We start from the raw sequence: 57,671 nt of genomic DNA on the forward strand, positions 1-57,671 counted from the left end.
GGCTGGAGTTGCCCCGCCGGGCGGAAATCCAGCCCCGCCGGCGTTTGAGGCGCGGGGGTCCGGGGGCGGAGCCCCCGGAGGGTCCGGGCGGAGCCCGGCTGGGGGTCCCCCCGGACGGAGTCTGGGGGATGGGGGAAGGGCGGGTGGGGGACAGCCCCGCGCAGCGGCAGCCCAGCCGACGGCCGGGCACCGGCCACGGCACGCGGCCACCGCCCGGCCAGGGCCCGGGTACCCTGGAGTGTCCCCGTCCGTCAAGAACCCTGGAGCTCGGCTGTGCGCATCGATCTGCACACCCACTCCACGGCTTCCGACGGCACCGACACCCCCGCCGAGCTGGTCGCCAACGCCGCCGCGGCCGGGCTGGACGTCGTCGCGCTGACCGACCACGACACCGTCGGGGGATACGCCGAGGCCCTCGCGGCCCTGCCGCCCGGTCTCACCCTGGTGACCGGCGCCGAGTTGTCCTGCCGCCTCGACGGGGTCGGGATGCACATGCTCGCGTACCTCTTCGACCCGCGCGAGCCCGAGCTCTCCCGTGAGCGCGAGCTCGTGCGCGACGACCGCACCCCCCGCGCGCAGGCCATGGTCGGCAAGCTCCGGGCGCTCGGCGTGGACGTCACCTGGGAGCAGGTGGCCCGGATCGCCGGTGCCGGCTCCGTGGGGCGCCCGCACATAGCCACCGCCATGGTGGAGCTCGGCGTGGTGCCCACCGTCTCCGACGCGTTCACCGCGGACTGGCTCGCCGACGGCGGCCGCGCCTACGCCGAGAAGCACGAGCTCGACCCCTTCGACGCCATCCGCCTGGTCAAGGCGGCCGGCGGGGTCACCGTCTTCGCGCACCCCGCCGCCGTCAAGCGCGGCGAGTGCGTCCCGGAGTCGGCGATCGCCGCCCTCGCGGCCGCCGGTCTCGACGGCATCGAGGTGGACCACATGGACCACGACGACGCCACCCGCGACCGGCTGCGCGGCCTCGCGGCCGACCTCGGCCTGCTGACCACCGGGTCCAGCGACTACCACGGCAGCCGCAAGACCTGCCGCCTCGGGGAGTACACGACCGACCCCGAGATCTACGGCGAGATCACGCGCCGCGCCACCGGGGCCTTCCCCGTTCCGGGCGCCGGCGGACCCGCCGCCCGCGCCTGAGCGGCGCGCGGCCCCTCCCCACACCCTCTTTTCGTAACACCCCTCACCTGCAAGGCATCACTGTGTTTGATTTCGCCGTCTTCGGATCCCTTTTTCTCACGCTTTTTGTGATTATGGACCCCCCGGGGATCACGCCGATCTTCCTCGCCCTCACCTCGGGGCGCGCCGCCAAGGTCCAGCGCCGCATGGCCTGGCAGGCCGTCTGCGTGGCCTTCGGAGTCATCGCCGTCTTCGGCATCTGCGGCCAGCAGATCCTGGACTACCTGCACGTCTCCGTCCCGGCGCTGATGATCGCGGGTGGTCTGCTGCTCCTGCTCATCGCGCTCGACCTGCTCACGGGCAAGACCGACGAGCCCAAGCAGACCAAGGACGTCAACGTCGCCCTCGTCCCGCTGGGCATGCCGCTGCTGGCCGGTCCCGGTGCGATCGTGTCCGTGATCCTGGCCGTGCAGAAGGCCGACGGCTTCACCGGCCAGGTCTCCGTGTGGTGCGCGATCATCGCCATGCACGTGGTGCTGTGGCTGACCATGCGCTACTCGCTCGTGATCATCCGGATCATCAAGGACGGCGGCGTCGTCCTGGTCACCCGCCTCGCGGGCATGATGCTGTCGGCCATCGCCGTCCAGCAGATCATCAACGGCGTGCTCCAGGTCGTCCACGGAGCCTGAGACCGCATGCGAACGCCCCCGCACCGAGGACGGTGCGGGGGCGTTGTCGGAAGCATCAGGAGGACGCCGTCTCGGCCGGTCGGATGAGGATGCGCTGGCCCACCGCGGCGGCCTGCTGCACGATCCGGTTGACGGAGGCCGCGTCCACGACGGTGCTGTCCACGGCGGACCCGTCGACGTCGTTCAGGCGCAGAATCTCGAAGCGCATGGCTTCTCCCTTCGTCGGTGTTCTCCTTGCGAAGGGTTCAACGGGCGGCGCACCAGAAACATTCCCTACGCTAAGGAAATTTTTTCCTTAGCTAACTACCGAGCGCTCAAGGATCGCCAAAAGCTCACTAGAGAATCGGCTGTGACCTGCGGGTTCTCGGCGTTCGGCGAGTGTTCGGCGGCTTCCACCAGGACCCGGGAAGCGCCCAGCCGGACGGCCATGTCGTCCATCAGCGGCACCGGCCAGGCGTAGTCGACCGTCCCCGACAGCACCAGCTTCGGCAGCGCCACCTCCGCCAGCTCCGCCACCCGGTCCGGCTCCGAGATCAACACCCGCCCCGTGGCGATCAGCTGCTCCGGTACGGTGCCCAGCCAGCGCTCGCGCAGGAACTCCGCCAGCTCCGGGGCATCGGGGACGGCGTCCTCGGGATCGTGGGCCCGCATCGCCTCCCACACCCCCGGCATGTCCTCCCGCATCGCCTCCAGGGCCGCGACCAGCAGCTTCGTACGCGCCCGCTGCTCCTCGGCGATCGCTCCCGGACCGCTGCTCATCAGCGTGAGGGAGGCGAAGGGGGAGGCGTCGCGCAGCACCGCCGCGCGGGCGACCAGGCCGCCCAGGGAGTGGCCGACCAGGTGCAGCGGCCCCCCGCCGAGCGCCGCGGCCTGCGCCAGGACGTCCCGGCCCAGCTCCTGGAGCCCGTACGCGGACTCCTCGCGCGGCCCCGGGCTCTGGTACTGGCCGCGCCCGTCGACGGCGACGACCCGGTAGCCGGCCGCGGCCAGGGGTTCCAGCAGGGCGATGAAGTCCTCCTTGCTGCCGGTGAACCCGGGGAGCAGGAGGACGGTGCCGCGCAGCGGCTCACCGGCCTCGTGCGCGGCGAACTCGCCGCGGGCGGTCGTCAGACGGTGCGCGCGGGCGGCGGGCGGCAGGGTGAGGCGCGGCGGCTTGCTCATGGCCCCGAGGTTACCGGCCCGTACGTCCGGGTACGAGGACGGCCCCGGCCCCCTGGGAAGGGGACCGGGGCCGTCTGCGGGTGTGAGCCCTACGCCTCCGGAGCGGCCTCGGCGACCTTGCGGGTCCGGGTGCGCTTCGGCTTCGCGGGAGCCTCGGCGGCGGCCTCGGCGACCGGCGCGGCCTCGACGGCCTTGCGGGTCCGGGTGCGCTTCGGCTTCGCGGGGGCCTCCTCGGCCACCGCGGCGGCGGGCGCCTCGACGGCCTTGCGCGGCGCCCGGGTGCGGCGGGCCTTGACGGGCTCCACCGGCGGGGCCATCTGGAAGTCCGGCTCGTCCACGGCGGGAGCGGCGACCTTGCGGGGACGACGCACCTTCACCGGCGCCTCCTCCACCACGAGGGTGGCGGTGGCGAGCGGCGCCACCGGGGTCTGGGTGGGCTTGCGGGTCCGGGTGCGCTTCGGCTTGACCGGCGTCTCCTCGGACACGGCCGGAGCCGGGACCTCGACGACGGCCGGAGCCGCGGGCGCCTCGACCACGGCGGCCGGAGCCGCGGGCGCCTCGACCACGGCGGCCTCGGCCACCACGGCCGGAGCGGCGACCCGGGTGCGGCGGCGGCGCGGGCGGCGCGGCTCGTCGGCGGCGGGCACGGCCGGGGCGGAGGGGGCCTCGGCGGCCGGAGCCACCGCGGGGACGGCCACGGCCGCGTCGTCCAGCTCCGCACCACCACGGGTGCGGCGGCGCTGGCGCGGCGTACGGGTACGCGCGGGACGCTCCTCGGTGACCACCGCGGCAGCGGCGGCGCCGCGGCCGCCACGGCCACCGCGCCCGCCGGTCTCGCCGAGGTCTTCGAGCTGCTCGGCCTTCAGGCCGGCCCGCACGCGCTCGGCGCGAGGCAGGATGCCCTTGGTGCCGGCCGGGATGTTCAGCTGCTCGTACAGGTGCGGGGACGTGGAGTACGTCTCCTCGGGCTCGTGGAAGTCGAGCTCCAGCGCCTTGTTGATCAGCTGCCAGCGCGGGATGTCGTCCCAGTCGACCAGGGTGACGGCGGTGCCCTTGTTGCCCGCGCGGCCGGTGCGGCCCACGCGGTGCAGGAAGGTCTTCTCGTCCTCGGGCGTCTGGTAGTTGATGACGTGGGTCACGCCCTCGACGTCAATGCCGCGCGCGGCGACGTCGGTGCACACCAGCACGTCGACCTTGCCGTTGCGGAACGCGCGCAGGGCCTGCTCGCGCGCGCCCTGGCCCAGGTCGCCGTGGACGGCGCCGGAGGCGAAGCCGCGCTTCTCCAGCTGCTCGGCGATGTCGGCCGCCGTGCGCTTGGTACGGCAGAAGATCATGGCCAGGCCACGGCCCTCGGCCTGCAGGATGCGGGAGACCAGCTCCGGCTTGTCCATGTTGTGCGCACGGAAGACGTGCTGCTTGATGTTGGCGACGGTCGCGCCCTCGCCGTCCTGGGAGACGGCGCGGATGTGCGTCGGCTGGGTCATGTACCGGCGGGCCAGTCCGATGACGGCGCCCGGCATGGTGGCCGAGAACAGCATCGTCTGACGCTTCGCGGGCAGGTAGCCCATGATCTTCTCGACGTCGGGCAGGAAGCCCAGGTCGAGCATCTCGTCGGCCTCGTCCAGGACGAGGGCCTTGACGCGGGAGAGGTCGAGCTTCCGCTGCCCGGCCAGGTCCAGGAGGCGGCCCGGGGTGCCGACGATCACGTCGACGCCCTTCTTGAGCGCCTCGACCTGGGGCTCGTACGCGCGGCCGCCGTATATGGCGAGGACGCGGACGTTGCGGACCTTGCCCGCGGTCAGGAGGTCGTTGGTGACCTGGGTGCACAGCTCGCGGGTGGGAACCACCACGAGGGCCTGCGGGGCGTCGGTCAGCTGCTCGGGCGTCGCCCGGCCGGCCTCGACGTCCGCGGGGACGACGACCCGCTCCAGCAGGGGGAGGCCGAAGCCCAGCGTCTTGCCGGTGCCGGTCTTGGCCTGGCCGATGACGTCCGTGCCGGAGAGGGCGACGGGGAGGGTCATCTCCTGGATCGGGAAGGGGGACACGATGCCGACGGCCTCAAGGGCCTCGGCCGTCTCGGGAAAGATCCCGAGGTCTCGGAACGTAGTCAGGGTGCTGCCTCTTCTGTGAGACGCGGCGCGAGGCGGCGAGGGGGGTCGTACCGTGCCGGGCTTGCAGTACTGCGCCCACCCAGGTTCGGGCGGGTCGTACGAAGCTGCGCGGGACCACTAGCCTTCGCTCAAGCGCTCGTGCCGCTGAGGGGGCCCCTCGTGCGGAGGTGGTACGCATGGACGTACACACCGCACAGAGGGCGGTCGGGTTGGAGCCGATCGGGCCACCGACCGGGCATCCTCATTCGGATGGCCCGCCGAGTATTCCGGCAGGCGCATTACCACTGTACCCCGGAATCGCGCAGGTGTGTCGGGTGAATTCACCGGGTAGGCGCGTTTACGTGGACTGAGCAGGTGGTTCGTGTCGCCTTTCGGCGGGCTATTGTGCGGAGCATGTCGACCGTAGAAAACGCATCTCCCGCCGACGACGGCGCGTCCGACGGCGCGCAGGGCATCGCCGCCCAGGACTGGGCGACCGCCTCGGCCTCGCCCCAGTACCGCGCCGCCGTGGTGGACCTGCTCGGCGCGCTGGCGTACGGGGAACTCGCGGCCTTCGAGCGTCTCGCCGAGGACGCGAAGCTCGCGCCCACCCTGGGCGACAAGGCCGAGCTCGCGAAGATGGCCTCCGCCGAATTCCACCACTTCGAGCGGCTGCGCGACCGGCTCTCGGCGATCGACGTCGAGCCCACCGAGGCGATGGAGCCCTTCGCCAAGGGCGTGGACGACTTCCACCGCCAGACCGCGCCCTCCGACTGGCTGGAGGGTCTGGTCAAGGCCTACGTCGGCGACTCCATCGCCAGCGACTTCTACCGCGAGGTCGCCAGCCACCTCGACACCGACACCCGTGCCCTGGTCGTCGGCGTCCTCGACGACACCGGCCACGGCGGCTTCGCCGTCGAGAAGGTCCGCGCCGCGATCGAGGCCGACCCGCGCTGCGGCGGCCGGCTCGCGCTGTGGGCCCGCCGCCTGATGGGCGAGGCCCTCTCGCAGGCCCAGCGCGTGGTCGCCGAGCGCGACGCGCTCTCCACCATGCTGGTCGGCGGCGTCGACGGGATGGCGGCCGGCTTCGACCTGGCGGCCGTCGGCGAGATGTTCACCCGCATCACCAAGGCCCACACCAAGCGGATGGCGGCCCTCGGCCTCGCGGCCTGATCCCCGCCCCGCCCCTGCGGGCACGAAGCCGGCCCCGGCCGCGGAACCCCCCGCGGCCGGGGCCGGCGCGCGTGCGGGGCCCGGGTCAGGCTCCAGCGCCGCTCAACCGCGCGACGGGAGCGAAAACGGAGGCCTGCGGGACCTTCTGCCGGAACCAGCCGCGGGCCGCAGGAGCAGCGAGAGCACGACGGCCGACACGCCCAGCCCGCCGAGGAAGGTCGCGAGCAGGGTGTTGTGCCACGGACCCAGTGCCGTGTGGGTGAGGTATGCCCCGAACAGGGCCCCCGCCACCCCGCTGACCAGCACCGTTCTGGTGGACGGAAGCCGCTTGGCGAGTACGCGCACAGCGGCGCCCGCCAGGGCGAGGCCCAGCAGGCCGGAGCCGATCGCCTCCATCAGCAGCATCAGGTCACTCCCATACGTCAGGGCAAACCGGGTCACTGCGGTCCTACCCGAAGCGGAAGAAACGGAAACGGCCCGGCGGTGTCAACCGCCGGGCCGTTCCCCTCAGTTCCCGGTGCCTCAGAGAGCTCCGAAACCGACCTTGCGCACGCTCGGCTCGCCCAGGTCGACGTACGACAGGCGGTCGGACGGCACGAGGACCTTGCGGCCCTTGACGTCGGTCAGGCTCAGCAGCGGCGCCGTGCCGGACAGCGCGGCGGCGACGATGCTCTCCAGCTCCTCGGCGCTCAGGTCGCTCTCCAGCACGATCTCCCGGGGTGCGTGCTGCACGCCGATCTTGACCTCCACGGCTATGTCCCTCCGACGGTCCGTTTCGCGCGATCAGCCGCGCCGTACCCGGTCCACATTAGCCCGGTGAGGGGACACGATCGGCTCGCGGCGGACACGCTCGCAGCGAACAGCGGCCGGTCAGGGCCCGGCGCCGGCGCCCCGCCGGACCCGCCCGCTCAGACTTCGGTGCCGTGCAGCGGGAAGCCCGCGATGCCGCGCCAGGCGAGCGAGGTCAGCAGCCCCACCGCCGTGTCACGGGGGACCGGGCTCTCGCTGGACAGCCAGTACCGGGCCACCACCTGGGAAACGCCGCCCAGGCCCACGGCCAGCAGCATCGACTCGTCCTTCGACAGGCCCGTGTCCTCGGCGATGACGTCCGAGATCGCCTCCGCGCACTGGAGCGAGACCCGGTCGACCCGCTCGCGCACCGCGGGCTCGTTCGTCAGGTCGGACTCGAACACCAGCCGGAACGCGCCACCCTCGTCCTCGACGTACGCGAAGTAGGCGTCCATCGTCGCGGCGACGCGCAGCTTGTTGTCACTGGTGGACTCCAGCGCCGTGCGCACCGCCACCAGCAGCGCCTCGCAGTGCTGGTCCAGCAGCGCCAGGTACAGGTCGAGCTTGCCGGGGAAGTGCTGGTACAGCACCGGCTTGCTGACGCCGGCGCGCTCGGCGATGTCGTCCATCGCGGCGGCGTGGTAGCCCTGCGCGACGAACACCTCCTGGGCCGCGCCCAGCAGCTGGTTGCGCCGGGCACGGCGCGGCAGTCGCGTGCCCCGCGGACGCGCTGCCTCGGTCTGCTCGATGGCTGTCACGCCGCCTCCCACTTTCTTCAAGAACACAGTGCGCTCTGCGCCGCGCCGCCATCGTACTTTTCGGTAACCGAATCTGGTGGGTTCAAGCCGAGTTTTCTCGCGGTACGGACCACGCGGACACACCCCTGACACGCTGGTCAGCGCCCGTCAGCGGTAGTCGTCCTCGTCCAGCGGGACCACCCGTGCCTGCTCCGCGGCATCCGCCTCCGGAGCCTCCCAGGGCTCCAGGCCGGTGAGCGAATCGTCCTCCTGCGGCTCGATCTCGATGTACTGCTCCGCGGTGTCCGCCTCCGGAGCCTCGGTGTTGAGTGCCTCCCGGAGTTCCTTGCGGAAGGTCTCCGGTTCCGCGGGATCGACTGTCATCGCGCTCCCCTCGCCTTCCCTTCGTCCTCCTCCCTACGAGCCTAGGAGGATCGACGGTCCGCCGCCAGACGATCCTGTGACCGCCAACACAAGCGAAGACACGGGGGTGAGCGTGATCGTCTCGTAACATTGGCCCATGTCTTCGACCGAGCTGCCGGGTGTGCGGTCCACCGTCGAGCCGACCTCCCAGGTGGGAGCCGCGCGGGTGGCCGAAGGAGAGCAGCTGCGCACCGTCGCGCTGCCGGGCCTGGAGATGAACGTACGTTTCCGGCCACCGGTGCGGGAGGGCTTGCCCCCGGCGCTCTTCGTGCACGGACTCGGCGGTTCCTCGCAGAACTGGTCGGAGCTCATGGAGCGGCTGGCCGACAGCGTCGACGGCGAGGCCGTGGACCTGCCCGGCTTCGGCTGGTCGCCGCCGCCCGCCGACCGGGACTACTCCGTCACCGGGCTCGCCCGCGCGGTCATCCGCCACCTCGACGCCGCCGGGCGCGGACCCGTCCACCTCTTCGGCAACTCCCTCGGCGGCGCCGTCTCCACCCGCGTCGCCGCGGTCCGGCCCGACCTCGTGCGCACCCTGACCCTGGTCTCGCCCGCGCTGCCGGAGCTGCGCGTGCAGTGGTCGGCGGTGCCCACCGCCCTGCTCGCCGTACCGGGCGCGGCCCCCCTCCTCGTCCGGCTCACCCGGGGACTGAGTGCCGAACAGCGCACCCTGGGGGTGACGGGCCTCTGTTACGGAGACCCCTCACGGGTGACAGAGGAAGGCTTCCGGGGCGCCGTCGAGGAGATGCGGCGCCGGATGGAGCTGCCGTACTTCTGGGAGGCGATGACGCGGTCCTCGCGCGGGATCGTCGACGCCTACACCCTCGGTGGCCAGCACGGACTGTGGCGCCAGGCCGGGCGCGTCCTCGCGCCGACGCTGCTGGTCTACGGCGGCCGGGACCAGCTGGTCTCGTACCGGATGGCGCGCAGGGCCGCCGCGGCCTTCCGCGGATCGAGGCTGCTGAGTCTGCCCGAGGCGGGCCACGTGGCGATGATGGAGTACCCCGAGGTGGTGGCCGCCGCCTTCCGGGAGCTGCTGCACGACACCGACCGGAACTCCGAAGACAGCAAGGGCTGAGAACCGTGGGACGACATAGTCGCAAGGACTCCGCCCCCGCCCGGCCGCGGCCGGAGGCCGCGCCGCGCGAGCCGGAGCCGGAGCCCTTCACACCCGGACCGGCGTTCCAGGGCGCGCCGGGAGCGCGCCGGGACGCCGAGGCCACCGTCAGCCACTGGGGCTACGCCCCGGCCAGGCCCACCCCGCCCGGCGCCCGCCCCGGCGGGCATCCCGAGCAGCGCGAGCCCGGCGGGGCCTGGGGAGCGGAGCCCGCCCCCGCGTCCGCCGCCGTCTACGGGGACTGGCGCGGCACCCCCCGGGCGGCCGCGCACACCCCGCCCGCGCACACCCCTCCCGCGCGTGGCGCCGACACGCCCGTGCGCGACGCCGGGGTCCCGGGGCACGTCGCCGGGATGCCCGTGCGTGGCGCCGGGGTCCCGGGGCGCGCCGCCGACACGCCCGTGCGCGAGGCCCGTATCCCCGTGCGCGAGGCCGGTATCCCCGCGCGCGCCGGCGCCGTCCCCGTGCGCGACACCGACACCCCGGCCTTCGGCACCCCCGCCGTCGGCTTCCCCCGGGTCACGGTGGCGCCCGCGCCGCCCGCGCCCGACCCCCTCACCTCCACCGGTTCCCGCCGCCGGGTGCCCGGTCCGCGCCGTCCCGGGGCGCCGGAGGCCCCCGTGGAGTCCGGGGCCGCCGAGCCGTCCGCCCCGGCCCGGGGCGCCCGGATCCGTACGTACACCGGAATGGCCGCGGCGGCCGTCACCACCGTGCTGGCCGTCGTCGTCGCCGGCCAGGTGGTCGCCGACAGCGACTCCGCCCCCGGCAACGCGCACGCCGCCGGGGACGACGCCCCCGAACGCTCCCTGAGCGGCCAGTCCGCCGCCTCCCGCTCCGACGGCCGCGCCACCCCGGCCAACCCGCCCGCCGTCGCCGCGCAGCCGCAGACCTACGAACAGCAGATGGCGCGACAGCTGCCCATCGACGCGAAACTCGCCGGTCCGGGCACCTTCGACACCGTCCCCGGCTTCGCCAAGGCGCCGGGCAAGGGGAAGGTGGTGCGCTACCGCGTCGACGTCGAGCAGGGCCTGGGCCTGGACCCGCAGCTGTTCGCCGAGGCCGTGCAGCGCACCCTCAACGACCCGCGCAGCTGGGGCCACGGCGGCGCGATGACCTTCGAGCGGGTCCCGGCCGGCGAGGCCGACTTCGTGATCACCCTGGCCAGCCCCGGGACCACCGGCACCTGGTGCGCCAAGTCCGGCCTGGACACCACCGTGGACAACGTCTCCTGCGACTCCGCCGCCACCGAACGGGTGATGATCAACGCCTTCCGGTGGGCCCAGGGCTCACCGACCTACGGCCCGGACCAGATGCTCGCGTACCGGCAGATGCTCATCAACCACGAGGTCGGCCACCGGCTCGGCCACGGGCACGTGAGCTGCCAGACCCCGGGCTCGCTCGCCCCGATCATGCAGCAGCAGACCAAGTCCCTCGACATCGACAACATCCACTGCCTGCCCAACCCCTGGGTTTTCCCCGGGAGTTGACCGAAGAGAGCCGCTGGACGACCGGATGGCGCGTTGACAGCGCGTCCGGTGATCGGTAATTGTTCTCCGCATGTCGCACCGCCACACCACCGCCGCGAGCGCCGCCATAGAGCTGGCGCTCCTCGGTGTGGCCGCGCACAGCGTGGCCGACATCTCCTGTCGCTGACGCCTGCCTGAGCGCGCGACCCGTTTCCGAACCGTCTCGCCGCGCCCGGGCCCTCCTGCCCGCGGGCGCGGCGTCCTCCTCTCGGTGCGCATTCCACCGGTGATCCCGAACGCCGCCTCCCGCGCGGCCGCTTCCGCATCCCGTACACGCATCCAGCAGTCGGCAGCCCTCGTGCCGCCGCACGCCGAGAGGTCCCTTTCCCCATGCGCCAGTCCCAGATATCGCGCCGTGTGGCCGCGGTCGCCGTCAGCCTCGTACTGGCCGGAGGCGCCGCCGCCTGCGGGCCCGAGGACGCCGCGGACAAGGCCTCCGCAGGCGGCAAGCCGGGCGCCTCCGGGTCCGCCCCGCAGAAGGGCGGCACCCTGACCGTCCTCAACAACGAGCCGCAGAGCGACTTCGACCCCGCCCGCCTCTACACCTCGGGCGGCGGCAACGTCCCCTCGCTGGTGTTCCGCACGCTCACCACCCGCAACCGGGAGGACGGTCCGGCCGGCGCCAAGGTCGTCCCCGACCTGGCCACCGACCTCGGCAAGCCCAACGCCGACGCCACCGAGTGGACGTACACCCTCAAGGACGGGCTGAAGTACGAGGACGGCAGCCCGATCACCACCGCCGACATCAAGTACGGCATCGAGCGCTCCTTCGCCGCCGAGCTGTCGGGCGGCGCCCCCTACCTGCGGGACTGGCTGGTCGGCGGGGAGACCTACGAGGGCCCGTACAAGGACGGCGGCAAGGGCCTCGACTCCATCGTGGTGCCCGACGCGAAGACCATCGTCTTCAAACTCCGCAAGCCCGAGGGCGAGTTCCCCTTCCTCGCCACCCAGACGCAGTTCGCCCCCGTGCCCAAGGCCAAGGACACCGGCGTCACGTACGAGGAGCACCCGGTCTCCTCCGGCCCGTACAAGGTCGTCAAGAACACCGGCGACGGCGAGACCCTGCTGCTGGAGCGCAACGAGAACTGGGACCCCAAGACCGACGAGGAGCGCAAGGCCTACCCGGACCGGATCGACGTCCGCTCCGGCCTCGACGCGGCCGTCATCAACCAGCGGCTGTCCACCAGCTCCGGCCCCGACTCCGCCGCCGTCACCACCGACACCAACCTGGGCCCCGCCGAACTCGCCCAGATCGGCGACAACAAGGAGCTCGCCTCCCGCGTCGGCACCGGCCACTTCGGCTACGTCAACTACCTGGCCTTCAACCCGAAGGTGGCCCCCTTCGACAACCCGAAGGTCCGCCAGGCCATCGCCTACGCCGTCAACCGCACCAGCGTCGTCAACGCGGCCGGCGGCTCCGCGCTGGCCGAGCCGGCCACCACCTTCCTGCCCGAGCGCGAGGCCTTCGGGTACACCCCCTACGACCCCTTCCCGGCCGGGAAGACGGGCAACCCGGCCAAGGCCAGGGAACTCCTCAAGGAGGCGGGCTTCGCCGACGGCCTCACCATCACCCTCACCCACTCCAACGCCCAGAACCGCCAGACCAGCCCCGAGATCGCCACCGCCGTCCAGCAGGCCCTCGCCGCCGCCGGCATCACCGTCAAGCTCGAAGGCCTGGAGACCAACGCCTTCAACGAGCGGCGCTGGGACGCCAGGAACACCCCCGGCTTCTTCCTCTCCCGCTGGGGCGCCGACTGGCCCTCCGGCGGCCCCTTCCTCGCGCCGATCTTCGACGGCCGGCAGATCGTCACCAACGGCTCCAACTACAACCACGCCCAGCTGAACGACCCCGCCGTGAACACCGAGATCGACGAGATCGCCAAGCTCACCGACCTCGCGGTGGCCGGCAAGCGCTGGGGCGCCCTCGACAAGAAGATCGGCGAGCAGGCCCTGGACGTCCCGCTCTTCCACCCCGTCTACAAGCGGCTCGTCGGCAAGGACGTCAAGAACGTCGTCATCAGCGACTGGACCGGCGTCCTCGACATCTCCCAGGTCGCCGTCAAGTGAGCGTCCTGACCAACGGGCCGGTGCCCGCGGCCGGGGTCACCACCCCGGCCGCGGGCACCGCCCGCCAGGTCCGGCGGAGGCTGCGCGGACGCCCGTCCGCCGTCACCGCCGCCGCGGTCCTGGCCCTCCTCGTCCTCCTCGCCCTCGCCGCCCCGCTGTTCGCCCAGCTCACCGGCCAGGACCCGAACACCTACCACGACGACCTCGTCGACTCCGCCCGGGGCGGCGTACCCCTCGGCTCCTTCGGCGGGATCTCCGCCGACCACTGGCTCGGCGTCGAACCCGGCACCGGCCGCGACCTGTTCACCCGCCTCCTCTACGGCGCCCGGATCTCCCTGCTCGTCGCCGTCGGCGCCACCGCCGTGCAGGTCCTCGTCGGCGTCGCCGCCGGACTCGCCGCCGGACTCGGCCACCGCCTCGCCGCAGCGCTCGTCGCCCGGCTCACCGACGTGATGATCGCCCTGCCCATGCTGGTCCTCGCGATCGCGCTGACCGTCGTGGTCCCGCCCGGATTCCCGCGCCCGCTGCTGCTGATCCTGGTCATCGGACTGCTCGGCTGGGGCACCACCGCCCGCATGGTGCGGGCACAGACCCTCACCCTGCGCGGCCTGGACTTCGTCGAAGCCGCCCGGCTCTCCGGCAACGGCACCCTGCGGATCGCCCGCCGGGAACTGCTGCCCTCACTGGCCGCACCCGTCATCACCTACGCCGCGATCCTCGTCCCGTCCAACATCGTCGCCGAGGCCTCGCTCTCCTTCCTCGGCATCGGCGTGAAGCCCCCCACCCCCTCCTGGGGCCAGATGCTCTCCAGCGCCCAGACCTGGTTCCGCGCCGACCCCGCCTACGTCCTGCTCCCCGCCGGGCTGCTCTTCGCCACCGTGCTGGCCTTCACCGTCCTCGGCGACGCCCTGCGCACGGCCCTCGACCCGCGCGAGGCCTCCCGCCTGCGGGTCGGCACCGGAAAGGAGCGCACGACGTGACCCGCTTCGTGCTCAAACGGCTCGGCGGGGCGGCCCTGGTGCTGCTCGCCCTGTCCGCCGCCGTCTACGCCCTCTTCTACGTCGCCCCCGGCGACCCGGCCCGCCTCGCCTGCGGCGAGCGGTGCAACCCGGCACAGATCGCCCAGGTACGCGCACAGCTCGGACTGAACGACTCCGTCGTCGTCCAGTACCTCCACTTCCTCCAGGGGCTGCTGGCGGGCCGCGACTACTCCGGCGGCGCCGGACTCGTCCTGCACTGCGACGCACCCTGCCTCGGCTTCTCGTACCAGAACGACCGCCAGGTCACCGAACTCCTCCTGGAACGCCTGCCCGCCACCTTCTCGCTGGCGGTGGGCGCCCTCGTGATCTGGCTCGCCCTCGGCGTCGGCACCGGACTGCTGTCCGCACTGCGCCGCGGCGGGTTCACCGAACGGGCGCTGACCGTGCTCACCCTCGCCGCCACCGGCACCCCCGTCTTCATCCTCGGCCTGCTCCTGCTCATGGCCGTCTGCGCCCATCTGCGGTGGCTGCCCTTCCCGACGTACGTGCCCTTCGCCGACGACCCCGAGCAGTGGGCCTGGAACCTGCTGCTGCCCTGGGTGACCCTCGGCTTCTTCGAGAGCGCCAAGTACGCCCGCCTCACCCGTAGTTCCACCCTGGAGACCCTCGCCGAGGACCACATCCGCACCTTCCGCGCCTACGGGGTGGGGGAGCGGGCCCTGGTCACCCGGCACGCGGTGCGCGGCGCCGTCGCGCCCGTGATCGCGCTCAGCGCCGTGGACTTCGGCACGATGATCGGAGGCGCCGTGCTCACCGAATCCCTGTTCGGCATCCCCGGCCTCGGCAAGACCCTCATCGACGGGGTGCGGGTCGTGGACCTGCCGGTGGTCGTCGGCGTCGTCCTCGCCATCGGCACGGCCGTCGTGATCGCCGGCGCCGTCGCCGACCTGCTGTACGCCGTAGCGGACCGAAGGGTGGCCCTGGCATGACCGAACCGCTCGTGGACGTGAGCGACCTGGTGGTGGACTTCCCCGTCGGTGAGCCGGGGGAGTACCTGCGCGCCGTGGACGGACTGTCCTTCGCCCTGGAACCCGGCCGCGCCCTGGCCCTCGTCGGAGAGTCCGGCAGCGGCAAGTCCACCGTGGCCGCCGCCCTGCTCGGACTGCACCGCGGCACCGGCGCCCGCCTCGGCGGCACCGTCCGCGTCGGCGGCACCGACGTGGGCTCCGCCGACCCCGGGGGGCTGCGCCGGCTGCGCGGCGGCGTCGCGGCCATGGTCTTCCAGGACCCGCTCAGCTCCCTCGACCCGTACCACCGCGTCGGCGACCAGATCGCCGAGGTGTACCGGATCCACACCACCGCCTCCCGGCGCGCCGCCCGCGCCCGCGCCGTCGAGGTCCTCGACCGCGTGGGCATCCCCGACGCGGCCCGCCGGGCCCGCTCCCGACCGCACGAGTTCAGCGGCGGCATGCGCCAACGGGTCCTGATCGCCATGGCGTTGGCGTGCGAACCCCGGCTGCTGATCGCCGACGAACCCACCACCGCCCTCGACGTCACCGTCCAGGCCCAGATCCTCGACCTGCTCCACGGCCTGCGCGAGGAGCGGGGCCTGGGGCTGCTGCTGGTCACGCACGACGTGGGCGTGGCGGCCGGGAGCGCCGACGAACTGCTGGTCATGCGCGGCGGCTCCGCCGTGGAGCGGGGTCCCGTGGACCGGGTGCTGTCCGCCCCCGGGGCCCCGTACACCCGCGAGCTGCTGGCGGCCGTCCCGCGGCTCGACGGGCCGCGCCCGCCCAGGTTGCGCCCGGCCCCCGACGCGGACGGGCCCGTCGTCGAAGCCTTCGGCCTGCGCCGGGAGTTCGGCCGCGGGAAGCGGCGCGTCGTCGCCGTCGGCGGACCGGACCCGGCCGACGGGGTCTCGCTCGCGGTGCGCCGCGGGGAGACGCTCGGCATCGTGGGGGAGTCCGGCAGCGGCAAGAGCACCCTCGGGCGGATGCTCGTCGGCCTGCTGGCACCCGGCTCCGGCCGGATCCACCACGGGGGCCGGGAGACGTCCGGCATCGCGCCCGGCGCCCAGATGGTGTTCCAGGACCCGCTGTCCTCCCTCAACCCCCGCCGCTCCGTGGGCGAGTCCATCGCCGACCCGCTGCGCGCGGCCGGCCGGCGCGACGGGGCCGCGATCCGGGCCCGCGTGGAGGAACTCCTGACCCGCGTCGGCCTGGAGGCCGGGCACTACGACCGCTACCCGCACGAGTTCAGCGGCGGCCAGCGCCAGCGCGTCGGCATCGCCCGCGCCCTGGCCCCCGAGCCCACGCTGATCGTCTGCGACGAACCGGTGTCCGCCCTCGACGTCACCACCCAGGCACAGGTCACCGCCCTGCTGGCCGAACTCCAGCGGGAGTCGGGGATCGCCCTCGTCTTCATCGCGCACGACCTCGCGGTGGTCCGGCAGGTCAGCGACCGGGTCGCGGTCATGCGCGGCGGCCTGATCGTCGAGGAGGGCCCGGTCGACGAGGTCTACGACCGCCCCGCCCACCCCTACACCCGGCAGCTGCTGGACGCCGTACCGGCCCTCGACCCGGAGCCGGCGGCACGGCGGCGGTCCGCGCGGCGAGAGGTGCTCGCGTAGGCCCGCACGGGTGCGGGGCCCCCTTTCTAGCGTGCTCGAACGCGAACCGTACGGGAAAGTTACGACTCTTCACCCCTTCCGGTGGCGCGACGGACAACCGTCCGTCGCACCACCGGCACATCCGCTTGAGTTCTTCCGCGGCGGGTCGACGGACCGACGGCGACCGCCTGGAACGGGAGATCGGGGGTGCCACTCGTGCGGATCGGACTGGTCACGGAAGGCGGTTATCCGTATGCGGCGGCAGAGTCCGGGCTCTGGTGCGACCGGCTCGTGCGCGGGCTCCCGCAGCACGAGTTCGAGCTCTACGCGCTGAGCCGCACCGCCGGCCAGGAGGCCCGCGGCCGGGTCCCGCTCCCGGGGCACGTCACCCGCGTGCGGACCGCCCCGCTGTGGGCCCCGGGCGACGACGGGCGCACGTACGCGCGGCGCGAACGGCGGCGCTTCACCGCCGGCTTCGAGCAGCTGGTCCGCGGGATCTGCGCGGACGAGGCCGAGGCCTTCGCCACCGGGCTCTACGAACTGGCCGCACTCGCCCGCGAACAGGGTGGGATGTACGCGGCCCTGCGCTCCGAAACGGCCGTACGGGCCGTGGAGGCCGGCTGCCGCGCCCCGGGCGCGGGCAGCGGCGTGGCGGCGGCCCGGGTACCCGACCTGCTGGAGTTCGTCGACGCGCTGGAACGGATGCTGCGGCCGCTGTCCCTCGACTGGTACGAGGAGCCCGGACTCGGCGCCGTCGACGTCTGCCACGCGGCGGCCGGCGGGGTCGCGGCGCTCCCCGGGCTCCTGGCCAAACGCTTCTTCGGGGTCCCGCTGCTGGTCACCGAGTACGGTGTCCGGCTGCGCACCCACTACCTGGAGCACGGCGAGGACGACCGGCCCGCCCTGCGCGCGCTCCTCGCGGCCTTCCACGTCCGGCTCGCCGGCGAGATCTACGCCGGCGCCGACCTCCTCACCCCCGGCAACGCGCACGCCCGCCGCTGGCAGGAGCGCTGCGGTGCCCCCCGCGAGCGGCTGCGGACCGTGTACCCCGGCATGGAGGCGGACCGATTCGCCGCCGTCGGCGAGGACCCGGACCGCGGCGACCCGGACACCCTGGTGTGGGTCGGGCGCGCCGAGCCCGCCAAGGACCTGATCGGCCTGCTGCACGCCTTCGCCGAGGTCCGCCGGGCCGCACCCGACACCCGGCTGCGGATCTTCTCGACGGCCGCCGTGCCCGGCTACCTGGCCGACTGCCGGTCGCTGGCGGCGCAGCTCTTCCCCGACGAGGCCGCCGACGCGCGGACGGTGGGGGAGAACCCGGTCGCCTTCGAGGAGATCGGCTGCCCCGAGACGCCCTCCCCGGCCGACGCGTACGGGGCCGGCCGGATCGTGCTGCTGTCCTCGGTGATCGAGGGCTTCCCCCTCACCCTCGCCGAGGCCATGTTCTGCGGGCGCGCCACCGTGTCCACGGACGTCGGGGCCGTCCGCGAGGTCATCGGCGGGACCGGACTGGTCGTGCCGCCGCGCAACCCCCGGGCGCTCGCCGACGCCTGCCTCGCCCTGCTGGGGGACCCCGAGCGGGCCCAGCGGCTGGGGGCGGCGGCCCGGGCCAGGGCGCTGGAGCTGTTCACCGTCGAACAGAACGCGGCCGCCTTCCAGGACGGCTACCAGTTGCTGCTGGCCCGCGGTTCCGCGCGGCCCGACGGAGAGGTCCCCTTCGAGCGGCCGGCCGAGGCGCGGGTGCCGGGGCACTGGACCACCCCGACGTGGGCCCCGCCCGTCACCCCCGCACCGGGTCCGGAGGCGGCGGCATGACGACCGTCGACCCGTACCCCGTCGCCGACGGCCACATCGCCGACGGAGCCGGCACGGCCCCGCCGACAACCCCGATCGCGAGCGGCGCCGGAGCGGGGACCGGGCCCGGCGCGGCCGTACCGGCCACACCGCAGACGGCCCGGCGCAGGGGCGGCGGGGATCCCGTCAAGGCCCTGCTGCACCGGCACCGGGAGCTGTGCGAGCGGGCCGTCGACGCGCTGGAGGTCGCCGCCGGACTGGAGGCGCACGGCATCACCGACCGCACCGCCGCCCGGTTCCGGCACCGGGACGTGTTCTCCCTCGCCGAGGAGCTGTACGCCCGCACCCCGCGCGGCGAGGCCCCGGCGCCCGCGCCCGCGCGGACCCCGGCCGGGCCCCGGGCGGTGCGCCGGTTCGGCTACGCCCTGCTCCCCGGTGCCCTCACGTTCGGGGCGGCCGCCACCGGGACGCCGTGGACGGGCCCCCTCGCGGTGCTCCTCACCACCGGCGCACTGGTGTGGCCCGGCCGGTGGCCCCGGGGACGCTTCCCCTACTCCGCCCACCTGCTCGCGGCGGCCGTCGTCGGATGGGCGGTCCACCGGCACGGGCCGGCACTCGGAGCCGCCCTCGCGCTGGCCGTGGCCCCCGGACACCTCGCCGGGGCGTACTACGCCGCCCGGGCGCGCCGCCGGCTCGCCGGGAGCCGGGTCCTGGAGGACTTCGCCGCCGGGTCCCGGCCCCTGCTCGCCGGGGTCCTGCTGCCCTTCGGCGCGGCCGCCGCGGGGGCGGCCGCGCTCGCCGGGGCCGACCCGGCCGCCGCCGTACCGCTCGCGGTGCTGCTGTTCCTGGTCCGGCTGCTGCTCCGGCACGGCGCGCACCGCGCCCCCCTGGCGGCGGCCCTGGCCCTCGCCCTGGTCCCGGCACCGGCGGCGGTGGCCGCCGCGGCCGCGGGACTCCTCGTACACGCCGTGCTCGCGCTGTCCCGCGCCTCGGCCCACGCGCGGCCCTGAGCGCCGTACCCCACCCACCGACCCCCACCCAACCCACCCAAGGAGAAACAGGATGACCGGCCAGCCAACCAACCGAGGGGCCGCGCGATGAGGGTGCTGCTGATCGGAGCCAACGGTTACCTCGGCCGCTACGTCGCGGACCGGCTGCTCGCCGACCCCGCGGTCCAGCTGACCGCGCTCGGCCGCGGCGACGACGCCGACGTCCGCTTCGACCTCGCCACCGGCAGTCCCGGAGCCCTCACCCGGTTCCTTGACGCCGTCCACCCCGGCGTCGTCATCAACTGCGCGGGCGCCACCCGCGGTGGGGCCCGGGAGCTGACCCGGCACAACACCGTCGCCGTCGCCACCATCTGCGAGTCGCTGCGCCGCAGCGGCTGCGGCGCCCGGCTGGTCCAGCTCGGCTGCTCCGCCGAGTACGGGCCCAGCCAGCCCGGCTCGTCCACGGCCGAGGACGCGGTGCCCAGACCCGGCGGACCGTACGGCGTCAGCAAGCTCGCCGCGACCGAGCTGGTGCTCGGGTCCGGGCTGGACGCCGTCGTGCTGCGGGTGTTCTCGCCCGTCGGCCCCGGCACCCCCGCGGGCTCCCCGCTGGGCCGGCTCGCCGAGGCGATGCGGCGCGCCATGCAGTCCGGGGACGGCGAGCTCAAGCTGAGCGGCCTCGGCGTCCAGCGCGACTTCGTCGACGTACGGGACGTCGCGCGGGCCGTGCACGCCGCCTCCCTGTCCGCCGCCCAGGGGGTCGTCAACATCGGCACCGGCCGGGCGGTCCGGCTGCGCGACGCGGCGGCCGTCCTGGCCCGCGTCGCCGGATACGGCGGCGCCCTGCACGAACTGGACGTCCCGCACGGCGGCGACCGGCACGGCGGCCCCGCGCACGGGCACCCCGGCCGCCCGCAGGGCCTGTCCGCCATCGGTTCGCCGCGCTCCGAGGCCACCGCCGAGCAGATCGCCTCCGCGGCCCCCCAGCCGTACCCCTACCCCGACGGCTGCGGCGCCTGGCAGCAGGCCGACGTGCGCACCGCCCGGGACCGGCTCGGCTGGCGGCCCCGGATCAACCTGGAGGAGTCCCTCGCGGACATCTGGATGGAGGCGGCGTGCCGTATCTGACCACTCCGCCCGGGGCCACGGCGGAGGCCGCGACCGGGGCCGGCCGGCTGGGCCTGGGCATCCCCGGTTACGCGCACCCGCTGCTCGCCCCGGTGGAGTGGGCCGAGCTGACCCGCCCGGGGACCCCGCTGCACTGGGCGGTGCTCAACGTCTCCGACGGCCCCGGCGGACGCCCCGACCCGCACTGCTCCGAGGTCGCCGCGAAACTCGGCCGGGCGGACGGCACGGTCCTCGGGCACCTCGCCCTGCGGGACGGGACCCGGTCCTTCGGGGAGCTCGTCTCCGACGCCCACCGCTTCCGCGACTGGTACGGCGTCGGCGGCTTCTACCTCGCCGGAGCCCCCTCCGACCGGGAGGGTCTCGCCGGGGTCCGCCGGATCACCGACACCCTGCGCGGGCTCGGCGAGGGGCTGCGGATCGTCCTCGGACACGGCACGCACCCGTGCGAGGGCTACACGGAGGCCGCCGACCAGCTGGTCACCTTCTCCGGGGCCTGGGCCGACTACCGCTGGTCGCAGGTGGCCGAGTGGACGGCCGACCATCCGCCCGAGACGTTCTGCCACCTCGTCCACGGCGTGCCGCGCACCCACCTGGAGGAGGCGCTGCGGATCGCCCGCTGGCAGGGCGCCGGCACGATCTGGTTCACGGACCGGCGCGCGGCGGGCGACCGGGACCCCTGGGCCTCGATGCCCGGGTACTGGGACGAAATCGTCTCGCGGATCGGACCGGGTGTCTCGGAATGAAGAAGGGCGTGGCAGTGTTACGGGACAGAACAACCTTTAAATGCTCCCCGCGGACGCGGGGATGACCCTGGAGTGCCCGTGTCGCTGCCACCCTTGGTTGAGCCAGCCGCTGAGCTCACCGTTGACGAGGTCCGCCGGTACTCCCGGCACCTGATCATCCCGGATGTCGGGATGGACGGCCAGAAGCGCCTGAAGAACGCCAAGGTGCTGGCCGTGGGCGCCGGCGGCCTCGGTTCCCCCGCCCTCATGTACCTGGCCGCGGCCGGCGTGGGCACGCTGGGCATCGTGGAGTTCGACGAGGTCGACGAGTCGAACCTGCAGCGCCAGATCATCCACAGCCAGGCGGACATCGGCCGCTCCAAGGCCGAGTCGGCCCGTGACAGCGTGCTGGGCATCAACCCGTACGTCAACGTGGTCCTTCACGAAGAGCGGCTCGAAGCCGAGAACGTGATGGAGATCTTCAGCCAGTACGACCTCATCGTCGACGGCACGGACAACTTCGCCACGCGCTACCTGGTCAACGACGCCTGCGTACTGCTGAACAAGCCGTACGTGTGGGGTTCGATCTACCGCTTCGACGGCCAGGCCTCGGTCTTCTGGTCCGAGCACGGCCCGTGCTACCGCTGCCTCTACCCGGAGCCCCCGCCGCCGGGCATGGTCCCGAGCTGCGCCGAGGGCGGCGTGCTGGGCGTGCTCTGCGCGTCCATCGGGTCCATCCAGGTCACCGAGGCCATCAAGGTCCTCACGGGCGTCGGCGAGCCGCTCGTCGGCCGTCTGATGATCTACGACGCCCTGGAGATGCAGTACCGCCAGGTCAAGGTCCGCAAGGACCCGGACTGCGCGGTCTGCGGTCCGAACGCGACCGTCACCGAGCTCATCGACTACGAGGCCTTCTGCGGCGTCGTGTCGGAGGAGGCCCAGGAGGCCGCCCTCGGTTCGACGATCACTCCCAAGCAGCTCAAGGAGTGGATCGACGCCGACGAGCCCATCGAGATCATCGACGTCCGTGAGAAGAACGAGTACGAGATCGTCTCGATCCCCGGCGCGAAGCTGATCCCCAAGGGCGAGTTCCTGATGGGCACCGCCCTCCAGGACCTGCCGCAGGACAAGCGGATCGTCTTGCACTGCAAGACGGGTGTCCGCAGTGCGGAAGTCCTGGCTGTCCTGAAGTCCGCGGGCTTCGCGGACGCGGTGCACGTCGGCGGCGGCGTCATCGGCTGGGTCCACCAGATCGAGCCCGAGAAGCCGGTCTACTAGCGAAGCCGGTCCACCGGCAGCACCGTCCGAAGGGGCCGTACCCGCACCGGGTACGGCCCCTTCGGCGCGTTCTAGGCGGGAGTGGGGCTGGCGGCCGGGGTGGGGCTGGCGGCGGGGGTGCAGACGGTGCCCGACGTCGGCGCCTTCCCGTCCAGGAGGTAGGTGTTCACGGCCTGCTGCACGCACGCGTCGCCGCTGTTGTACGCGCCGTGGCCCTCGCCCTTGTACGTGAGCTCCACGCCCACGCCCTTGCCGAGCCGCTCGGCCATCTTCCGGGCGCCCTCGTACGGGGTCGCCGGGTCGCCGGTGTTGCCGATCACCAGGATGGGGGCGGAGCCGGGGGCCGAGACGTCCGGGGTGTTCCAGGAGCCCGGGACCGGCCAGCCCGTGCAGGTCAGCATGGCCCAGCCGAGGAAGTCGCCGAAGACGGGCGAGGCCTTGCGGAACTCGGCGAGCTTGGCCTTGGTCTGCGCGAGGCTGTACCGGTCCTTGGAGTCGGCGCAGTTGATGGCGGCGTTGGCCGCGCCGAGGTTGCTGTACCGGCCCTGCTGGTCCCGGCCGTTGAGGGCGTCCGACAGGGCCATCAGCAGCTGGCCCTGGCCGCCCTCGGCCTCGTCCAGGCCCTGCTCCAGCAGCGGCCACAGCTCCTTGGAGTACAGGGCCTGTGCGATGCCGTTGGTCGCGGCGGACTCGCCGAGCATGCGGTCGCCGATGCCGGGGATGGGCTTGGCCGCGAGCGCCTTCTGGAGCTTGATGATGTTCGCCTCGATCTCCTTGGCGGTGCTGCCCTGGAGCCGGCAGGCGTCGCCGCGGTCCACGCAGTCCTGGGCGAAGTTGCCGAGGGCGAGCTGGAAGCCCTTCGCCTGGCCGAGTGCGCCCTGTTCGGCGTTCTGGGTCGGATCGACGACGGCGTCGAACACCGCCCGGCCGACGTTCTTCGGGAAGAGGTGGGCGTAGACCCCGCCGAGCTCCGTGCCGTAGGAGATCCCGAAGTAGTTCAGCTTCTCGTCGCCCAGGGCCTGGCGGATGCGGTCCAGGTCGCGGGCGGCGTTCTCGGTGCCCACGTGGGGCAGGACGGTGCCGGAGTTCTTCTCGCACGCCTCCTGGTACTTCTTGATGCCGTCGAGGAAGGCCTTCTCCTGCTCCGGGGTGGCGGGGGAGGAGTCCTGCGCGTAGTACGCGTCCAGCTGCTTGTCGTCCTCGCAGCGCACGGGCGCGCTGCGGCCGACCCCGCGCGGGTCGAAGCTCACCAGGTCGTAGCGGTCACGCAGGGCCGCGTACTCCTGGGCGGCGCCGGGGAGGGTGCTGATGCCGGAGCCGCCGGGGCCGCCGAAGTTGAAGACGAGGGAGCCGAGGCGGTGCTTCTGGTCCCGGGCCTTGGCGCGGACCAGGGCGATCGGGATGGTCTTGCCCTCGGGGTTCGCGTAGTCGAGCGGTACGTCGAGGGTGGCGCACTGCCAGTCCTTGCCGGGCGTCTGCCCACCGCCTTCGGCGGCGGTGGGAGCGGAGCACTCGCCCCACTTGAGGGGCTTGGGCTCCTGGGTGCTGCCGCCCCGGGGTCTTCCCGCCGTACCGGAGCCGCCGCCGGAGCAGGCACCGGTGGTGAGCAGCGCGGCGGTGAGGGTGGCGGCAGCGGCTGTCCGAACGACGTTTCTGGGCATGTCTCCATCCTCTGCCTCCACCCCGCACCCCGCCCCCGCGCTGACCCGTCCGGGGGATCCCGCCGGGCGCCGGGGCGGGAGGCTGTCAGGCCGCGGCCGGGCCGGGGACCGGGGCCGGGGCCGGGGCCGGGCCGGGTACCGGGGGCGCGGCCGGGGCCAGTACCCGGCGGGCCGCGGCCCGGGCCGTGGCCACGCAGGCGGCCACGCCCACGCCCTCGTACGCCGCTCCGCACAGCGCCAGCGACGGCAGCTCCGCGGTCGCCTCGCGGATGCGGGCCACGCGTGCGCGGTGCCCGACGCCGTACTGCGGCAGGGCCCGGTCCCAGCGGGTCACGCGGGCGGCGAGGGGCTCGCCCATCGGGCCCACCGCCCGGTGGAGTTCGGTGACGGCGGCCCGGATCAGGTGCCGGTCGGGGCGGCCCAGCAGCTCCTCCTCCCCGATCCGCCCGATCGACGCGCGCAGCACGAACGTGTCGGGCGCCGCCTCGTCCATCCAGGACCACTTGTTGGAGAGGAAGGACGCCGCCTTGAGGACGTGCCCGTCCACCGCCGGGACCAGGAAGCCGTTGCCCTCCGGGAGGCGGTGGGCCCGGCCGCGCGAGAAGGCCATGGTGACGACCGCGGTGGAGGCGTGCGGGATCGCCGACAGCTCGGCCTCCGCCCGGGGGGAGTGCGGTCCCAGCAGCTCCGCCGTCGCGAAGGCCGGCAGGGCCAGGACCACCGCGTCCGCGTCCATGGTCAGCGGGCCGTCGGCCGTCATGGCCCGCACCCGCCACCGGTCGCCGGGAAGCCGCCCCAGGGAGCGGGCCGTGGTCCCGGTGAGGATCCGTGCCCCGCCGGCGCGGGCGACCGCCTGCGGGAGGCGGCCGGTGCCGCCGGCCAGGCCCCGGACGGCGCCCGCGGCCGGGCGCGTCCCGCCCGCCGCCCTCATCCGGCGCAGCGCGGGCAGCAGCGGGCCGCCCTGTTCGGCCAGGGTGGCGATCCGGGGCAGGACCGCGTGCAGCGAGAGCCGGTCGGCGCGGCCCGCGTGGACCCCGGCCAGTACCGGTTCGACCAGCCGGTCCACGGCCTCCCGGCCGAGGCGGGCGCCGAGGTACTCGCTCACCGAGCAGTCCTCGGTGAGGGGTGTGGCGGGCAGGCTCTCCTCGGCCGCGACCCGGGCGACGCCCTCCGCCGAGAGCAGGCCGGTGCCGGCCAGCGCGGCCGGGTCGGCCGGGATGCCCATGACGTGTCCGGGCGGGAGCGCGCGCAGCCCGTCGTGGGTCCAGACGGCGGTGGCGGACGGGGCCGGGTCGCGCAGGGCGCCGCCGAGTCCGACGGCGGCCGCCAGCTCCAGGGCCTCCGGGCGCAGCGCTGTCAGCGACTGCGCACCCTCGTCGACGGCCGTACCGGCGATGGTGCCGGTGCGCAGCGCGCCGCCGACCTTGGCCCGGCTCTCCAGCACGGTGACGTCCGCCCGGCCGCGCAGCTGCCAGGCGGCCGAGAGGCCGCTGATACCGCCGCCCACGACGATCACTGAACGCATGGTCATCTCCCGTAGAGGTATGTCCCCTTTACGAACGTAGGGGAGGGCCCCGGGCCGGCACATCGTGCTTTCGGCCAGAGCCCGGGGCTCCGCCCGGCGGACGGGAAGGCCCCGCCGGGACACCGGGGGCGTCCTGGCGGGGCCTTCGTCGGCCGGGTCCCCGAGGGGCCGGCGGAGCTAGATCGATTCCTTGCGGGTCAGGAAGTTGAACGAGATCCAGCCCGGGAGGACCGGCAGCCAGAAGGTCATCAGGCGGAAGAGCAGGACCGCCGAGATGGCGACCTCCTTCTCCAGGCCCGCCGCGATCAGACCCAGCGTCAGGGTCGTCTCCACCGCTCCGATGCCGCCCGGGGTCGGGGCCGCCGAGCCCAGGGCGTTGCCCGCGAGGAAGACCACCGCGATGCTCGCGTAGCTGATGGCCTCCCCGCCGCCGAAGGCGCGGATCGAGGCGTCCAGGCACATCACGAAGCAGCCGGTCAGCAGCAGCATGCCGCCGATGCCGGTCATCAGCTTCTGCGGGCGCTGGAGCACGTCCAGCATGCGCGGGACGACACCCGCGAACAGGGCCCGTACCCGGGTGACGACGAACTTCCGCAGGAAGGGGACCGCCGTGACGACGAGGACCAGCACGGCGACCGTGAGCAGGCCCGCGATGACCGTCCGGGAGGGGGTCATCTCGGGAGTCTTCTCGGTGCCGGTCAGATAGCCGAAGGACAGCAGCAGGAGGATGTGGCTGGCCAGGCCGAAGAGCTGGGAGGCGCCGACGCTGGCCACGGCCAGGCCGGGGCGGATGCCGGCCCGCTGCAGGAAGCGGGTGTTCAGCGCGACACCGCCGACCGCCGCCGGGGCGACCAGCTTCACGAAGGACCCCGCCACCTGCGCGAGCACCGTCCGCAGGAAGGGCACCCGTTCCGGTACGAAGCCCAGCAGGCTCATCGCCGCCGCGAAGTAGCTGAGCGCCGAGAAGGCGAGCGCCGCCCCGACCCAGCTCCACTGCGCCTGCTCGACGATGGTCGCGAAGTCCACGTGGGCCAGCTGAGTGAGCAGGAAGTACGCACCGAACGCGCCGGCGATGAAGGACACCAGGGTGCGCGGACGGATCCGTTCCAGCCGGGCCGGCTCTACCGGGGCCTGCGGGCGGATCAGCAGGACCTGCCGGCGGATCTGGCTGAGCAGGTCCTCCTCGCGCGCCCCTTCGAGGGCGTCGTCCAGGGCCCGCTTCTCCGCCTTGCGGTCGGCGGCCGCGCTGGCGGCGGCATCCCCCGCGCCCGCCGCGGCCTGTGCCTCGCGGGCCGCCTTCGCCACCCGCGAGGACTCCAGTACGGCCTCGCGCTGCCGGTCGGCCCGCTCGCGGGCCAGCCGGCGCAGGGTGGCCCGGGTGGAGCGGCTCAGGGCGATCGGCTGGAGCAGCGGCAGACAGTCCGCCACCGCGTCCGGGCCCAGCACCGACACCGCCGAGGCCACCGAGCGCTCGGCGCCGACCCGCAGGCCGAGGGTGGTGAGCAGCTGGGCGATGTCCATGCGGAGCACCACGTCGCCGGCCGCGATCTCGCCGCCCCGCAGGTCGGTGAGGATGACGTTGCCGGAACGATCCACCACCAGCGCGTCCCCGGTGAGCCGGCGGTGCGCGATCCGGCGCGACTGGAGCGCCCGCACCTGCTCCCACGCGTTGCGGCTCAGGTCGTCGGTGATCTCCTCGTCCGGCAGCGCGTCGAGGGTCCGGCCGCCCAGGTGCTCGTAGACCAGCATCACGGCGTCGGGGCCGAGCTCGGAGGTGGCGATCAGACGGGGGGCGTTGGCCCCGGCCGCGATGGCCGCGTAGGCGAGCAGTGCCTCCTGCTCCAGGGCCTGGCGCAGGGACTGCAGGCTGCGCCGGGTGGTGATCCCGCGCAGGGTCATCCGGCGCCACACCCGGTAGAAGAAGCCGTGCGCCTGCTGCTCGCGGTCCACGACGGTGACGTCCAGCGGCGGCCCGTCCTCCAGCGTGACGTGGTAGCGGCGGCCCCGGTCGTTGGCCTCCGCGCCCTCCCCCTCGGGAGCCTCGGCGCGCATCGCGCTGACCGGCTGGAAGCCGACGCGGCGCAGGCCCGCGAGGAGGTTCTGCCCGGTCGGGCGGACGTTCGGGGAGCCGACCGCGTACAGGGTGCCGTACGCGACGCTCCAGCCGATCAGTACCGTCAGGATGATCGAGAACGGTGTCGTGTACCCGCCGACCAGCATGGCGAAGGCGTCCAGGAGCAGGACCACCCACAGCGCCACCCGCCAGCGGGGCCGGCGCGTCATCCCGACGGCGGTCATGTACGCGATCACGGGCGCGAGGTAGCCGTGCACCGGGTCGGTGAGGGTGCCGGTGGTGCCGGTGGTGCGGGTCAGCGCCTCCTGGATGGTCCCGGGGGCGGCCTGGGACACCCACAGGTCGGTGGCGAGGGTGACGCCGTGCGCGAGGACCGCGGCGAGCACGCCGTCCGCGATGCGCAGCCCGTCGCGTTTGATCAGCCGCTCGATGGCGAAGGCGACGGGCACCAGGAGGACGGCGATGGAGGACACCAGCCCGGCGACCTTGATCAGCAGATCGGGTGCCTGGCCCGTGCCGGCGCTGATGTCCTGCTCCAGGCCCGCCGTGGTGCCGTGGGCGAAGGCGGCGATGCACAGGACGACGGCGATGCCGAGGACGCCGACGAGGAGCCGTACGAGGTCGGAGGGCCGGTGCACGCGCGCGGCGAGCAGCGGCTCGTCGACCTCGACCCGGTCGGCCGCCGTCGGGGTGTGACCGGGCGGGTCGTCGGGGTGCGGATCGCAGACGGGCACCTCGGGTGCCTGGGGCGCCTGGGGCGCCTTGGAAACCTCGGGTGCCTCGGGTGCCTCGGGGGCCTGGGGCGCCTTGGGTGCCTCCTGCACGGGGCCGGAGCGCGGCTGCCCGGGGCGCACGGGTTCCGGGCGCGTGGGCTCCGGGAGCGCCGCGTCGGGGAAGGGCACGTCGGGGGGCACGTCGGGGAGGGGCGCGTCAGGGCGCGCGTCGCCTTCCGCGGGCGCGCCGGAGTCCGCGGGCGCGCCGTTTTCCGGCCGCGCGCCCTCGTCTCTCGTCGCACCGTCCGGAGGGCTCACACCCTGCTCCTTAGCCGTCACATCCGTCTCTTCTTGATCACGTATCACCAGTCACCGCCCGGAAGATGGTGGCACGGACCGGCGGTCGAAGGGGGCACCAGGGTGCGCGCCGGTTCGGAAGGAGACCTTCCGCCGAGGTGTCCGTGCCGTCCGGCACCATGTCCCGAATGAGCGAAGAGCTTCCCGCGTACGCGGAGCGGGTGCTGGAGGTGGCCGAGCGGATTCCGCCCGGCCGGGTGATGACCTACGGGGACGTCGCGGAGTGGCTCGGCGAGGGCGGACCCCGCCAAGTCGGCCGCGTCATGGCCCTGTACGGAGGAGCCGTGCCCTGGTGGCGCGTGGTGCGGGCGGACGGCGTACCCCTGCCCGGCAGCGAGCGGCGGGCCCTGGAGCACTACCGGACCGAGGGTACTCCGCTGCGCGAGACCCCCTCCGGCGAGCCGCGGCTCGCGATGCGGCGGGCCCGCTGGGACGGGCGCGACGAGACGGACGGAGGCGACGAGGCTCACACCTGACAGCTTCGGCCATGCCGCGCACCGGCACAGGCTCGAAGGCGCGTACGGGGGACGACCCGGAAGGCCTCCGGGGCGACGTTCCGCCCCGCCGGGACGGACTGCGGCGGCCCGCGCGGTTGGCGTAGCGTTGCCTCTTCGGCGCGCGCGACGGCCACCACGGCCGCCGCCCGCACCGACCCCGACACCGCCAGCGCGGCAACCGCGGCGACCGCAGACCCACCAGGACCGGCACCCCACGTGATCACCTCTCCTTCCGACCGCTCAGAGCGGCGTACGCGGACCCCTGACGCGTACCGGCTGGTGCGCACCGGGCCGGAACAGGTGGCTCCTCCTGTCCTGGACGCAGCGCAGCGCGCGGTGGTTGATCACACCCGCGGCCCCCTGCTGGTCCTCGCCGGACCGGGCACCGGCAAGACCACCACCCTGATCGAGGCGGCCGCCGCCCGGGTCGAGGCGGGGGTCGACCCCGCCCGCATCCTCATCCTCACCTTCAGCCGCAAGGCCGCAGTGGAACTGCGCGACCGCGCGGCCCTGCGGCTCGGCGGCGCCCGCGCCCCGCAGGCCACCACCTTCCACTCCTTCTGCTACGGACTGGTCCGCGCCCACCAGGACCACGAACTGTTCGCGGACCCGCTGCGGCTGCTCTCCGGTCCGGAGCAGGACGTGATGGTCCGCACCCTGCTGGAGGGCCAGCGCCGGCTCCGCTCCATCCGCTGGCCGGACGACCTGCGGGCCGCGCTGACCACCCGCGGGTTCGCCGACGAGGTGCGCGCCGTCCTGGCCCGCGCCCGCGAGCTGGGCCTCGGCCCCCGCGCCCTGGCCGCCTTCGCCGAGCGGATCGGCCGCCCCGACTGGAAGGCGGCCGCGGCCTTCCTCTCCGAGTACCTCGACGTGCTCGACCTCCAGGGGGCGCTGGACTACGCGGAGCTCCTCCACCGGGCCGTCCTGCTGGCCGAGACCACCCCGGCGCTGTCCGGCGCCTACGACGTGATCCTCGTGGACGAGTACCAGGACACGGACGCCTCCCAGCTGCGGCTGCTGCGCGCCCTGAACGGTCCGGGCGGGACCCTGGTCGCCTTCGGCGACCCCGACCAGTCGATCTACGCCTTCCGGGGCGCCGACCTCAACAACATCCTCGGCTTCGAGACCTCCTTCCCGGGCGCGGCCGTGCGCGCGCTGACCGTCGGCCGCCGCTCCGGCTCCGCCCTGCTGGCCGCCACCCGGCTGCTCACCACCCGCATGGCCGTCCCGCGCCTGCCCGCCGCCGCCGTACGGGCCCACCGGGCGCTGGAGCCGGTACGGGAGGGCGGCCGGGTGGAGGTGTACACGTACCCGACGGCCGGCTCCGAGCTCGACAACATCGCCGACATCCTGCGCCGGGCCCACCTGGAGGACGGCGTGCCCTGGCGGGACATGGCCGTCCTGGTCCGCTCCGGAGGCCGCACGCTCCCGGCGATGCGCCGTGCCCTGATCGCGGCGGGCGTCCCCGCGGAGACGGACGCCTCGGCGACCCCCCTCCGCCACGAACCGGCCGTCGCCCCGCTCCTGACGGCCCTCCGCATCACGGCAACGGCCTCCCAGACCCCACCCCCGCCCGCGCCCGCCCTGCCGGGCCCGGCCGGGGCGTCGGATCCCGCCGTGGCGTCCGATCCCGCCGTGACGGCGGATTCCGCCGGGCCGACAGGTCCCGCCGATCCGGCCGGGCCGGCCAACCTTGCCGAGGTGGCCGATCCCGCCGTGCTGTCGGGTACCGCCGTGTCGTCCGGCTCTGCCGTGTCGGCGGACCTCGCCGTGCCGGCCGGACCTGCCGTGTCGGCGGATTCCGCCGGGCCGACAGGTCCCGCCGATCCGGCCGAGCCGGGCAACCCCGCCGAGCCGTCCGATCCCGGCGCCCTGGCGGGCCCCGCCGAGGCGGACGCGACCGCGGCGGTGCGGCCGGGTTCCGGCACGGACGGTGTGGTTTCGACCGAGGGGGCTCCAGGGGCGGACGCCGCCCCCGCCGGGGCCACGGTTCCCCACGCCCGGGCCGGCGCCCGCACGGGCGCGGCGCCGCTCCCGGCAGCACCCGTGCCCGGAACGGACGCCCCCGACGTCATGCCGGCCGGAGCCACCGAAGACCCGCGGTCGGCGCCCGGCTCCCTGGCGGAGCCGGCCGACACCCCCGACGCGGAGTCGGCGCCCGGCGCCGGCGCCGGCCCCGACGCCGCCGGAACCGCCGGAGGCGACGGATGGGTCGGGGTCGAGGCCGCCATCGAGCTGCTCTCCTCCCCGCTCGGCGGGATGGACGCCGCCGACCTGCGCCGCCTCGGCCGGGCCCTGCGCGACGAGGAGCGGGCCGCCGGGGTCACCGTCCCCGCACCCTCCGACGTACTCCTCGCCCGCGCCCTCGCCGAGCCCGAACGGCTCACCGCGCACGACCCCGCGTACGCCCGCGGAGCGCAGCGCCTTGGCCTGCTCCTGCGCAAGGCCCGCGAGCTCCTCCAGGGCGGCGGCACCGCCGAAGAGGCTCTGTGGACCCTGTGGGACGGCACCCCCTGGCCGCAGCGCCTGGAACGCCGCGCCCGCCGCGGCGGCGCCTCCGGCCGCAACGCCGACCGCGACCTCGACGCCGTCTGCGCCCTCTTCGACAACGCCGCCCGCGCCGAGGAACGCACCGGCGGCCGCGGCGCCCTCAACTTCCTCGAACAGCTCGAAGCCGAGGACATCGCCGCCGACACCCTCACCACCCGCGCCGTCCGCACCGACGCCGTACGCCTGATGACCGCACACCGCTCCAAGGGCCTGGAGTGGGGCCTCGTCGTGGTCGCCGGCGTCCAGGAGGGCCTCTGGCCCGACCTGCGCCGCCGCGGCTCCCTCCTCGAAGCCGACCGCATCGGAGCCGACGGCCTCGCCGAACCCCTCACCCCCGGCGCCCTCCTCGCCGAGGAACGCCGGCTGTTCTACGTCGCCGCCACCCGCGCCCGCCACCGCCTCGTCGTCACCGCCGTCAAGGCCCCGGCCGAGGACGGCGACCAGCCCTCCCGCTTCCTCACCGAACTCGGCGTCACCCCCAAGGACGTCACCGGCCGCCCCCGCCGCCCCCTCGCCGTCCCGGCCCTCGTCGCGGAACTGCGCGCCACCACCGTCGACCCCGACGCCTCGCCCGCCCTGCGCGACGCCGCCGCCCGCCGCCTCGCCCGCCTCGCCGCGCTCACCGACGACGAGGACCGCCCCCTGGTGCCCGCCGCGCACCCCCAGCGCTGGTGGGGCCTGTACGAACCCACCGCCTCCGCCGTGCCCCTGCGCGACCGCGACCGTCCCGTGGCCCTGTCCGGCAGCGCCCTGGACCAGCTCGCCAACACCTGCTCCCTCCAGTGGTTCCTGGGCCGCGAGGTCAAGGCCGACGCCCCCTCCACCGCCGCCCAGGGCTTCGGCAACGTCGTCCACGTCCTCGCCGACGAGGTCGCCTCCGGCCGCACCCCCGCCGACCTCGCCGTCCTGATGGAACGCCTCGACTCCGTCTGGGACGCCCTCGCCTTCGACGCCCCCTGGAAGTCCCGCCAGGAGAAGGACAACGCCCGCGCCGCCCTCGAACGCTTCCTGCGCTGGCACACCACCGACCGCGCCGGCCGCGCCCCCGTGGCCACCGAGCACGACTTCGACGTCACCCTCGACGCCGGCGAGTACGCCGTCCGCATCCGCGGCTCCATGGACCGCGTCGAGGCCGACCCGCAGGGCCGCGCCTACGTCGTCGACTTCAAGACCGGCAAGGGCGCGCCCACCAGGGACGAGGTCGCCCGCCACCCCCAGCTCGCCGTCTACCAGCTCGCCGTCCGCGAGGGCGCCGTCGACGAGGTCTTCGACGGCCTGCGCCCCGGGACCGGCGGCGCCGAACTCGTCCAGCTGCGCCAGGGCGCCGCGAAGAAGGAGGGCGGCGACGAGGTCCCGAAGATCCAGGCACAGCAGCCCCTCGACGACGGCCCGTCCGGCGCCTGGGTCGGCGACCTGCTCGCCACCGCCGCCGGCCGGGTCCTGGACGAACGCTTCGCCCCGGCCACCGGCGAACACTGCACGCGCTGCTCCTTCCGCAGCGCGTGCAGTGCCCGTCCCGAGGGCCGGCAGACCGTCGAATGAGACGCCGGACCGCGATGTCGGTGGCGGCGGCTAGCCTTTCGAGGTGACCGCCGTGACCGCGTACGGGTCCGGGCGCGCGCCCGCACTCACCGATCCCGAGCAGCTCAAGGAGCTCCTCGGGATCCCCTTCACGCCCGAACAGCTGGCCTGCGTCACCGCCCCGCCCGCCCCCCAGGTGATCGTCGCCGGAGCCGGCTCCGGCAAGACCACCGTCATGGCGGCCCGCGTGGTCTGGCTCGTCGGCACCGGAGCGGTCGCCCCCGAGCAGGTCCTCGGCCTCACCTTCACCAACAAGGCCGCCGGCGAGCTCGCCGAACGCGTCCGCAAGGCCCTCGCCCGGGCCGGCGTCACCGACCCGGACCCCTCCCCGGCCGAGGCCGAATCGGCCGGCGGCGAGCCGCGGATCTCCACCTACCACGCGTTCGCCGGCCAGCTCCTGAAGGACCACGGCCTGCGCATCGGACTGGAGCCCAGCGCCCGCCTCCTCGCCGACGCCACCCGCTTCCAGCTCGCCGCGAAGGTGATCCGCGAGGCCCCCGGCCCCTACCCCTCCCTCACCAAATCCGTCCCCGACCTGGTCAGCGACCTCCTCGCGCTCGACGGGGAACTCTCCGAGCACCTCGTCGAGCCGGACGGGCTGCGCGCGTACGACACGGAACTGCTCGACTCCCTCGTCGGCGTCCGACTGACCAACGAGGACCTGCGCAAGGTCCCCGAGGCCGTCCGCGGCCGCCTGGAGCTGCTCGAACTGGTCGCCCGCTACCGCGCGGCCAAACGCTCCCGCGACCTCTTCGACTTCGGCGACCAGATAGCCCTCTCCGCCCGGCTCGCCACCACCCGCCCCGAGGTCGGCGCCCTGCTGCGCGAGGAGTTCCGCGTGGTCCTCCTCGACGAGTACCAGGACACCTCCGTCGCCCAGCGCCTGCTGCTCTCCGGGCTCTTCGGCGGGGGCACCGGGCACGCGGTGACCGCCGTGGGCGACCCCTGCCAGGCCATCTACGGCTGGCGCGGCGCCTCCGTCGCCAACCTCGACGACTTCCCCGCCCACTTCCCGCACGCCGACGGCACCCCCGCCACCCGGCTCTCCCTCAGCGAGAACCGGCGCAGCGGAGGCCGCCTCCTCGACCTGGCCAACGGCCTCGCCGCCCCGCTGCGCGCGATGCACGAGGGCGTCGAGGCGCTGCGCCCCGCCCCCGGCGCCGAACGCGACGGCGTGGTGCGTTGCGCCCTGCTGGAGACGCACGCCGAGGAGCTGGAGTGGCTCGCGGACTCCGTCGCCCACCTGGTGCGGACGGGGACCGAACCGGGCGAGATCGCGGTGCTGTGCCGTTCCGCCGCCGACTTCGCGCGGATCCAGGTCGTGCTGGTGGCCCGTGACGTGCCGGTGGAGGTCGTGGGCCTGTCCGGGCTCCTCCACCTCCCCGAGGTCGCCGACCTGGTCTCGGTGTGCGAGGTGCTCCAGGACCCGGGGGCCAACGCCGCCCTCGTCCGGCTCCTCATCGGCCCGCGCTGGCGCATCGGCGCCCGCGACCTCGCCCTGCTCGGCCGCCGGGCCCGGCAGCTGGTGGCCCGCGCCACCGCCGCCGACGGCCCCGACGGGCGGCTCGCGGCGGCGGTCGAGGGCGTGGACCCGGCGGAGATCGTCTCCCTGGCCGACGCGCTGGAGACCTTCCTCGACGGCGCCGGCCAGTCCGCCCCCGACGACCTGCCCTTCTCCGCCGCCGCCCGGGTGCGCTTCGCGCACCTCGCCCAGGAGCTGCGCGACCTGCGGCGTTCGCTCGCGGACCCGCTGATGGACGTACTGCACCGGGTGCTGGCCACCACCGGCCTGGAGGTCGAGCTCTCCGCGTCCCCGCACGCGCTCGCCGCCCGCCGCCGCGAGACCCTGTCGAACTTCATGGACGTCGCCGCCGGCTTCGCCGCGCTCGACGGGGAGGCGACCCTCCTGGCCTTCCTGGGCTTCCTGCGCACGGCCGCCCAGTACGAGAAGGGCCTGGACCACGCCCTGCCGGGCGGGGAGAACACCGTCAAGGTGCTGACCGCCCACAAGTCCAAGGGGCTGGAGTGGGACGTGGTCGTCGTCCCCGACCTGTGCGCCGGCTCCTTCCCGAAGGAGAAGCCGCCGGAGGCCTGGACCTCGTACGCGAAGGTCCTCCCGTACGGGCTGCGCGGCGACGCCCCCACCCTTCCCGCCGACCCGGAGTGGACCTCGGCAGGCCTGAAGTCCTTCAAGGCCGCCCTCAAGACCCACAAGCAGACCGAGGAGCTCCGCCTCGGGTACGTCACCTTCACCCGGCCGCGCTCCCTGCTGCTGGCCTCCGGCCACTGGTGGGGCCCGACGCAGAAGCGCCGCCGCGGCCCCTCGGCGTTCCTGGACGCCCTGCGCGCGCACTGCGAGGCCGGGTTCGGGGAGATCGAGACCTGGGCGGACGAGCCCGCCGAGGACGCGGAGAACCCGGCCCTGGCCACCGCCTCCGCCCCCGACCACTCCTGGCCCCTGCCCCTGGACCCCGCCTCCCTGACCCTGCGCCGCGAGGCGGCGGCCCTGGTCGAGTCCCACCTCACCCGGGCCACCGGCCCCGGCCCCGAGCCCGAGCCGGAGGCCTACGTGTGGCCCCCGCACTGCGAGGAACCGTCCTACGACGCCGAGCCCTGGGCCGCCCCGCCGGAGGGCTCCGAGCCCTGGGAGGGCCCGCCGGACGACGCCGATCCGTGGGCGGGTCCGTCCGACGGGGCTCCCCGGCCGGGGACCCCGGCCGGTGCCCCCGGCCGAGGGCGCCCCGAGGCCCCGCGGGGCGCCGCCGCCGACGCCTGGTACGACGCCCCCTGGCCCGGCGACGCCACGCGGTCCGCGCCCGAGGGGGTCCGGGCCGGCGGTGCCGTCGTCCCGGCCGGCTCCGTGGACGCGGAGGATCCTTGGGCTGCGGAGCCCTGGGCCGGCGGCGCCACGCCGTCCCCGTCGGACGGGCTCCGGGCCGACGGTGCCGTCGCCCCGGCCGGTCCCGCCGACGCGGAGGACCCCTGGGCCGCCGAGCCCTGGGCCGGTGTGCCCGGCTCCGCCGTGCCCGGGGCCCGCGCGGGCTCGGGTGCAGCCCCGGACGCGGGGGAGTACCGGCAGGCCGCCCACCCCGACGCCGAGGACCCCTGGGCCGGCGTGCCCGGGGCCCGTGTGCGCCCGGCGGCGGAGCTTCCCCCACCGGCCGGCCCCGCCGACGGCGACGAGCCCCGGCCGGCGCCGACCGACGGGCCCGACGGCCTCTGGGCCGGGGAGGACGCGCGGCCCGCCGGGGCACCCGCACGCCTGCCCGCGCCCCGCCGCGGGCCCGCCGCCCCGCACCACCCGGAGGGAACCCGGCCCCCGACCCCCGAAGAGGCCCGCGCCATCGCCTCCTGGGACCGCGATCTCGACGCCCTCGAAGGCGAGCTCCGCCGCGCACGGGCGGCCGTCCGCGACGTCGAGTTGCCCTCCGCCCTGTCCGCGAGCCAGCTCATGCGCCTGGCCGCCGACGAGCAGGGCTTCGTACGCGATCTCGCACGCCCCATGCCCAGGCCTCCGCAGCCGGCCGCCCGCCAGGGCACCCGCTTCCACGCCTGGGTGGAGTCCCGCTTCGAGGAGCTGCCCCTGCCGCTCCTCGACCTCCTCGACCCCGCCACCGAGCTGCCCGGCTCCGACCAGGACGTCGCCGACGAGGCCGACCTCGACGCCCTCAAGGCCGCCTTCGAGCGCAGCGAGTACGCCGAGCGGACGCCGTACCGGATGGAGGCCCCGGTGCAGCTCACGCTCGCCGGCCGGGTGATCCGCGGCCGGATCGACGCCGTGTACAAGAACCCCGACGGCTCGTACGAGGTCGTCGACTGGAAGACCGGCCGCACCACCCAGGCCGACCCCCTCCAGCTCGCCGTGTACCGCCTCGCCTGGGCGGAAGCCACCGGCACTCCCCTCGACCGGGTCGCCGCCGCCTTCCTCCACGTCCGCAGCGGCCGCGTCATCCGCCCCCGTGACCTGCCCGGACGGGCCCGCCTTGAGCGGATCCTCCAAGGCGAAACGGGCACGGACGGTGACGCTCAGGCGGACGGATAGGCTCGGGGCCATGAGCGAAACCCAGCCGGACAGCGTCGTCCGCACGTACATCGACACCCACCGCACGGCCTTCCTCGACGACCTCGCCGAGTGGCTGCGCATCCCGTCCGTCTCGGCCCAGCCCGAGCACGCGGGCGACGTGCGCCGCAGCGCGGAATGGCTCGCGGCGAAGCTCAAGGAGACCGGCTTCCCGGTCACCGAGATCTGGCCTACCCCCGGCGCGCCCGCGGTCTTCGCGGAGTGGCCCAGCGAGGACCCGTCGGCCCCGACCGTCCTCGTCTACGGCCACCACGACGTCCAGCCCGCCGCCCTCGCGGACGGCTGGCACACCGAGCCCTTCGAGCCGGTGGTCCGCGACGGCCGCATGTACGGCCGCGGCGCGGCCGACGACAAGGGCCAGGTCTTCTTCCACACCCTCGGCGTGCGCGCCCACCTCGCCGCCACCGGCGCCGCGGCCCCCGCGGTCCACCTCAAGCTGCTGATCGAGGGCGAGGAGGAGTCCGGCTCCCCGAACTTCCGCGCCCTCGTCGAGGAGCGCGCCGAGCGCCTCGCCGCGGACGTCGTGATCGTCTCCGACACCGGCATGTGGTCCGAGACCACCCCCACCGTCTGCACCGGCATGCGCGGCGTCGCCGACTGCGAGATCGACTTCCACGGCCCCGACCAGGACATCCACTCGGGCGCCTTCGGCGGTGCCGTGCCCAACCCGGCCACCGCCGCCGCCCGCCTGGTCGCGGCCCTGCACGACGAGGACGACCGGGTCACGATCCCGGGCTTCTACGACGGCATCGCCGAGCTCACCGACACCGAGCGCGCGCTGATCGCCGAGCTGCCCTTCGACGAGGCCGAGTGGCTCCGTACGGCCAAGTCCCACGCGGCCGCCGGCGAGGCCGGGTACTCCACCCTGGAGCGCGTCTGGGCCCGCCCGACCGCCGAGGTCAACGGCATCGGCGGCGGCTACCAGGGCCCCGGCGGCAAGACCATCGTGCCCGCCTCGGCGCACCTGAAGCTGTCGTTCCGCCTGGTCTCGGGGCAGGACCCGTACGAGGTCGAGGCGGCCGTCCGGGAGTGGGTCGCGGCCCGCGTCCCCGCCGGCATCCGGCACTCGATCACCTTCGGCGCGCCCACCCGCCCCTGCCTGACCCCGCTGGACCACCCGGCGCTCCAGTCCGTCGTCCGCGCCATGGGCCGGGCCTTCGGGCAGCGGGTCCGCTTCACCCGCGAGGGCGGTTCGGGCCCGGCGGCCGACCTCCAGGACGTGCTGGACGCCCCCGTCCTCTTCCTCGGGATCTCCGTGCCGTCCGACGGCTGGCACTCCCCGAACGAGAAGGTCGAGCTCGACCTCCTCCTCAAGGGAGTGGAGACCACCGCCTACCTGTGGGGCGACCTCGCCGAGCACTGGAAGCCCGCAACCACCTGACACACCCGCCACACCCGCCGCACGCACCGCACGCGCGGCACCGCCACCCGAGCAGCCTGCCTTGTCCCACACACCGGGGGAGTTGGAAGTACCTGTGAGCACCCATACCGAGCCCGAGCGCCCGATCTCGCTCGCCGCGCCCAGCGGAATCGACCGCGCCGCGCACCACCGCCTCGACGAGGCGTGGCTCGCCGCCGCCTGGAGCCACCCGACGACCCGCGTCTTCGTCGTCTCCGGCGGCCAGGTCCTGATCGACGACACCCCCGACGGCGGCACCGCCATCGTGATGACCCCGGCCTTCGAGGCCCCGGTCACCGAGACCCACCGGTACTTCCTGGGGACGGACGAGGACGGCGTACGGTACTTCGCGCTCCAGAAGGACTCCCTGCCGGGCCGCATGGACCAGTCCGCCCGCCCGGCCGGACTGCGCGAGGCCGGGCTGCTGCTGTGCCCGCGCGACGCCGGGCTGATGGTCCACGCGGTGGCGCTGGAGAACTGGCAGCGCATGCACCGTTTCTGCTCCCGCTGCGGCGAGCGCACGGTGGTCGCGGCCGCCGGGCACATCCGCCGTTGCCCGGGCTGCGGCGCCGAGCACTACCCGCGCACCGACCCGGCCGTGATCATGCTGGTCACGGACGAGCAGGACCGCGCCCTCCTCGGCCGCCAGGTCCACTGGCCCGAGGGCCGCTTCTCGACGCTGGCGGGCTTCGTCGAGCCCGGGGAGTCCATCGAGCAGTCGGTGATCCGCGAGGTGTGGGAGGAGGCGGGCGTCAAGGTCGGCACGGTCGAGTACGTCGCCAGCCAGCCCTGGCCGTTCCCGTACAGCCTGATGCTGGGCTTCACCGCCCGGGCCGTCAGCTCCGAGATCACGGTCGACGGCGAGGAGATCCAGGAGGCCCGCTGGTTCTCCCGGGACGACCTGCGCGCCGCGATCGAGACCGGCGAGGTCCTGCCGCCGTCGGGCATCTCCATCGCGGCCCGCCTGGTCGAACTCTGGTACGGCCAACCCCTCCCGAAGCCGGCCACGACCCTCTGACGGCCCGGGCCCGCTTCCCCCGGGGAAGCGGGCCCGGCCTCGCCCCTCATAGAGCTCGGACGGGGTTGTCGGGCCGGTCCAGCCAGGCAGTCTGGGCGTCAGGCCCGACGGTGAGTCCGAATCGCCGGAAGTCCGGCCGGTCCTGCTCCTCCCACCACCGGTAGGCGGCTTCCGTCTCGTCCCACAGCCGGCGCGGCCCCGACTGGACCACGAGGTATTCGCTCACGCCGGGCTCGTAGTCGACGGACGCCCACGACCGCGTGTCGTCGCTGTAGAACCACACGACGTGGGATCCGTCGTCGTCCGGCTCCACGGACCAGAAGGTGCCCGGTACCCGCAGGCTGATCGCGAACTGTTCGATCCACCCGTCGATGTCCGCCGGGGAAAGCGTCGTGGTGCTCTTGGTGCCGTCCGCGGGCCACTCCCGACCCTTGAGGTAGGCGTCGTGCGGCGGCCGGTCGGCGCGCTGCTGCCGTAGGCGCATGAAGGCGGACGAGCGGGTGAAGTGCCCGCCGGCCGTACCGTCCTCCCCGACGACGAGCCGAGCGATCGCCTCCCCGCCGTACCCGGTTCCCCACGGGGCGACGATGATCCCGCCGGGCACGGTCTGCTCCACCCAGGCGTAGGGGATCCGGCCGACCGAGCAGGTGGCGACGACCCTGTCGTACGGGGCTCCTTCCGGGTGGCCGAGCCTGCCGTCTCCCACGATCACCGTAGGGGACAGGCCGGCCTCCCGCAGGCTTCTGACCGCGCCCTCGGCCACCTCGGGGTCGTACTCGATCGAGACGACGTTCTCGGAGCCGAGGCGGTGGGACAGGAGACCCGCGTTCCAACCCGTTCCGGCGCCGATCTCCATCGCCCTGCAGGCGCTCCCCGTGGCCCTCGCGTCCTCGACGCCGAGATCACCCAGCATCGAGAAGACCATGTGCGGCTGGGAGCTGGAACTGGTGGGGGTGGTCCCCACCTCGTCTCCGGTGTGCTTGCCGTCATCCCACTGAGTCGTAAGAGGGACGTCGGAGTAGACAGCGGTGAACCACGCGTCCGGGTCCCTATCGAGGTCCACCACAGCGTTCTGCCGGGTGCCTGCGGCGATGCCCGGCCAGATCCGTGCCGGTACGAACATGTCCCGAGGAACTGCGTGGAACGCAGGCAGCCAGTCCGACCGCAAGGCGCCCGATGCGACGAGCGCGGAGGCGAGCCCCTGAGGGCCCACCTCCTCTTTGCGCGCGGTCATGTACCCCTACTTCTTCGCGGGGCCGGAGCCGTCGGAGGAGTTGCCTCCACTGCCGGTGTCCGTGCCGCCGCCTCCGTGTCCGCGTCCACTGCTCCCGTCGTCCTGCTGACTGCCACCCTGGCCGCTTCCGGTACCGCCACCGTGCTTGGGCACGTGATGCTCCTCAGCTGTGAAATGGATGGTCTGCGCTGCCGCCCTGACCAGGGGCCGCTTGTGCCGTTGTCCGGTCCGGGGGAATTCTTCGTAGACGGTGAAGGTGTTCAGCGGGGCGGGGCCGGTCGGCACCGTCATGGGGATCACTCCGAGCCGTACGTTCGGCAGGTGGGTCAGCGAGGCCAGGTGGTCGATCTGCACCGCGAGCGCATCCGGGCCCACGAGGGGCCAGCGGACGGCCTGCTCGGTGAGGATGAACGTGAACCGCTTGGAACGGTCGTACAGGACCTGCTGCCGTTGCAGCTTCCCGGCGATCGTCTTGGAGTGATCGCCAGGGATGTGGGCGAGGCTCGCCCGGATGTACTCCGGAGTCGAGAGCAGGCCCGTGACCATCGACAGCAGGAAGAACCGGAACTCCGACGACGACGCCTCCAGGCCGGCCAGCTCAAGCTGCTTCTTGTCCAGGCCCTTGCGCCGCATGCCCCGGGCGCCCTGCCACTCGGTATTGGCGAGACGAGCCAGGGACATCACCTGAGAGACCAGGGCCGGGGCCGCGTCGAAGGCCCTCAGGAGTTGCTCCACGTCCACGAGGGACGGTCGGACCTTGCCGTTCTCGATCCGGCTGACCTTCGACTGGGACATGTTGCAGCGGGCGGCGGCCCGTGCCCCCGAGAGCCCGGACCGCTTGCGTACCGCTTTCAGCAGGGCCGCCAGCTCCTCGCCGGACCGGCCGAGCTCCTCAGGTTCCACACTCACCCGGTGATGTACTCCAGGAACGGCACGGACGCGGCCACAGCGATGCGCCGGTACTCGACGAACGGGGCGGGGTCGCCCTCGTGGAGTTCGCGGCTGATCTGCCTGCCGTCCGCTCCGTAGTGCATGAGGACGACCGTGGAGCGGTCGAACATCCAGAAATCCTGAACGTCCGGCAGCGGGTTCGGCCGGTCGGTCACGTCGAGGATGCGGATGTCTTCCCCCGCCGGAGCCTGATGCCGGTAGTACCGCTCGAACTCGAACCGCAGGTAGTCGCTCAGCGGCTGCGTGAGGACGTGCACGCGCCCGACGTTGCGGGTCCGCACCATCTCCATCCACGAGTCCTCATACGGGCCGGGGAACCGGGCCCCTGCCCTGAAGGCCGCGAACTCGTCCGCTTCCTGCGGTACGAGGTACTGGGGCAGGGTCTCAAGCCGCCAGGCCTCCGTCTGGAACGTCTTGAACCTCGATGCCCAGTCTTCACCATCCAAGAGCACGGAACGCCTCCCTGAGCACTGCTTCGGGGATCTCGACGAGTCCCTCGCCGGTGGGCGGGGTGAAGGCCGCGGATACGTCGCCCTGGACGATGAACGAGCCGGACGTGGTCCGGTAGACGTTCGGGCAGTCCCCCTGCCCGCACTCGCCGTTTCCGTTGCCTGTGAGCCGGGTCAGTTCCTCACGTGCCATGTGAAGCCCCCTCGGTGCCAGGCCCCGGACGGGCCTGATGAGCACGACCGTACGGACGGACGGGTGGGGCCGTCCATGCGCGGACGCGACTATGCGCGTCTTCGCATAAACGCGTCTCCCCGGTGACGGGAGAGGGCAGCAGAAGGCCCCCGCCGGAGCGGGGGCCACTCTGTATGTACGGAGGGGGGTCAGGCGGCGAGGGCCTGCTTGACCTGGGCCAGGCTCGGGTTCGTCATGACGGACTCGTTGCCGGCGGAGGACTTCACGAGCACGGTGGGGACGGTCTGGTTGCCGCCGTTCGCCTGCTCCACGAACTTCGCGGACTCCGGGTCGAGCTCGATGTTGATCTCGTTGTACGCGATGCCCTCGCGGTCCAGCTGCTTCTTCAGCCGGTTGCAGTAGCCGCACCAGGTGGTGCTGTACATCGTGACGGTGCCCGTGTCCTGCATGCTCGCTCCTCTGGGAGGTCTCGGTGGACCGGGTCTCGGTGATCGGTCCGAGTACTCGAACGTCCCCCGCCGCCGCGCCATTCCCGGAACGGGGGCGGGGACGGCTGGTGTGACGGATCCGACTGCCGCGCACGCTCCGGCTGGTGGGGCCGGTGCGACGGTATGAAGGACGCCCCTCGCCTGTGGACGGTTTTCCCGCCCGCCCCTCGGGACCTGGCAGCATGGCGGGGTGACAGCAGCAACGCACTCCTCAGTCTCCCCGGCCGACGCAGACGCCGCGGACGCCGTGCTCCTGGGCCTGGACCCGGAGCAGCGCGAGGTCGCCACGACCCTGCGCGGCCCGGTGTGCGTGCTGGCCGGAGCCGGTACCGGCAAGACCCGCGCGATCACCCACCGGATCGCGTACGGGGTCCGCTCGGGGCGGCTGATGCCGGCCAGCGTGCTCGCCGTCACCTTCACCAACCGTGCCGCCGGGGAGATGCGCGGCCGCCTGCGCACCCTCGGCGCGGGCGGGGTCCAGGCCCGCACGTTCCACTCCGCGGCGCTGCGCCAGCTCCAGTACTTCTGGCCCCGCGCCATCGGGGGCGAGCTGCCCCGGCTCCTGGAGCGCAAGATCCAGTTCGTGGCCGAGGCCGGCGCCCGCTGCCGCATCCGCCTCGACCGCAACGAGCTGCGCGACGTCACGGGCGAGATCGAATGGGCCAAGGTCACCCAGACCGTCCCCGCCGATTACCCGGCCGCCGCCCTCAAGGCCGGCCGCGAGGCCCCCCGGGACCTGGCCGAGATCGCCCAGATCTACGGCACGTACGAGCAACTCAAGCGCGACCGAGGCATGATCGACTTCGAGGACGTGCTGCTCCTCACCGTCGGCGTGCTCCAGGACCGCCACGACATCGCCGAGCAGATCCGCGCCCAGTACCAGCACTTCGTGGTGGACGAGTACCAGGACGTCAGCCCGCTCCAGCAGCGCCTGCTCGAGCTGTGGCTCGGCGACCGCGACAGCCTCTGCGTCGTCGGCGACGCCAGCCAGACCATCTACTCCTTCACCGGGGCCACCCCCGACCACCTGCTCGACTTCCGCACCCGCTACCCGCAGGCCACCGTGGTCAAGCTGGTCCGCGACTACCGTTCCACCCCCCAGGTGGTCCACCTGGCCAACGGCCTGCTGGGCCAGGCCAGGGGGCGGGCCGCCGAGCACCGCCTGGAGCTGGTCTCCCAGCGCGAGCCCGGCCCCGACCCGGCCTACGCCGAGTACCCCGACGAGCCCACCGAGGCCGAGGGCGTGGCCGGCCGGGTCCGGGACCTGATCGCGGCCGGCGTCCCGGCCGGCGAGATCGCCGTCCTCTACCGGATCAACGCCCAGTCCGAGGTGTACGAGCAGGCCCTGGCCGATGCCGGGGTCCCCTACCAGCTGCGCGGGGCCGAGCGGTTCTTCGAACGGGCCGAGGTCCAGAAGGCCGTCCTCGCCCTGCGCGGTGCCGCGCGCTCCGGCGGCAGCGACGACCCGCTCCTGCGGGACGTGGTGGAACTGGGCTCCCAGGTCAGGGCCGTGCTCAGCTCCACCGGCTGGACCACCGAGCCGCCCGCCGGCTCCGGAGCCGTGCGCGACCAGTGGGAGTCCCTGGCCGCGCTGGTCCGCCTCGCCGAGGACTTCGCCCGCAGCCGGCCGGGCGTGACCCTGGCCGACCTCGCCGTCGAACTCGACGAGCGCAAGGCCGCCCAGCACGCGCCGACCGTCCAGGGCGTCACCCTCGCCTCGCTGCACGCCGCGAAGGGCCTGGAGTGGGACGCCGTGTTCCTGGTCGGCCTCACCGACGGCATGATGCCGATCACCTACGCCAAGACCGACGAGCAGATCGAGGAGGAGCGCCGGCTCCTGTACGTCGGGGTCACCCGCGCGCGGCACCACCTGACGTTCTCCTGGGCGCTCTCCCGGGCTCCGGGGGGCCGGGCCTCCCGTCGCCCCAGCCGCTTCCTGAACGGCCTGCGGCCGGGCTCCGCGGTCCCCGGCAGCCGGCCGGGCGGGCCCGAGGCGGGAGCGGCCCGCAAGCGCGGCCGCCGCGGACCGGCGCTGTGCCGGGTCTGCGGCAGGACCCTCACCGAGGCCGGCGACATCAAGCTGATGCGCTGCGCGGACTGCCCGTCGGACATGGACGAGGGCCTCTACGAACGGCTGCGCGACTGGCGCGCCGGCCAGTCGAAGCTCCAGGGGATGCCCGCGTACTGCGTGTTCACGGACAAGACCCTGATGGCCATCGCGGAGACCGCGCCCGCCGAGCCGGGGGAGCTCTCGATGATCTCCGGCGTGGGTGGCCGCAAGCTTGAGCGGTACGGAGCCGATGTCCTGGCCATCTGCGCAGGCCAGGAGCCTGCGGGCGCGGATCCTGACGACGCGTAGAAACTCGTCGGAAAAATAGTTTGCACATGCCCGGCGGATCCCCATAGGTTCTTAGCAACGGAAACGGTGGCTTCTCCGAAGCCCCGGATCCGTGCTGTACTTATCCGAATACGCATGGGACAGGCCTTCGGGCCGAGTCCCCGAGACGCCGAGAGGAGGCGAGACCAGTGACCAGCTTCATGACCTTCACCAAAATGACCGATCGCTCGGTCGATGCTTCCTGCCTGCTCGGTTCCGTCTCCCTCCTGGGTACCGGTCTGTCCGCGATTTCCGCTGACCGGCCCGCCCTGCTGGCGACCCTTGCGGTCAGCGAGCGCAATGAGCGACCGACCCAGGCACCGGTGGCAGTACTGGAAGCCCAGGCGCATGGCGCCTATGGCTTCGCGGCCGCAGCCGGTGCCGGATCCCAGACGCAGACGAAGAAGCAGCAGCACCACCTGATGTGGGCCTTCCGCGGGCTCGAACCCTGGAGTGATCCAGCCTGATCGCATGATCAGGCCGGCGCCTTCAGGGCCGCGGAACCCCACCCGGGATCCGCGGCCCTTCTGTTTGTCCCCGAACGGGGACGACGGAGCGAAGGGGCCTCGGGACTGGCAAGACCAGGTACCAAGCCGCGACCGGCCAACCGGCCGGAACGACTAGTCGAACAAGACGAGGAAGAAAACACCGTGCAACTCGAAGCGCACGCCCCGTCCGTACCGCAGAACCGAACGATCTCCCCGCCCGCAGTCCCGGAGGACTCCACCTTGACCCCCCTCACCGCGCTCACCGCGCTCGACGACGCCATCGAGAACCTCGGCGTCCCCGTTCCCTGCCGCACCTTCGACCCCGAGGTCTTCTTCGCCGAGTCCCCGGCCGACGTCGAGTACGCCAAGTCCCTCTGCGGCACCTGCCCGCTGGTCGAGGCCTGCCTCGCCGGCGCCCAGGAGCGCCGCGAGCCCTGGGGCGTCTGGGGCGGAGAGCTCTTCGTCCAGGGCGTCGTGGTGGCGCGCAAGCGTCCCCGTGGCCGTCCGCGCAAGAACCCGGTTGCAGCGGCATGACCGCCATCGGAACCATCGACCGCCCCCTGACGCGCGACCCCCTGAAGCAGGCCCCCATGTCCCCCTACGCCACCACGAGCGAGCAGCCGCACGGCGCCGCCACCGCAGACTTCATCACCGCCGGCGCGATCACCTCGCGTCAGAACAGGACCCGCGAAATGCAACTCATCCCAGAAGCCCTGGCCCGTGCCCATATGGACGACCGCATGCGTGAGGCGGACGCCGAGCGTCACGCCCTGCGCCTGGTCGCCGCGCGGCGCATGCAGCGCAGGGCCGAGCGCGTCTCCATGCGCGCCCGGCGCGCGCTCGCCATGGCCGTCATGCACTGAGGCTCACCGAGCCACCGGGTCACCGAGCGGGTGACCCGGCCCCCGGGGGGACCGGTCCGAACGGACCGGTCCCCCCGGTGCGTTGCGGCGCTCGGACGCCCTCCGCGGGGATATCGTCTGGAGGTGGACCAGCAGACTCCCCACCCCGACCCTCCGGGATCAGGGGCCCAGTCCGTCGTCTGCGCGCGCTGCGGCGCCCGCTCCCCGGACGGAGCCCCGCCCACCTGGACCTGCTCGGTGGAGAACGGCACCAGACAGTACTTCTGCGTCGACTGCGCGCGGGCCAACCTCCGGGCCATCGAGGGCCGCCTCGACTCCTCCTGGTGGTGAGCCGGGCCGGACCCCGGGCCGCCCCGGGGCCGGACCCCGGGACTCAGTCCTCGGGCAGGAACCCCGGCAGCCAGGACTCCAGTTCGTCGCGCAGCCGCACCGTCGAACCCAGCTGACACAGCACCCCGATGGTGCTCAGCGTCACCCGGTGGATCAGCAGGTACGAGGGCGGCAGGTTGATCTGCCGCCCCAACTGGTGCGCGGGGGAGCGGGGATCGGCGATCCGCGCCGCCTGACCGCGCAGCCACGGCCGGGTGAAGGTGAACTCGTCCGCCTCGGCGGGCTCGATGATCGGCTTGAGGTAGTCGAGCACCGCGTCCGGGTCGAGTTCGATGGACTCCTTCACGAACCCCTCGGCGCACAGGTGGCCGTAGACGCCTTCGGCGTCCCCGTCCAGGGTCAACCGCAGGGACCGGCCTATGGGTTTGGGCCAGCCGCCCGGCAGCCGGTCGACCGTGCCGAAGTCGAGCACGCCCAGCCGCATCCGGCCGTCCGCCCCCTCGATCAGCCGGAAGTTGCCCGGATGCGGATCGGCGTGCAGCAGCCCCGTGCGCGCGGGCCCCGAGAAGAGGAACCGGGCCAGCAGTTGTCCGGCCCGGTCGCGCTCCTCCCGCGTGCCGTCGGCGATCACCTCCGACAGCGGGGTGCCCTCCATCCACTCCGTCACCAGCACCTGGTCGCCCTGGTGCACCACGTCCGGGACCACCACGTCCGGGTCGGCGTCGAAGGCGTCCGCGTGCGCGCGCTGCGCCTCGGCCTCCAGCTCGTAGTCCAGCTCCTCCGCGACCCGGTCGCGCAACTCGGTGATCAGGGGCTTCACGTCCATGCCCGGGATCAGCGGCCCGAGCAGTCCGGCGAAGCGGCTCAGCTGCTTGAGGTCCGACAGCAGCGCCTCTCCGGCCCCCGGGTACTGGACCTTGACCGCCACCTGCCGGCCGTCGTGCCACACCGCCCGGTGCACCTGGCCGATGGAGGCGGCAGCGGCCGGCTTGTCCTCGAACTCCTCGAACAGCTCCCGCCAGTCCTCGCCGAGCCGCTCGGCCAGCACCTGGTGCACCCGCGCCGCCGGCAGCGGCGGGGCCGCCTCCTGAAGCTTGGTCAGCGCCGCCCGGTACGGGCCCGCGACCTCCTCGGGAAGCGCCGACTCGAACACCGACAGGGCCTGCCCGAACTTCATGGCACCGCCCTTCAACTCGCCGAGCGTGCGGAACAACTGCTCGGCGGTGCGCTGCTGGAGCTCCCGGGCGACGATCTCGGCCGACTTCCCGCCGATCCGCTTGCCCAGCCCCCAGGTCGCCCGGCCGGCGATGCCGAGCGGCAGAGCGGCCAGCTTGACGGTACGGGTGACCGCCTTCCGGGGAAGATCAGACATACGCCCCTCCTGTTCCCAGACGGCTGCGCCGCGAGCGGCGGATCCGGGACGGCCCCTCGGCCCCCGACGCATCCTGTCACGAGCCCCCTCGCCCGCGGACCCGGGCACCCGCCCCCGGTCCGCCGCGGCTCCGGCCGTTCACGACCGCACCGCCGGGGCGGCCACGGCCGGCGCCGCCGCGCAGGGACAGTCCGGATGGGGATGCAGCGGCGACCGCTCCCAGTGCGCCCCCGGGAGCGCGGCCTCCCAGCGGGCGGCGGTCGAGGCGGGCAGCTCTCCGTCGAGGAAGGCCAGGGCGTGTGCCGCGGCCAGCCCCGCCACCGCCGTGGACAGCCCCACGTCGCAGGCCCCCGAATCCCGGCGGCGGTGCGCCGACCGCCACTGCACCAGCATCCTCGGCCAGGCCGGATCCCGGTCGACGCGGTCGCGCTCCATGCATCCGGCGCAGGCCGTGGCGCCCGGCAGCACCAGCGGGCCGACCAGCCCCGTCCCCTCCAGCACCCCCGCGTACAGGTGCGGGGTGCCCGCGGCGACCCAGTCGGCCGCGGCGGCCGGATCGGGGGCCCACGCCTGCAGCCCGTCCCGGGGCGCGACCACCACCAGCGCCGGGCCGGGCTCCGGCCCTTCGGGATCCCCGGTGCGCGCGGGCCTCCCCGGCGCGGCCCCCCGTACCAGGGCTCTCGCGGCCTCGGCCCGCAGCCGGCCCACATCGGCCGGACCGAGCCCGCCCGGCGCCACGTCCGCCACGGTCACCCGGCCCCCGTCGAGCACGTCGACCGCACCGACCCCGGCCGACGCCAGGACGGCCGCGACCACCGCCCCCACCCGGCCGCTCCCGCGCACCTGGACCCGTATCGCCCGGCGTGCCGCGAGGCCCCGTAAGTCACCGCCCGGTTCGCGGTGCACCAGCGAGAGCGAGCCCAGATCGGGCCCGAGCCGCTCCAGGGCCTCGGGGCGCCGCCGCACCGCCTGGGCCCGCGGCCCTCCCGCGGTGACGTCGTCGAGCAGCCCGGCGCGCGCGAGCCGCCGCACCAGCTCGTCCACCTGCCCCTCCGGGAGCCCCATCCCCCGGGCCTCGGTCCGCAGCAGGTCCATGCCCCGCGTGCCGTCGATCCGGTCGATCAGGGAGCCCGTGGCCGTGTCGACCGGCCCGAGGACCACCGCGTGCGCGGGCGTCACACCGAACTGGACCGTCTGCAGATCCCTCCAGGCCCGTGCCAGGGCCGGCTTCACCTTCGGATACACGGCTTCCCCCTCGTGGTGGTGCGTCCCGACGTGCGGCCGGGGACCCCGGTCCCTCCGCCGCGCCTCTCTTCTCCCGTCACCATGCCCGTCTTCCTCCGGGCGTGCGTAAGTTTGTCCACAGGCGAGGGGTATTAGGCATATGAGATGGAGAAAGAGGCGCCCCCGGGACCCCGTTCGGGATCCCCTTCCGGCGCCGCCCGCGCCCCGCTCGTGTTCGAACGGCGGACGCGCGGGACTTCCGCCACGACGACCGGGTACCTTCGAGGCGTGTCCGCCGACCCACCCCAGCGCGCCGTGGAAGTCCGCCGGAGCGCGCGCCGCCGCAGGACCGTGTCCGCCTACCGCGAGGGTGACCGGACGGTCGTGCTGATCCCTGCCCGGATGTCCGAGGCGGAGGAGCGGCGCTGGGTGGGCGTCATGCTGGACAAGCTCGCCGCCCAGGAGAGCAAGCGCACCCTGGGCGACACGGAACTCACCGAACGCGCCGGGCACCTGTCGGAGCAGTACTTCGCCGGCCGCGCTCGCCCCCGCTCGGTCCGCTGGGTCACCAACCAGAACACCCGCTGGGGCTCCTGCACCCCGGCCGAGGGCAGCATCCGCCTCTCGCACCGCCTGCAGGGCATGCCGGAGTACGTCGTCGACTACGTGCTGCTCCACGAGCTGGCGCACCTCCTGGTGCCCGGCCACGGCCCCCGCTTCTGGGAGCTGCTGGACTCCTACCCGAAGACGGAGCGGGCCCGAGGATTCCTCGAAGGCGTGGTCGCCGCGGAACGCCTCCCCCGGATTCCGGGCGCCCGCGAGGAATGACCTTCTGTCACGGAACGCGATTGTGTACCGGGTCGGTACCGGCTTGGCCGGATGTCCGCAGGAGCCGTTAGCCTGAGCGGCACGCATTCAGCGGTACGCATTCACAGTCGGGATGGGGGACGGTCGGACGTATGGCCAGGGAATTCCAACGCGGCCACAAGGCCAAGATCAGTGATCTGACGGCGGGCACCGATCTGTACGTGGGCGTCCAGATCGCCGGGCCCGGGCTCACCTTCGACATCAGCTGCTTCGGCCTCGACGCCAACGAGCAGCTCTCGGACGACCGTTACTTCGTCTTCTACAACCAGCCGAAGTCGCCCGAGGAGTCCATCCAGCAGCTCGGTCCGCAGGCCGGTGACACGGAATCCTTCCGGGTGACCCTCGACCGCGTGCCGACGGCCGTCCGCAAGCTGTCCTTCAGCGCCACCCTCGACGGCGCCGGCCAGATGTCGCAGATCGGCCCCGGCTACATCCGGATCGTGGCCGGCGGCGAGGAGGTCGTCCGGTACTCCTTCACCGGCTCCGAGTTCAGCACCGAACGCGCGCTGATGATCGGCGACCTCTACTTCAAGGACGCGTGGCGCTTCGCCGCCGTCGGCCAGGGCTTCGACGGCGGACTCGCCGCGCTGCTGAAGAACTTCGGCGGCGAGGTCGCCGAGGAGGACGAGCAGCCGGCGCAGCAGCAGGTGCCGGCCCAGGCCCCGCCGCAGCCCGCAGCCCCCGGCTTCGCCCCGCCCCCGCAGGCGGCCGCCCCGGCCCCGGCCTTCGCCGCCCCCGCCCAGCCCCAGCCGCCGCAGCAGCCCCAGCCGCCGCAGCCCGCGCCCTACGCGGCGCCGCAGCAGCAGCCCCCGGCCCCCGCGCCGGTGCACTCGCAGCCGACCATGATCGCCCCGCTGGTCCCGCCCGCGCCCGCGGCCCCGTACGGCCAGCCGCCCCACCCGCCGCAGCAGCCCGGCCCGCCCTCGTACGGCGGCCAGCAGCAGCCGCACTCCTCGTACGGCGCCCAGGTCCCCCCGCCCGCCCCGGCCCCCGCGCCCTACGGCCAGCAGCCGCAGGCCCCGTACGGCCAGGTCCCGGGCCAGCAGTACGGCCAGCAGCCCGGCTACGGCCAGCAGCAGCCGCCCTACGGCCAGCAGCCCCCGGCGCCCTACGGCCAGGCCCCGCAGGCCGCCGGCCACGGCCTCGCCGCCGCCCTCCAGCCGTACAAGGAAGCCCCCACGGGCGCCCGCTGGACCCCGCAGAACCAGCAGCTCATGCGCGTCGACCTGTCGATGGGCGGCCAGCCCGTCCTCGCCCGCCAGGGCAGCATGGTCCTCTACCAGGGCAAGGTCGACTTCAGCTACAAGGGCGCGGGCTTCGCCGGCCGTATCGTCGGCAACGCCACCGGCCAGGAGATGCAGCTGATGCGCTGCTCGGGCCGCGGCCAGGTCTTCCTCGCCGAGAACGGCGCGCACCTGCACGCCATCGAGCTCCAGGGCGACGGCATCTGCGTCTCCGCCGAGTCCGTCCTCGCCTTCGACGAGTCCCTCCAGCACGAGGTCCGCCGGATCGAGGGCCACGGCATCCCCGGCGGCGCCCTGTTCACCATGCTCTTCCAGGGCTCCGGCACGGTGATCGTCAAGACGCACGGCGCCCCCGTCGTCCTCCCCGTCACCCCGACCACCTTCGCGGACAGCAACGCCATCGTCGCGTGGTCGGCCGCCTCCCAGGTGATCATTTCCAGCCAGGTGCGCCTGCGGCGCAACGCCTACCCCGGCCACAGCGGGGAGACCGTGAACCTCCAGTTCCGCGGCGCTCCCGGCAACTTCATCGTCGTCCAGCCGTACGAGGTCTGAGGGAGCCCCACATGAACGCCATGAACGCAATGAACCAGCAGCTCGCGGGCTACGCCCCCACCCCCGTCACGGCCCGCATGGAGAACCACGGCCGCGCCATGCTCAAGGTCGCCATGCAGAGCGGCCAGGACCTCTTCGCCCGCACCGGCTCGATGGTCGCCTACGAGGGCTTCGTCCAGTACGAGCCCAACCCCCCGGCCGTGCGCCAGATGGCCTCGCAGTGGCTGACCGGCGAGGGCGCCCCGCTGATGAAGTGCACCGGCGACGGCCTGCTCTACCTCGCCGACTACGGCGCCGACGTCGTCTGCGTCAACCTCAACAACGACGCCCTCTCCGTCAACGGCACCAACCTCCTCGCCTTCGACGCCCACCTCCAGTGGGGCGTCGAGCGGGTCAAGGGCATGGCGAAGTTCGCGGGCCAGGGCCTGTTCAACGTCCAGGTGTCCGGAACCGGATGGGTCGCCATCACCTCCCGCGGCACCCCGATCGTCGTCGACTGCGGCCGCGGCGAGGACGAGACCTACGTGGACCCGGACGCGCTCGTCGCCTGGTCCCCGAACCTCAAGGTCAAGGGGAAGCGCAGCTTCAAGGCCTCGTCGATGATCGGCCGGGGCAGCGGGGAGGCCTACCAGATGGCCTTCTCCGGCCAGGGCATCGTCGTCGTACAGCCCAGCGAGGACAGCACCGACCGGCTCCGGACCCGGGGCTGAGGGGGAGCGGACACATCATGCAGAGCTCACTTTTCGGCTACGCGGAAGCGCAGTCCCAGGACCGGTACACCGTCCAGAACCCGCAGCTCCTGCGGGTCTCGCTGACCGGCTCCGACGACGTCCTCGCCCGCAAGGGCGCGATGGTCGCCTACCAGGGCATCGTCGACTTCGACGGCGAGTACCAGAGCACCACCCAGCGCACCGCCCGCGCCCGCACCGGCGAGGGCCTGGACCTGATGCGCTGCTCCGGGCAGGGCACCGTCTACCTGGCCAACCTCGCCCAGCACGTCCACGTCGTCGACGTCGACCAGGACGGCCTCACCGTCGACAGCAGCTACGTGCTCGCCCTGGACTCCACCCTGCACACCGAGGCCATCGCCGTCGACAGCCAGTACGGCATCTCCGGCTCCGGCAAGTACCAGCTCAACATCAGCGGCCGCGGCAAGGTCGCGCTCATGACCTCCGGTCAGCCGCTGATGATGCAGGTCACCCCCGACAAGTACGTCAACGCCGACGCCGACGCCATCGTCGCCTGGTCCACCTCCCTGCGCGTGCAGATGCAGGCCCAGACGCACTCCACCGGCGTGTGGCGGCGCCGCGGCAACACCGGAGAGGGCTGGGAGCTCAGCTTCCTCGGCACCGGCTTCGCCCTGGTCCAGCCCAGCGAGCTGCTCCCGCCGCAGAACGCCCAGCTCGGACAGGGCATGGCCGCCCAGTACGGAATGGGCCAGCACGGTGCCCACGCCCAGAACCAGAACAACGCCTGGAACTGAGCCACCGCACCCCGCGCGACGGCGGAGGGGGCCGGTCCGCCCGGACCGGCCCCCCTCCGCCGTACCGGCGGCCCTACGCGCCCAGGCGCGCCAGGGTCGCCTCCAGCAGCAGCACCACCGAGGTGTCGGCCACCGCCGCCACCTCCTCGTACGGGAACCAGCGCAGGTCCAGCGACTCCTCGCTGATCTCCGCCACGGCACCGGCCGGAGCCAGCGCCGCGTACTGCACGTCCAGGTGCCAGTTGCAGGGCGCCGGGATCGGATGCCGGTCCAGGCGCACCGGCCCGCCCGGCACCAGCGTCAGCCCGGAGGCGATCCCCGACTCCTCGACGGCCTCGCGCAGCGCCACCCCGGCGAGCGTGGTGTCGTCCGCCTCGCAGTGCCCGCCCATCTGGAGCCACAGGCCGAGCTTCTTGTGCAGGGTCAGCAGGACCCGCCCGCGCTGCGGGTCGACGACCAGCGCGCTGCCGGTGACGTGACCGGCCGCGCAGGGCTTGTAGACCCCGTCCGGGTGGGCGGCCAGGTGCTCCAGGTACAGGTCGCGGAGCTCGGGCTGGTCCTCGTACCGCTTCAGGACGAGGACCGCGTCTTCGTGCAGGCTCACTTCTTCTCGTCGCCGTCCTGGTCGCCGCCGCGGCCGTCCTCGTCGTGCTTGCGGGCCGCCTCGCCGAGCATCTTGTCGATCTCGGAGAAGTCCAGCTGCTCGCGGTGCACGAAACCGTCCGGGTCGTCCAGGTCGGAGGCGGTCGGCAGCATGTCGGGGTGCTCCCACAGCCCGTCGCGGCCGTCCACACCGCGCGCGTCGGTGAGCGAGGCCCACAGCCGCGAGGCGTCGCGCAGCCGCCGCGGACGCAGCTCCAGCCCGATCAGCGTCGCGAAGGTCTGCTCCGCCGGGCCGCCCGAGGCGCGGCGCCGGCGCATGGTCTCGCGCATCGCGTCGGCCGAGGTCAGACGGGGCTTGGCCGCCTCGTGCACGACCGCGTCCACCCAGCCCTCGACCAGCGCGAGCGCCGTCTCCAGGCGGGCCAGCGCGGCCTTCTGCTCCGGGGTGTCCTGCGGCTGGAACATGCCGCCCTGGAGCGCCTCCTGCAGCTGCTCCGGGTTCGACGGGTCGAGCTGGCCGACCACGTCCTCCAGCTTCGAGGTGTCCACCTTGATGCCGCGCGCGTAGCCCTCGACCGCGCCGAACAGGTGCGAACGCAGCCACGGCACGTGCGCGAACAGACGGGCGTGTGCCGCCTCGCGCAGGGCCAGGTACAGCCGCACCTCGTCCGAGGGGACGCCGAGGTCCTTGCCGAAGCCCTCGATGTTCAGCGGCAGCAGCGCCGCCCGTCCGGCCGGACCGAGCGGCAGCCCGATGTCGGTGGATCCGACGACCTCGCCGGCGAGCGTGCCCACGGCCTGGCCGATCTGCTGGCCGAACATGGCCCCGCCCATGGAGCGCATCATCCCGAGCAGCGGGCCCGCCATGGCCTGCATCTCCTCGGGCAGCACGCTGCCCATGGCCGCGCCGACGCGCTCGGCGACCGGGTCGACGAGCTCCTTCCACACCGGCAGGGTCGCCTCGACCCACTCGGCGCGGCTCCAGGCCACGGCCGCGTTGGCGCCGGAGGGGAGGGAGGTCACCCCGTCCAGCCACAGGTCGGCGAGGCGCACGGCCTCCTCGACGGCCGACTTCTCGGCGGCGCCGACGCTCACGTCCTTCACGCCGTCCGCGGTGCCCTGGGCGACGGTCTGGCGGGCGATGTCCTTGGCCATGTCCCAGTTGACCGGACCGCCCTCGTAGCTCAGCATCTGGCCGAGCTGCTGGAAGGCGGCGCCGAGGTCGTTCGGGTTCATCGAGCCGAACATCGCGGCGAAGGGATTGTCCGCACCGCCGGGGAGGCCGCCAGGGCCGAACCCGAACGGATTCGCGGGGCCGCCCTGCCCGCCCTTCTTGCCCTCGTCGCCGTTCTCCGGCTCCTCCGGCGGAAGGCCGAATCCGAATGGGGTGTCGCTCACGGGTTTCCTCGGCTCGTAGGGCCGTCGGCGGGAGCCGACGGGCAATGGTCCGACAACACACCCAGCGTAGACACCACTCCCGCTTCCGGGCTCGGTGCTCCGCCGACTCCTGGGCTGCGGCAGGATGGACATCACCTGGTGGGTACGCGTCACGACGCGTCCCTACTGAAGACAACCGCTGGAGACGCCCGGTGAGTTCCCCAGATCCGCAGGCTCGCGCGCCGCACGACGCCGAAATCCGCCCCGAGCACGGCGACAGCGCCCCCGGCGTTCGCCAGTCGCGAAACCAGGCCGAACCGCGACGGCGCAGCCCCGTGATCGCGGTGACCGGCGCCGCGTCCGGGGTCGGCGCGGCGCTGGTCGCCCGGCTCGCCGTGTCCGACGAGGTCAAGCAGGTCGTCGCCATCGACGAGCGGCGCGGGGACTGTGCGTCCGCGCAGTGGCACGTCCTCGACGTACGGGACCCCGCGATCGCGGAGAAGCTGCGCGGCGCGGACGTCGTGGTCCACCTCGCGCTGGACCTCGACCTGGAGACCGACCCCGCGGCCCGTACCGCGTACAACGTACGCGGAACCCAGACCGTCCTGACCGCCGCCGCGGCGGCCGGCGTGCACCGGGTCGTGCTGTGCACCTCCGCGATGGTCTACGGGGCCCTTCCGGACAACGACATCCCGCTCTCGGAGGACTCCGAGCTGCGCGCCACCGCCGAGGCGACCGGTGTCGGCGACCTGCTGGAGATCGAGCGCCTGGGCCGCCGGGCCCCGCGGGCGCACCCCGGGCTGAACGTGACGGTGGTCCGCCCGGCGGTCCTGGTCGGCGGCACCGACACCGCCCTGACCCGGTACTTCGAGTCCCCGCGCCTGCTCGTCGTCGCCGGATCCCGGCCCACCTGGCAGTTCTGCCACGTGGAGGACCTGGTCAGCGCCCTGGAGTACGCGGCGCTGGAGAAGGCCGAGGGCGAGCTGGCCGTCGGCTGCGAGGGCTGGCTGGAGCAGGAGGAGGTCGAGGAGCTGAGCGGCATCCGCCGCATGGAACTTCCCTCGGCGGTCGCCCTGGGCGCGGCCGCCCGGCTGCACCGGATCGGCCTGACCCCGTCCCCGGCCGGGGACCTCGCGTACACGATGCACCCGTGGGTGGTCAGCGTCAGCGGGCTGCACGCGGCGGGCTGGCGGCCCCGCTGGACCAACGAGGAGGTCCTCGCCGAGCTGCTCCAGGAGGTGGCGGGCCGGCACACCGTCGCGGGCCGCAGGCTGGGGCGCAAGGACGCCGCCACCGCCGCCGGCGCCGCCGGTGCGACGGTGGCCCTCCTGGGCGCCGCCGCCGCGGTCCGCCGGGCCCGCCGGCGCCGGGGCATCTGAACCGGCATCCGAACCGGACCGACGCCCCGCCCGGCCCGGCGGGGCTCCTGTAGGAGGCTCCCAACCGGGCGGGCCGGGCCCGGGCGAATCGGGTATTCCACCGCCACGGCCGCTAGGGCACGATGGAAGACATGGCACCGCACTTCGACCACCCCGGCGAGCAGGCCGCTCCGGACCCGATCCGGCTGCTCGAGATCCGTGACGCCCCGCTCTCCATCGACGAGGTCTTCCGGGCCGTCGGCGACGACGCGACCGGCGGTACGACCCTCTTCGTCGGCACGGTGCGCAACCACGACGCCGGCGCCGACGTGGACTCGCTCGGCTACTCCTCCCATCCCACGGCCGAGG

Annotated in this window: 50 protein-coding genes (1 of these 50 running past the window's edge); 31 read left to right on the forward strand and 19 right to left on the reverse strand. The window is 73.9% G+C overall.

Features of this window, described 5'->3' with window-relative positions; all coding sequences use genetic code 11:
- Positions 1 to 273 precede the first annotated feature (273 nt).
- Entirely contained in the window at positions 274 to 1,143 is an 870-nt protein-coding gene (locus ABZW32_RS05015; RefSeq protein ID WP_356211278.1) for a PHP domain-containing protein, read from the forward strand.
- A 62-nt stretch (positions 1,144 to 1,205) separates the two neighbouring features.
- On the forward strand, positions 1,206 to 1,811 hold the full coding sequence (locus ABZW32_RS05020; RefSeq protein WP_266842099.1) for a MarC family protein: 606 nt from the start codon (positions 1,206 to 1,208) through the stop codon (positions 1,809 to 1,811).
- A gap of 55 nt (positions 1,812 to 1,866) precedes the next feature.
- Here ABZW32_RS05020 and ABZW32_RS05025 read toward each other — a convergent pair whose 3' ends face one another.
- The 3 genes from ABZW32_RS05025 to ABZW32_RS05035 all read right to left on the reverse strand — a co-directional run bounded on the left by ABZW32_RS05025 (position 1,867) and on the right by ABZW32_RS05035 (position 5,017).
- Positions 1,867 to 2,019: a hypothetical protein gene (locus ABZW32_RS05025; protein WP_167456791.1), complete on the reverse strand. Its 153-nt coding sequence runs from the start codon at positions 2,017 to 2,019 to the stop codon at positions 1,867 to 1,869.
- Positions 2,020 to 2,114: 95 nt separating this feature from the next.
- Positions 2,115 to 2,972, reverse strand: coding sequence for an alpha/beta hydrolase (locus ABZW32_RS05030; RefSeq protein WP_356211282.1), 858 nt, complete (start codon positions 2,970 to 2,972; stop codon positions 2,115 to 2,117).
- An 89-nt stretch (positions 2,973 to 3,061) separates the two neighbouring features.
- Positions 3,062 to 5,017: a DEAD/DEAH box helicase gene (locus ABZW32_RS05035; protein ID WP_356211284.1), complete on the reverse strand. Its 1,956-nt coding sequence runs from the start codon at positions 5,015 to 5,017 to the stop codon at positions 3,062 to 3,064.
- A 459-nt stretch (positions 5,018 to 5,476) separates the two neighbouring features.
- Here ABZW32_RS05035 and ABZW32_RS05040 point away from each other — a divergent pair, with 459 nt between their 5' ends.
- Entirely contained in the window at positions 5,477 to 6,235 is a 759-nt protein-coding gene (locus ABZW32_RS05040) for a ferritin-like fold-containing protein (protein WP_356211286.1), read from the forward strand.
- Between the two features lie 102 nt (positions 6,236 to 6,337).
- On the opposite strand, the gene ABZW32_RS05045 is transcribed toward ABZW32_RS05040, so the two are convergent.
- The 4 genes from ABZW32_RS05045 to ABZW32_RS05060 form a co-directional block, all read right to left on the reverse strand.
- A complete protein-coding gene (locus ABZW32_RS05045) occupies positions 6,338 to 6,640 on the reverse strand; it encodes a hypothetical protein (protein WP_356211288.1) in 303 nt (100 codons plus the stop codon).
- A 117-nt stretch (positions 6,641 to 6,757) separates the two neighbouring features.
- Positions 6,758 to 6,985: a DUF3107 domain-containing protein gene (locus ABZW32_RS05050; RefSeq protein ID WP_280916425.1), complete on the reverse strand. Its 228-nt coding sequence runs from the start codon at positions 6,983 to 6,985 to the stop codon at positions 6,758 to 6,760.
- A gap of 158 nt (positions 6,986 to 7,143) precedes the next feature.
- Positions 7,144 to 7,782: a TetR/AcrR family transcriptional regulator gene (locus ABZW32_RS05055; protein WP_356211291.1), complete on the reverse strand. Its 639-nt coding sequence runs from the start codon at positions 7,780 to 7,782 to the stop codon at positions 7,144 to 7,146.
- A 147-nt stretch (positions 7,783 to 7,929) separates the two neighbouring features.
- Positions 7,930 to 8,145 carry a hypothetical protein gene (locus ABZW32_RS05060; protein WP_356211294.1) on the reverse strand — a complete coding sequence of 72 codons (216 nt, stop codon included), beginning with the start codon at positions 8,143 to 8,145 and terminating at the stop codon, positions 7,930 to 7,932.
- Positions 8,146 to 8,281: 136 nt separating this feature from the next.
- Between ABZW32_RS05060 and ABZW32_RS05065 the strand changes: the two genes are divergently transcribed.
- The 12 genes from ABZW32_RS05065 (at position 8,282) to moeZ (ending at position 22,393) form a co-directional block, all read left to right on the forward strand.
- Entirely contained in the window at positions 8,282 to 9,262 is a 981-nt protein-coding gene (locus ABZW32_RS05065; RefSeq protein WP_356211296.1) for an alpha/beta hydrolase, read from the forward strand.
- A 5-nt stretch (positions 9,263 to 9,267) separates the two neighbouring features.
- On the forward strand, positions 9,268 to 10,788 hold the full coding sequence (locus ABZW32_RS05070) for a DUF3152 domain-containing protein (protein ID WP_356211299.1): 1,521 nt from the start codon (positions 9,268 to 9,270) through the stop codon (positions 10,786 to 10,788).
- Between the two features lie 70 nt (positions 10,789 to 10,858).
- Positions 10,859 to 10,954 (forward strand): Ms4533A family Cys-rich leader peptide, encoded by a 96-nt coding sequence (locus ABZW32_RS05075; RefSeq protein ID WP_356211301.1) that lies wholly within the window; start codon positions 10,859 to 10,861, stop codon positions 10,952 to 10,954.
- A 203-nt stretch (positions 10,955 to 11,157) separates the two neighbouring features.
- Positions 11,158 to 12,894, forward strand: coding sequence for an ABC transporter substrate-binding protein (locus tag ABZW32_RS05080; RefSeq protein ID WP_356211304.1), 1,737 nt, complete (start codon positions 11,158 to 11,160; stop codon positions 12,892 to 12,894).
- A gap of 5 nt (positions 12,895 to 12,899) precedes the next feature.
- Complete coding sequence (locus ABZW32_RS05085; protein ID WP_356211607.1) at positions 12,900 to 13,874, forward strand: ABC transporter permease; 975 nt, start codon at positions 12,900 to 12,902, stop codon at positions 13,872 to 13,874.
- On the forward strand, positions 13,871 to 14,863 hold the full coding sequence (locus ABZW32_RS05090) for an ABC transporter permease (protein WP_356211306.1): 993 nt from the start codon (positions 13,871 to 13,873) through the stop codon (positions 14,861 to 14,863). The genes ABZW32_RS05085 and ABZW32_RS05090 overlap by 4 nt, the downstream gene beginning before the upstream one ends.
- Complete coding sequence (locus ABZW32_RS05095; protein ID WP_356211308.1) at positions 14,860 to 16,503, forward strand: ABC transporter ATP-binding protein; 1,644 nt, start codon at positions 14,860 to 14,862, stop codon at positions 16,501 to 16,503. The genes ABZW32_RS05090 and ABZW32_RS05095 overlap by 4 nt, the downstream gene beginning before the upstream one ends.
- 195 nt (positions 16,504 to 16,698) lie before the next feature.
- The gene (locus ABZW32_RS05100) at positions 16,699 to 18,297 is read left to right on the forward strand and encodes a DUF3492 domain-containing protein (protein ID WP_356211311.1); all 1,599 of its coding nucleotides are present in this window, start codon (positions 16,699 to 16,701) and stop codon (positions 18,295 to 18,297) included.
- Entirely contained in the window at positions 18,294 to 19,286 is a 993-nt protein-coding gene (locus tag ABZW32_RS05105) for a hypothetical protein (protein WP_356211313.1), read from the forward strand. Before ABZW32_RS05100 ends, ABZW32_RS05105 begins: the two co-directional genes overlap by 4 nt.
- An 87-nt stretch (positions 19,287 to 19,373) precedes the next feature.
- Entirely contained in the window at positions 19,374 to 20,393 is a 1,020-nt protein-coding gene (locus ABZW32_RS05110) for an NAD-dependent epimerase/dehydratase (RefSeq protein WP_356211316.1), read from the forward strand.
- Positions 20,381 to 21,136 (forward strand): spherulation-specific family 4 protein, encoded by a 756-nt coding sequence (locus tag ABZW32_RS05115; protein WP_356211318.1) that lies wholly within the window; start codon positions 20,381 to 20,383, stop codon positions 21,134 to 21,136. The genes ABZW32_RS05110 and ABZW32_RS05115 overlap by 13 nt, the downstream gene beginning before the upstream one ends.
- Positions 21,137 to 21,214: 78 nt before the next feature.
- Positions 21,215 to 22,393 (forward strand): adenylyltransferase/sulfurtransferase MoeZ, encoded by a 1,179-nt coding sequence (gene moeZ / locus ABZW32_RS05120; RefSeq protein ID WP_280916413.1) that lies wholly within the window; start codon positions 21,215 to 21,217, stop codon positions 22,391 to 22,393.
- Positions 22,394 to 22,464: 71 nt separating this feature from the next.
- Here moeZ and ABZW32_RS05125 read toward each other — a convergent pair whose 3' ends face one another.
- From ABZW32_RS05125 to ABZW32_RS05135, 3 genes are all read right to left on the reverse strand, one after another.
- Positions 22,465 to 24,054: an alpha/beta hydrolase gene (locus ABZW32_RS05125; RefSeq protein WP_356211320.1), complete on the reverse strand. Its 1,590-nt coding sequence runs from the start codon at positions 24,052 to 24,054 to the stop codon at positions 22,465 to 22,467.
- A gap of 85 nt (positions 24,055 to 24,139) precedes the next feature.
- Positions 24,140 to 25,579, reverse strand: a complete 1,440-nt coding sequence (gene hemG, locus ABZW32_RS05130) for a protoporphyrinogen oxidase (protein ID WP_356211322.1) — start codon at positions 25,577 to 25,579, stop codon at positions 24,140 to 24,142.
- 177 nt (positions 25,580 to 25,756) lie between these two features.
- Complete coding sequence (locus tag ABZW32_RS05135; protein ID WP_356211610.1) at positions 25,757 to 28,477, reverse strand: lysylphosphatidylglycerol synthase transmembrane domain-containing protein; 2,721 nt, start codon at positions 28,475 to 28,477, stop codon at positions 25,757 to 25,759.
- 365 nt (positions 28,478 to 28,842) lie between these two features.
- Between ABZW32_RS05135 and ABZW32_RS05140 the strand changes: the two genes are divergently transcribed.
- The 5 genes from ABZW32_RS05140 (at position 28,843) to nudC (ending at position 39,849) form a co-directional block, all read left to right on the forward strand.
- Positions 28,843 to 29,199 carry an MGMT family protein gene (locus tag ABZW32_RS05140; RefSeq protein ID WP_356211324.1) on the forward strand — a complete coding sequence of 119 codons (357 nt, stop codon included), beginning with the start codon at positions 28,843 to 28,845 and terminating at the stop codon, positions 29,197 to 29,199.
- Between the two features lie 237 nt (positions 29,200 to 29,436).
- Positions 29,437 to 33,312: a UvrD-helicase domain-containing protein gene (locus ABZW32_RS05145; protein WP_356211326.1), complete on the forward strand. Its 3,876-nt coding sequence runs from the start codon at positions 29,437 to 29,439 to the stop codon at positions 33,310 to 33,312.
- Between the two features lie 52 nt (positions 33,313 to 33,364).
- Entirely contained in the window at positions 33,365 to 37,393 is a 4,029-nt protein-coding gene (locus ABZW32_RS05150; protein WP_356211612.1) for a UvrD-helicase domain-containing protein, read from the forward strand.
- A gap of 10 nt (positions 37,394 to 37,403) precedes the next feature.
- Positions 37,404 to 38,813, forward strand: a complete 1,410-nt coding sequence (locus ABZW32_RS05155) for a dipeptidase (RefSeq protein ID WP_356211328.1) — start codon at positions 37,404 to 37,406, stop codon at positions 38,811 to 38,813.
- A gap of 94 nt (positions 38,814 to 38,907) precedes the next feature.
- Positions 38,908 to 39,849: an NAD(+) diphosphatase gene (nudC, locus tag ABZW32_RS05160; RefSeq protein WP_356211330.1), complete on the forward strand. Its 942-nt coding sequence runs from the start codon at positions 38,908 to 38,910 to the stop codon at positions 39,847 to 39,849.
- A 46-nt stretch (positions 39,850 to 39,895) separates the two neighbouring features.
- On the opposite strand, the gene ABZW32_RS05165 is transcribed toward nudC, so the two are convergent.
- The 5 genes from ABZW32_RS05165 to ABZW32_RS05185 form a co-directional block, all read right to left on the reverse strand.
- Complete coding sequence (locus tag ABZW32_RS05165) at positions 39,896 to 41,083, reverse strand: protein-L-isoaspartate(D-aspartate) O-methyltransferase (RefSeq protein ID WP_356211333.1); 1,188 nt, start codon at positions 41,081 to 41,083, stop codon at positions 39,896 to 39,898.
- A gap of 6 nt (positions 41,084 to 41,089) precedes the next feature.
- Positions 41,090 to 41,992 (reverse strand): Scr1 family TA system antitoxin-like transcriptional regulator, encoded by a 903-nt coding sequence (locus tag ABZW32_RS05170; protein ID WP_356211336.1) that lies wholly within the window; start codon positions 41,990 to 41,992, stop codon positions 41,090 to 41,092.
- Positions 41,989 to 42,486, reverse strand: a complete 498-nt coding sequence (locus ABZW32_RS05175; protein ID WP_356211339.1) for a DUF6879 family protein — start codon at positions 42,484 to 42,486, stop codon at positions 41,989 to 41,991. Before ABZW32_RS05175 ends, ABZW32_RS05170 begins: the two co-directional genes overlap by 4 nt.
- Complete coding sequence (locus ABZW32_RS05180) at positions 42,470 to 42,676, reverse strand: hypothetical protein (RefSeq protein WP_356211342.1); 207 nt, start codon at positions 42,674 to 42,676, stop codon at positions 42,470 to 42,472. The genes ABZW32_RS05175 and ABZW32_RS05180 overlap by 17 nt, the downstream gene beginning before the upstream one ends.
- A 188-nt stretch (positions 42,677 to 42,864) precedes the next feature.
- Entirely contained in the window at positions 42,865 to 43,125 is a 261-nt protein-coding gene (locus ABZW32_RS05185) for a mycoredoxin (protein WP_356211345.1), read from the reverse strand.
- A 229-nt stretch (positions 43,126 to 43,354) separates the two neighbouring features.
- Here ABZW32_RS05185 and ABZW32_RS05190 point away from each other — a divergent pair, with 229 nt between their 5' ends.
- The 5 genes from ABZW32_RS05190 (at position 43,355) to ABZW32_RS05210 (ending at position 47,222) form a co-directional block, all read left to right on the forward strand.
- Complete coding sequence (locus ABZW32_RS05190; protein ID WP_356211348.1) at positions 43,355 to 45,523, forward strand: ATP-dependent DNA helicase UvrD2; 2,169 nt, start codon at positions 43,355 to 43,357, stop codon at positions 45,521 to 45,523.
- Between the two features lie 179 nt (positions 45,524 to 45,702).
- Positions 45,703 to 46,008 (forward strand): hypothetical protein, encoded by a 306-nt coding sequence (locus ABZW32_RS05195; RefSeq protein ID WP_030225919.1) that lies wholly within the window; start codon positions 45,703 to 45,705, stop codon positions 46,006 to 46,008.
- A 183-nt stretch (positions 46,009 to 46,191) separates the two neighbouring features.
- Positions 46,192 to 46,563, forward strand: a complete 372-nt coding sequence (locus ABZW32_RS05200; RefSeq protein ID WP_030225917.1) for a WhiB family transcriptional regulator — start codon at positions 46,192 to 46,194, stop codon at positions 46,561 to 46,563.
- Positions 46,560 to 46,892 carry a hypothetical protein gene (locus ABZW32_RS05205; protein ID WP_285535687.1) on the forward strand — a complete coding sequence of 111 codons (333 nt, stop codon included), beginning with the start codon at positions 46,560 to 46,562 and terminating at the stop codon, positions 46,890 to 46,892. Before ABZW32_RS05200 ends, ABZW32_RS05205 begins: the two co-directional genes overlap by 4 nt.
- A gap of 123 nt (positions 46,893 to 47,015) precedes the next feature.
- On the forward strand, positions 47,016 to 47,222 hold the full coding sequence (locus ABZW32_RS05210; RefSeq protein ID WP_356211352.1) for a hypothetical protein: 207 nt from the start codon (positions 47,016 to 47,018) through the stop codon (positions 47,220 to 47,222).
- A 43-nt stretch (positions 47,223 to 47,265) separates the two neighbouring features.
- Here the strand turns inward: ABZW32_RS05210 and ABZW32_RS05215 are convergent, their stop codons facing one another.
- Positions 47,266 to 48,594 (reverse strand): AarF/ABC1/UbiB kinase family protein, encoded by a 1,329-nt coding sequence (locus tag ABZW32_RS05215; protein WP_356211355.1) that lies wholly within the window; start codon positions 48,592 to 48,594, stop codon positions 47,266 to 47,268.
- A 138-nt stretch (positions 48,595 to 48,732) separates the two neighbouring features.
- The gene (locus ABZW32_RS05220) at positions 48,733 to 49,839 is read right to left on the reverse strand and encodes a ThiF family adenylyltransferase (RefSeq protein WP_356211358.1); all 1,107 of its coding nucleotides are present in this window, start codon (positions 49,837 to 49,839) and stop codon (positions 48,733 to 48,735) included.
- Between the two features lie 267 nt (positions 49,840 to 50,106).
- Between ABZW32_RS05220 and ABZW32_RS05225 the strand changes: the two genes are divergently transcribed.
- The 4 genes from ABZW32_RS05225 (at position 50,107) to ABZW32_RS05240 (ending at position 53,964) form a co-directional block, all read left to right on the forward strand.
- Positions 50,107 to 50,646 (forward strand): M48 family metallopeptidase, encoded by a 540-nt coding sequence (locus ABZW32_RS05225; protein WP_356211361.1) that lies wholly within the window; start codon positions 50,107 to 50,109, stop codon positions 50,644 to 50,646.
- A 131-nt stretch (positions 50,647 to 50,777) separates the two neighbouring features.
- A complete protein-coding gene (locus tag ABZW32_RS05230) occupies positions 50,778 to 52,481 on the forward strand; it encodes a TerD family protein (protein ID WP_356211364.1) in 1,704 nt (567 codons plus the stop codon).
- 29 nt (positions 52,482 to 52,510) lie between these two features.
- Positions 52,511 to 53,191, forward strand: a complete 681-nt coding sequence (locus ABZW32_RS05235; RefSeq protein WP_030225900.1) for an AIM24 family protein — start codon at positions 52,511 to 52,513, stop codon at positions 53,189 to 53,191.
- 17 nt (positions 53,192 to 53,208) lie between these two features.
- Positions 53,209 to 53,964: an AIM24 family protein gene (locus ABZW32_RS05240; protein WP_266842151.1), complete on the forward strand. Its 756-nt coding sequence runs from the start codon at positions 53,209 to 53,211 to the stop codon at positions 53,962 to 53,964.
- A gap of 73 nt (positions 53,965 to 54,037) precedes the next feature.
- Here ABZW32_RS05240 and ABZW32_RS05245 read toward each other — a convergent pair whose 3' ends face one another.
- Together ABZW32_RS05245 and ABZW32_RS05250 are read right to left on the reverse strand one after the other, a co-directional pair.
- Entirely contained in the window at positions 54,038 to 54,568 is a 531-nt protein-coding gene (locus ABZW32_RS05245; protein ID WP_356211367.1) for an NUDIX hydrolase, read from the reverse strand.
- Positions 54,565 to 55,965, reverse strand: a complete 1,401-nt coding sequence (locus tag ABZW32_RS05250) for a zinc-dependent metalloprotease (RefSeq protein WP_356211370.1) — start codon at positions 55,963 to 55,965, stop codon at positions 54,565 to 54,567. Before ABZW32_RS05250 ends, ABZW32_RS05245 begins: the two co-directional genes overlap by 4 nt.
- 191 nt (positions 55,966 to 56,156) lie before the next feature.
- Between ABZW32_RS05250 and ABZW32_RS05255 the strand changes: the two genes are divergently transcribed.
- Both ABZW32_RS05255 and ABZW32_RS05260 read left to right on the forward strand, forming a co-directional pair.
- Complete coding sequence (locus tag ABZW32_RS05255; RefSeq protein ID WP_356211373.1) at positions 56,157 to 57,323, forward strand: SDR family oxidoreductase; 1,167 nt, start codon at positions 56,157 to 56,159, stop codon at positions 57,321 to 57,323.
- A 131-nt stretch (positions 57,324 to 57,454) separates the two neighbouring features.
- A protein-coding gene (locus ABZW32_RS05260) for a molybdenum cofactor biosynthesis protein MoaE (RefSeq protein ID WP_356211376.1) crosses the window boundary here: on the forward strand, positions 57,455 to 57,671 show its start. The gene runs 245 nt beyond the window's last position; 217 of the gene's 462 nt are visible here — the first part of the coding sequence; it begins with the start codon at positions 57,455 to 57,457; its stop codon lies beyond the right edge, outside the window.

Origin of the sequence: Streptomyces sp. NPDC004667 (genome assembly GCF_040609475.1) — a bacterium.
Taxonomy (GTDB): Bacteria; Actinomycetota; Actinomycetes; order Streptomycetales; family Streptomycetaceae; genus Streptomyces.

Excerpts from the sequence above, each read along its gene's own strand:
- ABZW32_RS05230 (WP_356211364.1), top strand. The coding sequence starts at position 50,778 with ATGGCCAGGGAATTCCAACGCGGCCACAAGGCCAAGATCAGTGATCTG.
- ABZW32_RS05040 (WP_356211286.1), top strand. The coding sequence starts at position 5,477 with ATGTCGACCGTAGAAAACGCATCTCCCGCCGACGACGGCGCGTCCGAC.
- ABZW32_RS05105 (WP_356211313.1), top strand. The coding sequence starts at position 18,294 with ATGACGACCGTCGACCCGTACCCCGTCGCCGACGGCCACATCGCCGAC.
- ABZW32_RS05215 (WP_356211355.1), bottom strand. The coding sequence starts at position 48,594 with ATGTCTGATCTTCCCCGGAAGGCGGTCACCCGTACCGTCAAGCTGGCC.
- ABZW32_RS05205 (WP_285535687.1), top strand. The coding sequence starts at position 46,560 with ATGACCGCCATCGGAACCATCGACCGCCCCCTGACGCGCGACCCCCTG.
- ABZW32_RS05165 (WP_356211333.1), bottom strand. The coding sequence starts at position 41,083 with ATGACCGCGCGCAAAGAGGAGGTGGGCCCTCAGGGGCTCGCCTCCGCG.
- ABZW32_RS05065 (WP_356211296.1), top strand. The coding sequence starts at position 8,282 with ATGTCTTCGACCGAGCTGCCGGGTGTGCGGTCCACCGTCGAGCCGACC.
- hemG (WP_356211322.1), bottom strand. The coding sequence starts at position 25,579 with ATGCGTTCAGTGATCGTCGTGGGCGGCGGTATCAGCGGCCTCTCGGCC.
- ABZW32_RS05030 (WP_356211282.1), bottom strand. The coding sequence starts at position 2,972 with ATGAGCAAGCCGCCGCGCCTCACCCTGCCGCCCGCCGCCCGCGCGCAC.
- ABZW32_RS05180 (WP_356211342.1), bottom strand. The coding sequence starts at position 42,676 with ATGGCACGTGAGGAACTGACCCGGCTCACAGGCAACGGAAACGGCGAG.
- ABZW32_RS05185 (WP_356211345.1), bottom strand. The coding sequence starts at position 43,125 with ATGCAGGACACGGGCACCGTCACGATGTACAGCACCACCTGGTGCGGC.
- ABZW32_RS05140 (WP_356211324.1), top strand. The coding sequence starts at position 28,843 with ATGTCCCGAATGAGCGAAGAGCTTCCCGCGTACGCGGAGCGGGTGCTG.
- ABZW32_RS05125 (WP_356211320.1), bottom strand. The coding sequence starts at position 24,054 with ATGCCCAGAAACGTCGTTCGGACAGCCGCTGCCGCCACCCTCACCGCC.
- ABZW32_RS05060 (WP_356211294.1), bottom strand. The coding sequence starts at position 8,145 with ATGACAGTCGATCCCGCGGAACCGGAGACCTTCCGCAAGGAACTCCGG.
- ABZW32_RS05110 (WP_356211316.1), top strand. The coding sequence starts at position 19,374 with ATGAGGGTGCTGCTGATCGGAGCCAACGGTTACCTCGGCCGCTACGTC.
- ABZW32_RS05080 (WP_356211304.1), top strand. The coding sequence starts at position 11,158 with ATGCGCCAGTCCCAGATATCGCGCCGTGTGGCCGCGGTCGCCGTCAGC.
- ABZW32_RS05025 (WP_167456791.1), bottom strand. The coding sequence starts at position 2,019 with ATGCGCTTCGAGATTCTGCGCCTGAACGACGTCGACGGGTCCGCCGTG.
- ABZW32_RS05195 (WP_030225919.1), top strand. The coding sequence starts at position 45,703 with ATGACCTTCACCAAAATGACCGATCGCTCGGTCGATGCTTCCTGCCTG.
- ABZW32_RS05095 (WP_356211308.1), top strand. The coding sequence starts at position 14,860 with ATGACCGAACCGCTCGTGGACGTGAGCGACCTGGTGGTGGACTTCCCC.
- ABZW32_RS05075 (WP_356211301.1), top strand. The coding sequence starts at position 10,859 with ATGTCGCACCGCCACACCACCGCCGCGAGCGCCGCCATAGAGCTGGCG.
- ABZW32_RS05155 (WP_356211328.1), top strand. The coding sequence starts at position 37,404 with ATGAGCGAAACCCAGCCGGACAGCGTCGTCCGCACGTACATCGACACC.
- ABZW32_RS05045 (WP_356211288.1), bottom strand. The coding sequence starts at position 6,640 with ATGCTGCTGATGGAGGCGATCGGCTCCGGCCTGCTGGGCCTCGCCCTG.
- ABZW32_RS05235 (WP_030225900.1), top strand. The coding sequence starts at position 52,511 with ATGAACCAGCAGCTCGCGGGCTACGCCCCCACCCCCGTCACGGCCCGC.
- ABZW32_RS05240 (WP_266842151.1), top strand. The coding sequence starts at position 53,209 with ATGCAGAGCTCACTTTTCGGCTACGCGGAAGCGCAGTCCCAGGACCGG.